At 44.7% G+C, this 55,961-nt stretch carries 65 protein-coding genes (1 of these 65 running past the window's edge); 56 read left to right on the top strand and 9 right to left on the bottom strand.

Annotation, left to right across the window (positions count from 1 at the left end; genetic code table 11):
* The 5 genes in view from K6Y21_RS09625 to traN are tightly spaced (at most 17 nt apart) and all read left to right on the top strand, a layout consistent with a single transcriptional unit that may run on beyond the window.
* Nucleotides 1-166 carry the 3' portion of a S26 family signal peptidase gene (locus K6Y21_RS09625; RefSeq protein WP_233071626.1) on the top strand. Its footprint begins 371 nt before the window's first position, so the window shows 166 of its 537 coding nt (coding positions 372-537); its start codon lies off the left edge, out of view; it ends in the stop codon at nt 164-166.
* The gene (locus K6Y21_RS09620; protein ID WP_233071625.1) at nt 153-1,406 is read left to right on the top strand and encodes a TrbC family F-type conjugative pilus assembly protein; all 1,254 of its coding nucleotides are present in this window, start codon (nt 153-155) and stop codon (nt 1,404-1,406) included. The genes K6Y21_RS09625 and K6Y21_RS09620 overlap by 14 nt, the downstream gene beginning before the upstream one ends.
* Before the next feature lie 6 nt (nt 1,407-1,412).
* Nucleotides 1,413-1,559: a hypothetical protein gene (locus K6Y21_RS09615; RefSeq protein WP_233071624.1), complete on the top strand. Its 147-nt coding sequence runs from the start codon at nt 1,413-1,415 to the stop codon at nt 1,557-1,559.
* Nucleotide 1,560: 1 nt separating this feature from the next.
* Nucleotides 1,561-2,661 (top strand): TraU family protein, encoded by a 1,101-nt coding sequence (locus K6Y21_RS09610; protein ID WP_233071623.1) that lies wholly within the window; start codon nt 1,561-1,563, stop codon nt 2,659-2,661.
* 17 nt (nt 2,662-2,678) lie between these two features.
* Nucleotides 2,679-5,885 carry a conjugal transfer protein TraN gene (traN, locus tag K6Y21_RS09605; RefSeq protein ID WP_233071622.1) on the top strand — a complete coding sequence of 1,069 codons (3,207 nt, stop codon included), beginning with the start codon at nt 2,679-2,681 and terminating at the stop codon, nt 5,883-5,885.
* A gap of 31 nt (nt 5,886-5,916) precedes the next feature.
* Here the strand turns inward: traN and K6Y21_RS09600 are convergent, their stop codons facing one another.
* Complete coding sequence (locus K6Y21_RS09600; protein ID WP_233071621.1) at nt 5,917-6,771, bottom strand: hypothetical protein; 855 nt, start codon at nt 6,769-6,771, stop codon at nt 5,917-5,919.
* Nucleotides 6,772-7,002: 231 nt separating this feature from the next.
* Between K6Y21_RS09600 and K6Y21_RS09595 the strand changes: the two genes are divergently transcribed.
* The 33 genes from K6Y21_RS09595 (at nt 7,003) to K6Y21_RS09435 (ending at nt 29,901) form a co-directional block, all read left to right on the top strand.
* Complete coding sequence (locus K6Y21_RS09595) at nt 7,003-8,775, top strand: ATP-dependent helicase (protein ID WP_233071620.1); 1,773 nt, start codon at nt 7,003-7,005, stop codon at nt 8,773-8,775.
* Between the two features lie 345 nt (nt 8,776-9,120).
* Nucleotides 9,121-9,669 carry a single-stranded DNA-binding protein gene (locus K6Y21_RS09590; RefSeq protein ID WP_233071619.1) on the top strand — a complete coding sequence of 183 codons (549 nt, stop codon included), beginning with the start codon at nt 9,121-9,123 and terminating at the stop codon, nt 9,667-9,669.
* A gap of 193 nt (nt 9,670-9,862) precedes the next feature.
* Nucleotides 9,863-10,033 carry a hypothetical protein gene (locus K6Y21_RS09585; protein ID WP_233071618.1) on the top strand — a complete coding sequence of 57 codons (171 nt, stop codon included), beginning with the start codon at nt 9,863-9,865 and terminating at the stop codon, nt 10,031-10,033.
* Nucleotides 10,034-10,107: 74 nt separating this feature from the next.
* A complete protein-coding gene (locus tag K6Y21_RS09580; protein WP_233071617.1) occupies nt 10,108-10,647 on the top strand; it encodes a hypothetical protein in 540 nt (179 codons plus the stop codon).
* 72 nt (nt 10,648-10,719) lie between these two features.
* Nucleotides 10,720-11,751 carry an AAA family ATPase gene (locus tag K6Y21_RS09575; protein ID WP_233071616.1) on the top strand — a complete coding sequence of 344 codons (1,032 nt, stop codon included), beginning with the start codon at nt 10,720-10,722 and terminating at the stop codon, nt 11,749-11,751.
* 203 nt (nt 11,752-11,954) lie between these two features.
* Complete coding sequence (locus tag K6Y21_RS09570) at nt 11,955-12,101, top strand: hypothetical protein (protein WP_233071615.1); 147 nt, start codon at nt 11,955-11,957, stop codon at nt 12,099-12,101.
* A gap of 93 nt (nt 12,102-12,194) precedes the next feature.
* Nucleotides 12,195-13,280: a DUF3150 domain-containing protein gene (locus K6Y21_RS09565; RefSeq protein WP_233071614.1), complete on the top strand. Its 1,086-nt coding sequence runs from the start codon at nt 12,195-12,197 to the stop codon at nt 13,278-13,280.
* Between the two features lie 43 nt (nt 13,281-13,323).
* Nucleotides 13,324-13,662, top strand: coding sequence for a hypothetical protein (locus K6Y21_RS09560; protein ID WP_233071613.1), 339 nt, complete (start codon nt 13,324-13,326; stop codon nt 13,660-13,662).
* A gap of 549 nt (nt 13,663-14,211) precedes the next feature.
* Complete coding sequence (locus K6Y21_RS09555; protein ID WP_233071612.1) at nt 14,212-14,514, top strand: hypothetical protein; 303 nt, start codon at nt 14,212-14,214, stop codon at nt 14,512-14,514.
* A 280-nt stretch (nt 14,515-14,794) separates the two neighbouring features.
* A complete protein-coding gene (locus tag K6Y21_RS09550) occupies nt 14,795-15,946 on the top strand; it encodes a DUF7146 domain-containing protein (RefSeq protein ID WP_233071611.1) in 1,152 nt (383 codons plus the stop codon).
* Between the two features lie 8 nt (nt 15,947-15,954).
* Nucleotides 15,955-16,167: a 2Fe-2S iron-sulfur cluster-binding protein gene (locus K6Y21_RS09545; RefSeq protein ID WP_233071610.1), complete on the top strand. Its 213-nt coding sequence runs from the start codon at nt 15,955-15,957 to the stop codon at nt 16,165-16,167.
* Between the two features lie 94 nt (nt 16,168-16,261).
* Nucleotides 16,262-16,444 (top strand): hypothetical protein, encoded by a 183-nt coding sequence (locus tag K6Y21_RS09540; protein ID WP_233071609.1) that lies wholly within the window; start codon nt 16,262-16,264, stop codon nt 16,442-16,444.
* Nucleotides 16,445-16,712: 268 nt separating this feature from the next.
* Nucleotides 16,713-18,566, top strand: coding sequence for a vWA domain-containing protein (locus tag K6Y21_RS09535; protein WP_233071608.1), 1,854 nt, complete (start codon nt 16,713-16,715; stop codon nt 18,564-18,566).
* A gap of 160 nt (nt 18,567-18,726) precedes the next feature.
* Nucleotides 18,727-19,167 (top strand): hypothetical protein, encoded by a 441-nt coding sequence (locus tag K6Y21_RS09530; protein ID WP_233071607.1) that lies wholly within the window; start codon nt 18,727-18,729, stop codon nt 19,165-19,167.
* Between the two features lie 74 nt (nt 19,168-19,241).
* The gene (locus tag K6Y21_RS09525; protein WP_233071606.1) at nt 19,242-19,745 is read left to right on the top strand and encodes a JAB domain-containing protein; all 504 of its coding nucleotides are present in this window, start codon (nt 19,242-19,244) and stop codon (nt 19,743-19,745) included.
* Nucleotides 19,745-20,023, top strand: coding sequence for a hypothetical protein (locus K6Y21_RS09520; RefSeq protein ID WP_233071605.1), 279 nt, complete (start codon nt 19,745-19,747; stop codon nt 20,021-20,023). Before K6Y21_RS09525 ends, K6Y21_RS09520 begins: the two co-directional genes overlap by 1 nt.
* Before the next feature lie 52 nt (nt 20,024-20,075).
* Nucleotides 20,076-20,420 (top strand): hypothetical protein, encoded by a 345-nt coding sequence (locus K6Y21_RS09515; RefSeq protein WP_233071604.1) that lies wholly within the window; start codon nt 20,076-20,078, stop codon nt 20,418-20,420.
* Nucleotides 20,413-20,577 (top strand): hypothetical protein, encoded by a 165-nt coding sequence (locus K6Y21_RS09510; RefSeq protein ID WP_233071603.1) that lies wholly within the window; start codon nt 20,413-20,415, stop codon nt 20,575-20,577. The genes K6Y21_RS09515 and K6Y21_RS09510 overlap by 8 nt, the downstream gene beginning before the upstream one ends.
* A gap of 9 nt (nt 20,578-20,586) precedes the next feature.
* Complete coding sequence (locus K6Y21_RS09505) at nt 20,587-21,465, top strand: DNA methyltransferase (RefSeq protein ID WP_349629485.1); 879 nt, start codon at nt 20,587-20,589, stop codon at nt 21,463-21,465.
* A 206-nt stretch (nt 21,466-21,671) separates the two neighbouring features.
* The gene (locus K6Y21_RS09500; protein ID WP_233071601.1) at nt 21,672-21,857 is read left to right on the top strand and encodes a hypothetical protein; all 186 of its coding nucleotides are present in this window, start codon (nt 21,672-21,674) and stop codon (nt 21,855-21,857) included.
* A gap of 29 nt (nt 21,858-21,886) precedes the next feature.
* Nucleotides 21,887-22,423, top strand: coding sequence for a hypothetical protein (locus tag K6Y21_RS09495; RefSeq protein ID WP_233071600.1), 537 nt, complete (start codon nt 21,887-21,889; stop codon nt 22,421-22,423).
* 254 nt (nt 22,424-22,677) lie between these two features.
* Nucleotides 22,678-23,319: a YfbR-like 5'-deoxynucleotidase gene (locus tag K6Y21_RS09490; RefSeq protein ID WP_233071599.1), complete on the top strand. Its 642-nt coding sequence runs from the start codon at nt 22,678-22,680 to the stop codon at nt 23,317-23,319.
* A 54-nt stretch (nt 23,320-23,373) separates the two neighbouring features.
* Entirely contained in the window at nt 23,374-23,721 is a 348-nt protein-coding gene (locus K6Y21_RS09485; RefSeq protein WP_233071598.1) for a hypothetical protein, read from the top strand.
* 46 nt (nt 23,722-23,767) lie between these two features.
* Nucleotides 23,768-24,238, top strand: coding sequence for a hypothetical protein (locus K6Y21_RS09480; RefSeq protein WP_233071597.1), 471 nt, complete (start codon nt 23,768-23,770; stop codon nt 24,236-24,238).
* Between the two features lie 251 nt (nt 24,239-24,489).
* Entirely contained in the window at nt 24,490-25,431 is a 942-nt protein-coding gene (locus K6Y21_RS09475; RefSeq protein WP_233071596.1) for a DUF8835 domain-containing pootine, read from the top strand.
* An 83-nt stretch (nt 25,432-25,514) separates the two neighbouring features.
* Nucleotides 25,515-26,312: a hypothetical protein gene (locus K6Y21_RS09470; RefSeq protein WP_233071595.1), complete on the top strand. Its 798-nt coding sequence runs from the start codon at nt 25,515-25,517 to the stop codon at nt 26,310-26,312.
* A gap of 11 nt (nt 26,313-26,323) precedes the next feature.
* Nucleotides 26,324-26,587 (top strand): hypothetical protein, encoded by a 264-nt coding sequence (locus tag K6Y21_RS09465; protein WP_233071594.1) that lies wholly within the window; start codon nt 26,324-26,326, stop codon nt 26,585-26,587.
* Between the two features lie 83 nt (nt 26,588-26,670).
* Complete coding sequence (locus K6Y21_RS09460; protein WP_233071593.1) at nt 26,671-27,471, top strand: hypothetical protein; 801 nt, start codon at nt 26,671-26,673, stop codon at nt 27,469-27,471.
* Nucleotides 27,472-27,530: 59 nt separating this feature from the next.
* Nucleotides 27,531-27,905, top strand: a complete 375-nt coding sequence (locus K6Y21_RS09455) for a hypothetical protein (RefSeq protein ID WP_233071592.1) — start codon at nt 27,531-27,533, stop codon at nt 27,903-27,905.
* 81 nt (nt 27,906-27,986) lie between these two features.
* Nucleotides 27,987-28,727 carry a hypothetical protein gene (locus K6Y21_RS09450; RefSeq protein WP_233071591.1) on the top strand — a complete coding sequence of 247 codons (741 nt, stop codon included), beginning with the start codon at nt 27,987-27,989 and terminating at the stop codon, nt 28,725-28,727.
* Nucleotides 28,728-28,799: 72 nt separating this feature from the next.
* Entirely contained in the window at nt 28,800-29,276 is a 477-nt protein-coding gene (locus K6Y21_RS09445; RefSeq protein ID WP_233071590.1) for a hypothetical protein, read from the top strand.
* 71 nt (nt 29,277-29,347) lie between these two features.
* Entirely contained in the window at nt 29,348-29,731 is a 384-nt protein-coding gene (locus K6Y21_RS09440; protein ID WP_233071589.1) for a hypothetical protein, read from the top strand.
* Entirely contained in the window at nt 29,719-29,901 is a 183-nt protein-coding gene (locus K6Y21_RS09435; protein WP_233071588.1) for a hypothetical protein, read from the top strand. The genes K6Y21_RS09440 and K6Y21_RS09435 overlap by 13 nt, the downstream gene beginning before the upstream one ends.
* A gap of 60 nt (nt 29,902-29,961) precedes the next feature.
* Here the strand turns inward: K6Y21_RS09435 and K6Y21_RS09430 are convergent, their stop codons facing one another.
* Genes K6Y21_RS09430 through K6Y21_RS09420 form a run of 3 tightly spaced genes read right to left on the bottom strand, consistent with a single transcriptional unit; the run spans nt 29,962 to nt 32,659 of the window.
* Nucleotides 29,962-30,942 carry a hypothetical protein gene (locus K6Y21_RS09430; RefSeq protein ID WP_233071587.1) on the bottom strand — a complete coding sequence of 327 codons (981 nt, stop codon included), beginning with the start codon at nt 30,940-30,942 and terminating at the stop codon, nt 29,962-29,964.
* 1 nt (nt 30,943) lies between these two features.
* Nucleotides 30,944-31,891: a recombinase family protein gene (locus tag K6Y21_RS09425; RefSeq protein WP_233071586.1), complete on the bottom strand. Its 948-nt coding sequence runs from the start codon at nt 31,889-31,891 to the stop codon at nt 30,944-30,946.
* A gap of 9 nt (nt 31,892-31,900) precedes the next feature.
* Nucleotides 31,901-32,659: a recombinase RecT gene (locus K6Y21_RS09420; protein ID WP_233071585.1), complete on the bottom strand. Its 759-nt coding sequence runs from the start codon at nt 32,657-32,659 to the stop codon at nt 31,901-31,903.
* 144 nt (nt 32,660-32,803) lie between these two features.
* Between K6Y21_RS09420 and K6Y21_RS09415 the strand changes: the two genes are divergently transcribed.
* On the top strand, nt 32,804-33,133 hold the full coding sequence (locus K6Y21_RS09415) for a hypothetical protein (RefSeq protein ID WP_233071584.1): 330 nt from the start codon (nt 32,804-32,806) through the stop codon (nt 33,131-33,133).
* A gap of 3 nt (nt 33,134-33,136) precedes the next feature.
* Here the strand turns inward: K6Y21_RS09415 and K6Y21_RS09410 are convergent, their stop codons facing one another.
* The 3 genes from K6Y21_RS09410 to K6Y21_RS09400 form a co-directional block, all read right to left on the bottom strand.
* Entirely contained in the window at nt 33,137-33,391 is a 255-nt protein-coding gene (locus K6Y21_RS09410; RefSeq protein ID WP_233071583.1) for a hypothetical protein, read from the bottom strand.
* Nucleotides 33,392-33,400: 9 nt separating this feature from the next.
* Complete coding sequence (locus K6Y21_RS09405; RefSeq protein WP_233071582.1) at nt 33,401-34,585, bottom strand: DNA sulfur modification protein DndB; 1,185 nt, start codon at nt 34,583-34,585, stop codon at nt 33,401-33,403.
* Between the two features lie 149 nt (nt 34,586-34,734).
* Nucleotides 34,735-36,153, bottom strand: a complete 1,419-nt coding sequence (locus tag K6Y21_RS09400) for a hypothetical protein (RefSeq protein WP_233071581.1) — start codon at nt 36,151-36,153, stop codon at nt 34,735-34,737.
* Nucleotides 36,154-36,559: 406 nt separating this feature from the next.
* Here K6Y21_RS09400 and K6Y21_RS09395 point away from each other — a divergent pair, with 406 nt between their 5' ends.
* From K6Y21_RS09395 to K6Y21_RS09325, 15 genes are all read left to right on the top strand, one after another.
* On the top strand, nt 36,560-36,904 hold the full coding sequence (locus K6Y21_RS09395; protein ID WP_233071580.1) for a hypothetical protein: 345 nt from the start codon (nt 36,560-36,562) through the stop codon (nt 36,902-36,904).
* 152 nt (nt 36,905-37,056) lie between these two features.
* A complete protein-coding gene (locus tag K6Y21_RS09390) occupies nt 37,057-37,383 on the top strand; it encodes a hypothetical protein (RefSeq protein ID WP_233071579.1) in 327 nt (108 codons plus the stop codon).
* Nucleotides 37,384-37,522: 139 nt separating this feature from the next.
* A complete protein-coding gene (locus tag K6Y21_RS09385; RefSeq protein WP_233071578.1) occupies nt 37,523-40,747 on the top strand; it encodes a hypothetical protein in 3,225 nt (1,074 codons plus the stop codon).
* Between the two features lie 28 nt (nt 40,748-40,775).
* Entirely contained in the window at nt 40,776-41,240 is a 465-nt protein-coding gene (locus tag K6Y21_RS09380; RefSeq protein WP_233071577.1) for a hypothetical protein, read from the top strand.
* A gap of 96 nt (nt 41,241-41,336) precedes the next feature.
* The gene (locus K6Y21_RS09375; protein WP_233071576.1) at nt 41,337-41,669 is read left to right on the top strand and encodes a hypothetical protein; all 333 of its coding nucleotides are present in this window, start codon (nt 41,337-41,339) and stop codon (nt 41,667-41,669) included.
* A 122-nt stretch (nt 41,670-41,791) separates the two neighbouring features.
* Nucleotides 41,792-42,895, top strand: a complete 1,104-nt coding sequence (locus K6Y21_RS09370; RefSeq protein ID WP_233071575.1) for an RNA-guided endonuclease InsQ/TnpB family protein — start codon at nt 41,792-41,794, stop codon at nt 42,893-42,895.
* A gap of 878 nt (nt 42,896-43,773) precedes the next feature.
* A complete protein-coding gene (locus K6Y21_RS09365; protein ID WP_233071574.1) occupies nt 43,774-44,079 on the top strand; it encodes a hypothetical protein in 306 nt (101 codons plus the stop codon).
* A 93-nt stretch (nt 44,080-44,172) separates the two neighbouring features.
* Nucleotides 44,173-44,925, top strand: coding sequence for a hypothetical protein (locus tag K6Y21_RS09360; RefSeq protein ID WP_233071573.1), 753 nt, complete (start codon nt 44,173-44,175; stop codon nt 44,923-44,925).
* Nucleotides 44,922-45,407 (top strand): metal-dependent hydrolase, encoded by a 486-nt coding sequence (locus K6Y21_RS09355; RefSeq protein ID WP_233071572.1) that lies wholly within the window; start codon nt 44,922-44,924, stop codon nt 45,405-45,407. The genes K6Y21_RS09360 and K6Y21_RS09355 overlap by 4 nt, the downstream gene beginning before the upstream one ends.
* 269 nt (nt 45,408-45,676) lie before the next feature.
* Nucleotides 45,677-46,186 (top strand): hypothetical protein, encoded by a 510-nt coding sequence (locus tag K6Y21_RS09350; protein WP_233071571.1) that lies wholly within the window; start codon nt 45,677-45,679, stop codon nt 46,184-46,186.
* Between the two features lie 250 nt (nt 46,187-46,436).
* A complete protein-coding gene (locus tag K6Y21_RS09345; RefSeq protein WP_233071570.1) occupies nt 46,437-46,883 on the top strand; it encodes a hypothetical protein in 447 nt (148 codons plus the stop codon).
* Nucleotides 46,870-47,376 (top strand): hypothetical protein, encoded by a 507-nt coding sequence (locus K6Y21_RS09340; RefSeq protein WP_233071569.1) that lies wholly within the window; start codon nt 46,870-46,872, stop codon nt 47,374-47,376. Before K6Y21_RS09345 ends, K6Y21_RS09340 begins: the two co-directional genes overlap by 14 nt.
* Before the next feature lie 64 nt (nt 47,377-47,440).
* Complete coding sequence (locus K6Y21_RS09335) at nt 47,441-49,414, top strand: helicase-related protein (RefSeq protein WP_233071568.1); 1,974 nt, start codon at nt 47,441-47,443, stop codon at nt 49,412-49,414.
* On the top strand, nt 49,411-49,728 hold the full coding sequence (locus K6Y21_RS09330; RefSeq protein WP_233071567.1) for a hypothetical protein: 318 nt from the start codon (nt 49,411-49,413) through the stop codon (nt 49,726-49,728). Before K6Y21_RS09335 ends, K6Y21_RS09330 begins: the two co-directional genes overlap by 4 nt.
* A 59-nt stretch (nt 49,729-49,787) precedes the next feature.
* Nucleotides 49,788-50,444 carry a hypothetical protein gene (locus K6Y21_RS09325; RefSeq protein ID WP_233071566.1) on the top strand — a complete coding sequence of 219 codons (657 nt, stop codon included), beginning with the start codon at nt 49,788-49,790 and terminating at the stop codon, nt 50,442-50,444.
* Here K6Y21_RS09325 and K6Y21_RS09320 read toward each other — a convergent pair whose 3' ends face one another.
* Complete coding sequence (locus K6Y21_RS09320; RefSeq protein WP_233071565.1) at nt 50,445-50,879, bottom strand: lytic transglycosylase domain-containing protein; 435 nt, start codon at nt 50,877-50,879, stop codon at nt 50,445-50,447.
* Between the two features lie 114 nt (nt 50,880-50,993).
* Nucleotides 50,994-52,310: an RNA-guided endonuclease InsQ/TnpB family protein gene (locus K6Y21_RS09315; protein WP_233071564.1), complete on the bottom strand. Its 1,317-nt coding sequence runs from the start codon at nt 52,308-52,310 to the stop codon at nt 50,994-50,996.
* Nucleotides 52,311-53,369: 1,059 nt separating this feature from the next.
* On the opposite strand from K6Y21_RS09315, the gene K6Y21_RS09310 reads away from it, so the two are divergent.
* Together K6Y21_RS09310 and K6Y21_RS09305 are read left to right on the top strand one after the other, a co-directional pair.
* Nucleotides 53,370-53,879, top strand: coding sequence for a GNAT family N-acetyltransferase (locus tag K6Y21_RS09310; RefSeq protein ID WP_233071563.1), 510 nt, complete (start codon nt 53,370-53,372; stop codon nt 53,877-53,879).
* Nucleotides 53,880-54,045: 166 nt separating this feature from the next.
* Nucleotides 54,046-55,961, top strand: a 1,916-nt coding sequence (locus K6Y21_RS09305) for an Ig-like domain-containing protein (RefSeq protein WP_233071562.1), incomplete at its 3' end; no start/stop codon positions are given.

Below are 55,961 nucleotides of genomic sequence, written 5' to 3'. Positions count from 1 at the left end.
GATAGCAGCCAGTATAGGAAGAGACCTTGATTCGATTGTTCGCCATGGGGTGGTTCCAGAAGGTGAGCTATTGATGTTAGGTGATTTGCCAAGGAGTTATGACAGTCGATTTTGGGGCACGGTACCCGTATCCAATATTCAGGGGAGGGCATATGCCTTTTTTTAACCGCGTCATCTTAGCTGGTGGCTTAGCCTGTGTGCTTAATGTTTCAGCCCAAGAGACTGGCATTTCCGAGACCATTGATGCTGCGATTGCCCGCTCAAAGGAAGCTGGTTGGCTTGAAGGCATTAACACTAATGTATCAGGAGCGGATCTTACCAAAGAGCAAGAGATAGCGAAGGAAATAGCCGAAGAAGCGCGGCGTCAGTTGATTTCTGGAACGACAAATCATCTATCTGGCTGGGTTGAAGGAGCTGACCAATTCGCCAAAGCAATTGAGCAACCAAATCAGCAGCGTGAACTTGAGGACATACCTACAGATTACCCAGGAATGAAGATTTACATCTCATTTGGAATGCCTGAGTCCATCGTAAAAGAAGCGCTTAGAGTATCGTCACAAAAGCGCATCCCTATTCAAGTTAGAGGCTTACTGAAAGGGACCAAAAACATACTCAACACTTTTCAGTACGTTGCCAAGCTAACAAATGAAATGGAGTTAGACCCAGCCCCTTTGTTCCAGCTTGATCCAAATAACTTTAGAAAATATGGGATCACAGGTGTTCCAGCGATGACCTATGAAAAGGCTGGAAAGATTTACAAAGTAGCCGGAGTAATGAATCCAGATTGGTTCATTGAACAGCTTGAAACAAGCAGCGAAACCGATTTAGGGGTATTTGGTGATGTCCATGATATTGATGAAATGGATTTTGTCGAAGACATGCAAAAGCGCATGCTAGCGATAGACTGGGAGCAAAAGAAGCGCGCCGCTTATGAAAATTTTTGGTCCAAACAGACGTTTACAAAACTGCCTCGGGCTCAGGAATCGGCAACGTGGTATATCGATCCAACGGTCAAAATCCAAAAGGATGTGTTTAATCGCAAAGGTGAGTTAATTGGCATGGCCGGCGAGATAATTAACCCATTAGAAAAGGCGCATACACAGATTCATTTGGTGGTGTTTAACCCAAGCAACGAAAGCGAGTTAGCTTGGGTTGATAGCCTGCTCAGCCACCAAGGAATCTATTCAAAGCTCATGCTATTAGCGACTGAAATAGACACCAACAATGGTTGGAAGCAGCTTGAGTCACTGCGCGCCAGATTTAAACGAAATGTGTACCTAAGCCAGCCTGAAATCATTCGCAAATTCGCACTCAAAGGGACACCAACCGAAATAGAAGCCACTGGGAAATACTTCACTGTTACTCAACATGCCCTGCCAGAAACATTGGCCAACAAAGAAGGATAAAAGCAAATGAAGATTGTATTTTACGCAATTGTGTTCACCGCGGCAGGCATTTACATAGCAAGCACTAATCCTGACTTGGCAGGCCAAGCAATGCCCTACATCGAAACAGTCATCAATTGGTTCAAGGAACTCCTTGTTGGCGTGGGGAAATAAAATGTTAAGACTTCTTTTTTTATTTATCTTAACCTTTCCCTATTTTACGGCTAAAGCTAACGACACGTTAGGGAACGCTAGCCAGATCTGTAAAGATGCTGGCCTGTTTTCAACCAATCTCATCACTCAAGTTTGTTGGTCTTGTTTGTTGCCCATTAACTTTTTTGGTTTTGGAGATAAGCCTGATGGCGCTGCGACGACTACGGGAATTTGCGATTGCCCGGATTCTGCAGGTGTTCCACAGATTGGATATCCCTTAGGGATTAATCTGCCTGTTCGATTGCAAGAGGTCATTAAGCAACCCTGGTGCAGCCCTGTTCTGGGGGGGAGAACGCTGCAAGAGAACTACAATCTCGGCCAAAGCCGAGACTCAACAGAGCATGATTCGTCAGAAAAATCATTTTATGAGTACCACTATTGGGCTTATCCACTTACCTACATGCTTGAGCTTTTTATTATTCCAGAGTGCAATAAAGATCCCTTTGTCGACATGGATTTACTTTATCTATCAGAGCTCGATCCAACTTACCATGACGATATGCTGGCTTTGATGTTAGCACCAGAGGCCATTATTTTTGCTAATCCGTTAGCGCAATTATGGTGTGCCGGGGATTGCGCCGCTGTGACTGCGGGTAATGTGAGTGAGAATACGTTTGGTTGCGCTGGTTGTGACGGCACATTGTATCCGCTAACAGGTAATTATACAGCCAACGTTGATCATGTCCGAGGCTCAAGTTTAATCACACAACGCGTGTTAGCCTCACTGCACCGACGCGGTTTGGCGTACAAGACCATGGGCAATAATCAAATGTGTGAAGCTTCATTCCATCCTATGATCCCGCGATCTCAATATAAGCTGTCTATGTTATATCCCGTGCCAGAAGCTTCGACCAATATCCTGACGCCCAATGAGCAAGGTGAAACTGATGGTGATGGTAACTTGATCCCGCCATCGGCACTTGACCCCAGTGACAAATGTTGTCACCCGTTGGGTGAATCGGTGCACAAATGGGCGACCCCCGCTGGTGGCCGGCACAGACCCGGTAAAGAAGATTTCGTTTACATGATTTGGCGTTGGACTGATTGCTGCGTGCTTTGGTGATTCAAAAGGTGAAGGTGATGAATAATACATTTAAACTGACCACGGTATTCGCAATCTTCGTTACATGGGGAATGCAATTATTCCACATTGCGTATCTCGGCGTGCTGTTAGGTATTATCGCGCCTTCACCTATCTCGATTGCTTTCGCAGACCAGACTTTTATTAACTCTATCTATGACGATTATGACTTCGATTCAAATCGCCTGCAGCTAGCTCAGCTCGACGAAGACAGATCGAATCTTGAAGGTTATTTAATTCAAAAATCCATCAACAGAAGCCCGGTACCACCTACGGATTACTCCAGATATAACTCACCGATCACCGGTGAAACCCTTGATAAAAGTGCCAAAAATGCAAGAGCCATCAGTAGCCAAGTGGCTGCACCTGTCATGGACGGACAAGGAAGGATTGAATCCTCATACAAAACTAAAGGTAAAACCGACATCCAGACTAACAGCGAAGGTAAGGTTGAAATCCAAGCTCGGTCAGACCAAGGCAGTGATGGGGCTAACATTGAGCAACGAGAATTCTTGGGTGAAGATGCGGATTCACCAGAAATAACCTTTGATGCGCCAAGTACCTATGGTGATAACAATGCTTTTATTAATAGCGGAAAACAAACGCGCTCTAGGCTGGAGACGGGTAATACCCAAGATGCCAAAGCCTATCAAACATTAATGAATTCATACTCCTCCAACCCGAAGCGAGATATTTCACCATTTGATCCAGTTTTCACTAATGGCGCCAATGAAATAAAAAGAGCGGCTGAGGGACAAGGTGAGTGGTTCATGGATTGTCAGAACGTGACAACGACGAGACAACAAACGGTTCATGTACCGGATTGGCAAGATACCACGTGTAAGCAACCAAAGCGGGATAATCCTGTTAGCTGTGAGTTATCAAGAGATCTTCATGTACCAATCTATTTAATAGGTGGTACAGGTGAAGTTGAAATGTGTGGGCCCAACTGTGTAAAACTTACAATAGAGCAAAGAGAAGATAATAGTGGCTACACTGGAGAGCTACAGCTATGCAAACTAGGAGGTAAAGATAGTTTGCTAACTGTTTGTCCTGGACAGTTGCCCGCTCAATGTAAACAAAGAACAAATGCAGTGCGATTAAAATTCGATGAAGAAATATCGATAACTAGTGCCGTCATAAAATCAGCACGTTGGGATGATAACACTCAAGTTAAATTGGGTAACAGCCCAATTATGACGTTTAATGGTGACTCTTCAGGGAGTTCACTACCAACATCTGAGTGTGAAACCTTGGGTATTTGGGATTTACCTCAAGCTGGTGTGAGAGATGTAGATATCACAGCAGCAATGAATGATGAGCTTAGTACAAAGGCTGATCGCATAATACAATTTAGCCAATCGGTTTCATATGGCGGTATTGGAGGGTTGGAATATGACGAAGCGGGAACTCCTTCTTTTATCGGGGGAAGCGGTGAAGCAAAGGTGGAGATTGAAATTCACTTTAGTGGAGATTTTTTCAATGATGAACATATTCAAACACCTGAACTCTGCTATGACAAAGTGATTGCATCAAATGGTATTTGCAGTTACGAGTCAATAGAAGCTATAGAGGTTGGAACGCATGGTTTACATCAATCCATTCTCAATATTGGAAGGCCGCTGTACCCTGGCGATACAGGAAACCTTACGTGGAAAGCAAATCTTAAAGGGTACTTTTGTGATCCATTGAAAAATCAACCTCTCACTGTGACGCTTGATGATGGGACTGTTAAATCATTAAATTATAATGATATCCGAACCATGCCTGACAATTGCATGGATATCAAAACTAATCCAGCATGCTACAAAAAGTCAGAGACGTGCACAGAAGGTTGGTTTGATGATGGCACCAATGAGTGTTACATGAAAACCGTGGAGTATTCCTGTGATGTTGGGGTGAGTTATACACGCAATGTATCAACTACGACAAATACTTGTGCGGGGTTACTGAATTGCTCTGGTGGGGATTGTTTTAACTTCGGTAATGAGGTGAATAACGACTTTGATAGGGCTGCAGCTATGTTACAAGTTGCAAATAACATGAATGGCGATGCGGAGTGTGAAGATCCAAACGATCCATCGACATGTCGAGTTTTCAATGGTGAACCTAAGTATTGCTCTTGGGCATCATGGATAAGCGAATCAAAAAAATCCGATTTTGGAGCGAATTGTTGCATCGCTCCTGATGGTATCAATTTTATGGATTACTTGAGTGCTGGCCACACTTTGTATCAATCTAGCGAGTGGCTTGCTACTGCAGAAGCTGTACCAGAGGTTGTCCAAGGTGCATGGTCAAATATTCACACCCCTATCGCGGATGGCATATCTTCTGCGGGTGAAATGATGTCAAACGCTTGGTCATCAGTAACCGATTCCTTCGCGGGAGCTGCGGATATGTTGGCTGGTAATGCCGCGACAACATCAGGGGGTACACTGGCAACAACGGGAAGCACTTCAGTTGCCCAAGGTGGAGCAGATGTTGCGACAAGTTTTGGATTGGATACTCTGAAGCAAGAAGCTATGAACTATGCTTATGAGATTATGGGGCCGGATTTGGGAGGGGTGTTTTTCGAACCTACTGGTATTGGTGCGGATGTTGCCCTCTCATCAGGAATGCAAACTGTGGCTTCGATTGTCAGTGCTGTAATGATGGTTTATGCGGCATATCAATTTGTAAAACTAGCATTAAACTTACTGACGGCTTGTGATGATGACGAAAAAGACATGGGCATGCGTATTACATTGAAGCAATGCTTCAAAACAAGCGGGGTATATTGTGGTAAAAAAATACTAGGAATATGTGTAAAAGATAGACGAGATTATTGTTGTTATGACAGTATTTTATCACGAATCATAATGAAGCAAGCTTATGAACAGGTAGGTTTTAAGCCCGGGTGTGAGGGATTAACCCCCACGGAGATTAGCCAGCTTGATTGGTCGCAAATTGATCTAAGCGAGTGGGTTGCCTTAATGCAACAAGGAGACTTTATGCCTTCGGTTGGAGAGGATTTTACTCAAGATGCACTTACCGGAAGCGGTAGGTATTTAAATAACGATACAAGAGAAAATATATCTGACAGAATGGAAAACCGACTAGATGGCAATGATTTACAAAACAGGGCCATAGAAGCAAGAGAGCATATCAAAATAGAGAACCTTGACTGCTCTCAAGTTCCTAGGCCATCAGCATGTGACTGGAACTAAGATTACTACATAAGTAGGACACTACTGGTTCTTACAGCTTAGATAGCTTCGCTTGATTGCCGTTGTTGGGCTCGATAAATAAGTAGATATTGTCATTATCTCTAACAGATGGGTAGCCAGTATTAAACATTAAACTCGGAGTCCCCCATCTTGGTGGTACATAGACAAAGTACCCTTCTGGGATAACATTAATTACACCAAACTCGAAAACAGAAACGAATTTTGTTCTAACAACAATGTAATCCCCCTTATTATCTGACGATATAGATTTTTTAGCAGGTCTAATTACTTCAGGGTATAAATTCATAATGCATGGTTTTACTCGGCCTGAATCAATTTTGCTCTTTAAACTAGGGTTTGCTTTTAGGACAATGGATGTTGCTTTATCACAAAGAGTCCCTTGGTACTCAATACTGTAAAAGCTACTTCTTTGCTCAGAAACAGTTATAACTGCGCCATGATTTCTGAGAGATGATTCGATGTTCGCTATGTTTTTATTGAACGCCTCCTTTTGCAAGGATGCAGAAAACCCTGAGGATGAAACGGGTATCCAAGCAACATAGTTAGGCCAATCAAGGGGCGCGGCATCATCTATATTGCTATCAATTATCAAACTACTTATACCGCCCAGAATACCGTTTTGAAGAAATTGTATGGTAAAACCTGTGGCATATTGGGCTGTGCTGACGTCATCCCATGCTTCGGCTGGAATATCAGCGTCTTTAAGTAGGCGAGTCGTGCCGCCTGCTTGCATCACGTTAAGGGCGAGGCTTTTGGTTGGATCAGGCGAAAATTCATAACCATCGTTAGCGTAGTAAGTGTTTTCGCCAGTGGTGTTACATGCCGCTAACAGCGCGGCAGAGGCTAACATAAGTAGTTTTTTCATTGTCAGTATTCCTTGGGGGATTCAAAGTACAGGGCTATTAAATCATGACCATACCTAGCCGCTACTGACGATAATAAAAATATAAATAGAAAGTCATTGCAAAAACAATGTGCTCTTTCTGCTACGCAACTCAAACTAAATCATTAGAACAATCTAAAACACCTCTGAAATGAAACTATCGGGACGAACACTGTGTTAGCGTGACAACAGGAATTTATACAGAGAGAAGCCATGTCGTACACTTCAAGTCAATCCCATTTCATCAACCATTCAGATGGACACAATCTTGTGGTTGCGCTTCCTGGGTCGGGAAAATCACACTCGGCGATAGGTGCATGTAAGCACATCTTGGCGTTAAACCCTGACAATACAGTGTTAATGGTGACATTTACTCGTGCTGCGACAAACGAAATGCAGCACCGACTCTATAAGGCGCTAGGCTCGAAAGATGCCGGCCGTGTTAAGGTTGAGACCTTCCATTCTTTGTTTCTGGAGCAATACAAGCAGTACAACCAAGGATTTCAGCTTGCCATTGGCAACGTCCAAGCAAATTTTGTCTTAAGAGCGAAAAATAGAGTCAATAGCAAGATGGATGACAACGAGGCAAAACAGATAGTAGAGCGTCTGGGAAGGATGTTTGATACCTCGGGTGAGAGCGCTGGCGCCATTGAATTATATAAATGTTATGTCGAGCTAATGACAAGGTATAACTACGTTGATTTTAATATCATCGCAAGACGTGTTTGCATTGGCCTCGATCAAGAGCAAATAAGCCCGATGAACTTTACTCATGCGATTGTGGACGAGTTTCAGGATTGCGATGATGTCCAATATGACTGGTTGTGTAGCCTTGGGCATAACGGAACAAAACTTTCGTGTGTGGGGGATGATGATCAGTCTATTTATGGCTTTAGAGGCTCAAGTGGTTATAAAGTGCTGGTGGACTTTCAAAGAGAGTTTCAAGCGATGGGGCATCAGTTGATCGACTGTTTTCGCTGTGCGCCGGTGATCTTATATGTCGCTGAAAAGTTCATTCGGCAAAACATCCAAAGGATACCTAAGACCATGGTATCCAATGTGAAAGAAAGCGGAGAGGTTAAGATCATTAAATGCAAAACTGCACAAGCACAAACAGATGCAGTATTAAACCAAACGCTTAGCAACACCAGCGAATGGGCAATATTAGCAAGAACTAATCAGAGCCTAGACGAAATAGAAAAAGAACTTTCTAAGTTTGGCGTGAGAGCTAATCGGCTCGGTGGTAAGAGTATTTGGGACCACCCTACGGCTGAACTTTTAATGAAATTTCTCTACTCGTTAACCAATCCAGGAGACGTTCGCTTTTTACACGAGATCTTGGGTTTAAACGAAGAATGTGAAGATGTTATCCATGATATTTGCAGCCAAGCAAGAAGCTCTGGTGGCATTTGCGGGGTCATCGAGTCACCTGAGTTTCCTTGGGGGAGCCGCACACACAAGATCCAACAAAAGTTCGTCGATTGGACGTTAGACTCGGGTAATGACGCCGTGATAAAAACAAAGTTAACGGAGTTAGCGGTGTTTATGGCCAAGATGGACTGTGCTGTGGCAGGCGTATCGGATAGTGTTATCCAAATCCTATTGGGTATGAAGGGGTCACTATTTAGTCGAACCAAGAAAATCACAGAGAGATTGTTTACAAGCAATGCCAATACAGCCGAGGCGGGGCAAAATACCATTACCTTAGCAACCATGCACGGCAGTAAGGGATTAGAGTGGGAACGCGTTTGGATACTCGACGTTAACCATGGCAAAGTTCCCAACAAACGCGCTTTAGAGGAGCATGGCGTCGAGGAGGAGCGGCGCTTATTTTACGTTGCTATGACTAGGGCAAAAGTCGAGCTTTGCATCAGCTATGTTTACGACCAAAGCATCTTTATTACCCATATAGAGGAGACTTGCGAGAACCATATTAAGCAGCTAGTCGCAAAAGAGGCAGAGCCACAAGGTGATGAGGCCGCTTAATAAAGAAAAACGTCTAAAAGCTCACAATTACCCACAGATATTGTGCAAGAGTAAAATTGTTAAATTAAAATCAAAGGACGGTTGCTTTAAAAGCAGCAATCACCAGTTTTAATCCTGTTGTTAGGTTTTACTCGCTTCTCGGCGAATGACTCATAGCAAAAGGCTTGTTAGCTAAGACAGGTTAATCTTTTAGCGGGTACAAGGGTACTGACGGTGCATCGCACTTTAACGTAACACATACTTCAACACCACCACCCTCGCGGGAGCATACACACTCCCACACAGGGAATAGTTATGCTCGTTTTCCGTGGGAATTCAACCTCTCTGGAGGACAAGGAGCTAGCTATGAAAATGTTTAATCGTATCAACAAAACCACCATCGACGGGAATGTTGTAGTTGTAAACCTCAACCAAGGAAACAACGGCCCGTATGGAACAGTGCGCCTCGCGCACGATGCAAGCTTCACCAAAAAAGGCAGTCAAGAGCGGGTTGAAAAGACCACTTTTGTTAACCTTAAAGTTGATAGCTTCGCATTGAAAAACCTTACGATGGCTCTTGAAGTTGGGGATTATCTTATTGTCTCAGGCGAGTTAATCACTGAAGAATTTCAAGATAACCAAACTCAGAAAAATCGAGAAGCCACCAAAGTTCGTGTCAGTCATATCGACTTACACTTACCGAAGTCGGTCAAAGAGATGCTTAAGCAGCAGGGGCTTATAGGGATGCAAACGCGTCCTTATCAAGCCCAGAATCAAGCGCCAGCGCAACCAACCCAGCAATGGGGAGGTCAGCAAGATGCGACTGCTCCAAAGCCGGCTCAAGTCAATCAGCAAAACCAAGCTTGGGGGCAACCGCAACAGCCTCAAGGCAACGGCGGCTTCTACAACCAATAATAAACCAACCCTAAGAGGGATGACTCCCTCATGGGATGACTCCCTCCATAACTGGAGGACGAGCTATGTATAGCTTCCATACTGTAGAGTACACCTACGCGTGTATCTTGTTTTTATGCGCACTATTTAGCGTATGCGGCATTGGCTACACCTATGCCCAATTGACCCAAGGCAAAAAGAAAGGAGGCTCAAAATGAGTATCCAATCAAAAGCCCGTAAAGCCACCGGTGCGTACCAAGGGCGCCGTGCTAACAAGCTTCGTAAGAAGCTTCAAAGTCTTGGGCAGGACGCTAAGTGGATCAAGCTTTTGTACGCCTCACAGCGCACTAAAGCGGAAGCCAAAGAAAATATTTTCCTAGCGTAATCACTTCAAAACCAACAACCCAGCGAGGGCATTATTCCCTCTTGGGAGTCGTGTGCCTTGCTTTTGGAGGACACATGAAAGCAACAACAAAAAGAAGTGAACTGCAAGGTGATATGTTTTCAGGGACGTTTCAAGCCATTGATGACGTGCCCAAGCAGCGCAAGCCACGCGCTAAGCGTGCTACGGTGAAAACAACATCATTTCGCAAAATGCAGATGAAGCGTCAACCCCATTGGGATGATCCTCGCTGCATTGAGCACGCCTTGGACAAAGATCTTATTCAAAAAATTGAAAGCGGTGACAGCAAGTACCTGAACATGGTGATGCTCAATCCCGATTTTGATTTGGAGAACAAAACTTGCCACTTCGTGTGGACGGATGCAGACATCGACTTGCTTTGGCAAGGGATGCTTCAGCATACGTTCGACAAAATACATAACATCATGAATTTTGGATCGAAAGGCAAGGGCAATCTTGGAGAGCTTCAAACTGAAGCGGACTGGATTGAAACCAAGTTCTTTGTGAGAGTTTTGGAAGAAATGGGGTATCACGACTATGCACGGCAAATTCAAAGCGCCTTGTTAGATATGATGCCTGAACACATAAATAAATAACTTTTAACCCTGAAGGGCGAACACACCTTTAGGGGGTGTATTCGCTCATTTATTGTCCTGGAGGACACTGATATGAATGCACAAGTAACAAACTTAAATGTAAACCCATCTCAAGTTAACTATAACGAGATGGAAATGAAGCCTCTGGGTGAAGTGTTGAAAAACATTGATTTACCAGATGGAGCAAAAGCCATGCAAGTGCCTGTTCGCAAGCATAAGCATGAAGCGGTGCCTGATTTAAATCCTCTTTATTTTCCTAACAAGAAAATCGCAATGATGGCGGTGAATTGGTGGTTTGCGCAAGCAAATTGCTACAAGCCACTGCATTGTTGGGGTGAGTCAGGTGCAGGTAAGTCAGAGCTAGCGCGCTGGTTGTGTGCTTGCTTTAACGAGCCCATGTTCCAATTGACATTCCATGGCCAGATGCGAGTTCAATCTGTTGAAGGCTACTCAATTCTGGTGGAAGAAGGAGCAGGTGTTATTACCCGCCACATTGAGTCTGACTTAATGCAGGCTTATGAACATGGAGGAATGTTTGTTGCTGATGAGTTGGATAAAGCCAACCCGGATGTAACATCACACCTTCACGATATTTGTGACGGCAAGCCGCACACCACGGAAAAGGGCAAAACCATCGTGCGACATAAGCAATTTCGCTTGATGTCCACTGGCAACACCAACGGTAACGGTTCAACCCGTTACACAACGTGTATGCCTTGGGATGCCGCACTTCGCTTGCGCTTTGCCTTTTTGGTTCATCCGTATCCAGAAATGGAGAACGAGATAGCAATCTTAAAGGCAATCAGTCCGATCATTGATTTGGCTGGTCGTAAGTTAATGGTGCAGGTCGCTAACTTCATTCGTGAATTGGCAAGCCCTGATATAGACAGTGTGAGCTCACCATTTGGTGTGCGCAACACGGTCGACTGGTACAAGTATTGTTTAGTATTTGGTGAAGCGGCAACGCTGAAAAACGCGCTAGATTTTACTTACTTGAACGGCCTTGAAGCGGATGAGCTTGAGGTGGCAAATGATGCGATTGCGAAGAAATTCGCGGATGCATTAGAAAAGCCACTAAGTGCCTATCTTGCAAAAAAGTCGTAGCGGTTGACACTCAAGGCAGCTCAGATGAGCCGCCTTACAAGTGTTCGCCGCTGCCAAATGTTAGAGAGTTGGAAGCACTGCGTTTTACCTCGGGGTCAAAACTGATCGACGATGGTAATTATAAGGTGTGGGCTGTTGCCCTTGACGATGACGGAAGGCATCTACATCGGATTTTTACCAATCCCGAAACAGGAGAGGGGCTTGTGTATTACAAATCAGATCACCTAGATGTAGCCAACCAATGTCAAGATCGTGACTTGCTAGTTCAACAGAAAAGACGAAAAGGTTACGTCCTTTCCCATGGAACCATCGGTTTCACCATCAAAGAAGGACAGCTAGTGACGCGCTAAGCACACTGACTATCCACACCCGCAGGGGATCCAATTATCCCCTTGGGGTAATTGTGTCCTCTGCTTTTTAACTAAGTCCTGGAGGACACAATTATGCAAAACCAAACAAGTCAAGCAGCAAACCAAGAGTTAGCAGCAAAAGAAGCCGCAAAAGCGGTCGTAGAAAAAGTTGCCGCCCTTGAAGAAGGCTGTGCCATGGTCACCTGGCGTGTAGGAGGTTGCTGTGGCGAGGCCACTATTCCTAAAGCGCGCATTGCGTTAGACGGACGAGATTTAGATTCAGAACTAATATCTGGATCTAAAATTAGATGGTTTCCTCGTGAGGAAATCAAATTCGTCAACACCATTGGCACCCGGCTACAACGTAAGATTTTGTCTTACGGCACCATGCTCAATGGTGGGGTAGCGCTTGTACCTATTTGTAAGCTCAAAGAGTGCTACGAAGAGGTGGAAAGCATCAAGGCTGACTTCAACTCCAAGTTGAACGAAAGCTGCAGCGACTACCACAGCAAAATAGAGCGATTAAAGCTCGATAATACCAACGTAGCGGACTTAATTGACCGCTTTAAGTTGGATGTCGATGCTTTTCGAGGCCGCTTTAGCTTCAACGTAACGCCGCCTATCGCGTTCACGCCTCTATATGAGGAAGATCAAGATGAGCTGGTGGAAAGTGCAGCTAACAATCTGTACCAAGAAATTTGCAAAGAAGCGAATTTCATCTGGTCAGAGAAGTTAGAAGGCAACGACCGCGTTGGTCAAGCGCCAATAAATAGTTATGTTAAGCGTTTGTTCCAGAAGATGATTAATTTCAGCTTTTTGGATGAACAACTTAATAACGTGACTGCTGTTTTTGAGGAGCTGTTAGACAACTTGCCGAAAGCAGGTTGGATAAGTGGGGCACCGTATGAGCAGCTTTGCAAATGGATCCTCATTTGCGGGGATGAGCAGAAGCTGCGCAACGTGAGCAAAACAGGTTATAACACCTTGCTTGCTCCTCTAGCTCAACAACAAGCTCCAACCCCAGTTATGGGTGGCCTTGCGCAATTTGCGCCTGAGCCAACACAACCCGCCGAACAACCTAGCCCCAATCAAGCCACCAGCGAGCCAGTGCCTCAAGTTGAGGTAGCGGCCGCAATGGATCAAGGCTTTGGTTTTGGTTTAGGTCTAGGTGGTTTCTAGCAATCACAGGGTTTCGGCCCTGTTTCTTTAGAAGGAAAGAGCGATGAAAAGTTCGCAGATTGCTGGAAACAGCAAATTATCTCGTACCGAGATAGTCACGTTTACTCGAAGCTACGGCTTTGATGTTAAAGAAAATCAGTCAGATGATGCCGCTTTTTGGCACATGATGGCAGATAATTGCTACTGGATCGCAACCAAATGCGAAGACAGTGGTTACCGCGTCTTAGGACAAGTAATCACAGAAGCGCTTCGCGCTGGTGCAACAGTGGCTATGGATGGCAAGCGTTGTCTTATTAACACGTCCTTCGGGACGAGTCAGTTTGACGACGACAATGGTTATATTGAAATTGCCATTAAACGCTGGGATCGCTTCGTGCGATAACAGCAAGATGATAAACACTCAATAGGCGCCCGCCTTGCGGGTGTTTATCATCCTTTCAACTTTGCTACAAATCCCCTTGTAGCAAAAACAGTAGTTCCTCTGAAACCCCCTTCAGAAAACACCCCCTAGTAACACTCTCAACCACATGAACACCCTCATTAGCGTTGATACACACACTAGGCCAAAAACAGTAAGCAAGTCGCTTATTGTTAGGCAACCAAAGCTCCACACTCGTTAGATATGTTGCGTGGGCTAGATATGATTAAGTAATGAATAATTTGCAAATGTGGAACTCAACAAAGCGGTGGGGCTGGTTTGAGTTTCACCGCAGATCCTGTTTTCCAATGCGCTGTTAAGACAGTCCATCGTAAAACGGTTTTTCAACCATTTGTTTTGATTCTTTGGAACCTTTCCTTAGCGGAAAAACAAATGCCAGTGCCTTGTTTCAGCACTTTAAAACTGAAGCCTGATAATCATAATTGTCAGAACTTTCACGCAGGGACAATGCGCCCTTGCCGGCACTATCACCTGCATGTAATTGGAGGGTCTATGAGTGCCTATCAACAACCGGTCGAGTTAGATTTCTATCTTGGCCCATACGCTTTACAAACAAAACCCCGCGGCGTTTTGCTAGATGAACACTTACTCGGTTGCCCAAGTTCGCTTGAGCCCCTCGTTCGTGATTATCACAAGCACTATTGCTGTGGGACATTACCTGAGCTTCAAGCATCTGCTGACAAGCTCTTGACCATTGCTAGATCTGTGTTGACTAACCATCAACTTCAGATAATGACACAAGCCATTGAGGAGCGCTTAGGAAATCCGTGGTTTAGCGTCATAGCAAGACTTTAACCAACAAACCAACCCAACTGGGGAATAACCCCGATTGGGGCTCTATTCCTCTTTGGTTCGTCCTGGAGGACTTATGAGCAAAGCAAAAAATGAAAGCAAAAAAATTGTCCTAGACAGCAAAGGCCATGTAGCTGGCGCCGTCTGGAAGTGGGGACCGTTATTTAGCGAAAGCAAATAGCGGCGAGCGAACACTCTCTCTTCAACCGGTTCGCGGGAACCACCAAAGTATTCCTGCGTTGCGGGAGTTTTTTGGGGTTTTCGTGAATCTCAGGAGGTCCCCATGGACAGCAAGATCGATAGAGTAAAAGCGCTTGTACTACAACGTGGTGGCTGGGAAGCAGTGTATAAAACCTACCCTGCCATCATGAAAAGCGCGAATAAAAACGGTGCTGCCGTACCCGATCCTCGCAATGGTGAAGGTAAAACTCGCTTTCGTCTTTACAAAGACTGGCGGGAAACCGGCGGAGGCTATTTGAACGGAGTTGGAGCGCTGCCAGATGGCATTGAAGTGATTGCTGAGGTTGAGAATATCAGCAAAGGCGAAGCAATGAATCTGATTATTCAGATTCTAGGTGGTGATTTATCTTCCGTCACCAGATCCGATGTAAAACGTGTTCAAGATGCACAACAAAGTGCACGAGAACATTACATAGAGCCAGAAAAGGTGGCTAAACGGAAGGCCAATGTTGAGAAAGTTTTTAGTGGCTGTGTCCCGATCCAATCGAGCGCAGTGGCATTGACTTACTTGCAAAATAGAGGCCTCAACGTTGATAACCTACCTCGGTCAATGATGTTTAACCCGAGTGTTAGGCATTGGGACCCAGAAACAGGCAAAAACAGCTGGTGGCCAGCCATCGTATCGGTGATCACCGACGTTAATGGCCGCAACGTCTCTCTCCATATCATTTATTTGGAGAAAGATGGCAGCGACAAAGCGCCCGTTTGTCGAGCGAAGCAACAAATGCCTGCCCCTGAGTACATGGGCGGTAAGTTTATTCGATTGGCAGAGCCGGTCTGGACACCCAATGGGTACCTGATTGCTACCTGTGAAGGTATCGAGACAGGGCTTGCCATCATGGAAGCCACGGGCATCCCCGTTTGGGCAGGAATTAGCGCTGATATTATGGCGTTAATGGAGTTCCCGCCTGAAGTCACTAACGTCCTTATCTACGAAGATAAAGACAGAAGTGAGGGAGGCCAGCGCTGCGCCAAACAGCTTGAGACGCGCCTTTTGAAAGAAGGTCGTTCAGTTGAAATTCTTACTCCGTCATCACCTATCCCTGCGGGGGCTAAATCGGTAGATTGGCTGGATGAGTTCATCTGGAACGGTGTCGATGCTTTCGAGTTCTACATCGATGAGGATGACTTGGCGCAATGGCAAGCGCTCTATGAGCAGCAACACGCTACGCAAACACAAGTTGAGACAGCATAGGAGGCAATATGGTAATAACAGATCAAAGCGTCACTGTTTTAGAAGCCATGTTGTCGCAAGGGGCTGATATTGAGTCCCAGTGTCGCAATGGTTTTTGTGGAGCTTGTAAGACATGCGCAAGCGGCGAGGTTAAATACCTAAAAGAGCCGCTTGGCTATCTCGCCAAAGGTGAGATCTTGCCTTGCGTGTGCGTGGCTCAAGGTGAGTTAACCATAAACTAATACACATGGCAGCTTTGGCTGCCGTGTATTCTCTAAGCGTATTTTTTTGAAGATGCGCTCAGTGAATACACGGTAGTCACTAAAGGAGCGAGCCATGAACACACAACAACTTTTACACATAGATATTTCTGACAATAAACTTCATGTTGGAAAGAAAATATTTCAAATTAAGGCATCGTTTTGTTCAATCGAAGATGCTCACACTCGGATCTCTAAATGGGCTATGAAGCGCGGTCTAATGACTGAGCAAGATGAGCTGATCGTTTATGAGTCCTAATTGGGTTCAGCCACTTAACGGTGGCTGGCTCTTTCCAATGTCTTGCAATGACAGGGCATCGCAAAGAGTTTCCCTGTTTATTCGACACTTTGAAAACCTTTTTCTCAGTTGAGAATAAACTCAGTGCCTGTTTCAGCACTTAAAACCCGGAACCTGATTACCAAATAATCAGTAATGTTAACTATCAACACAACTAACCTGACCGAAGGGGATTAGAAAACACCCCTTTGGGGCGTTCTCTCTTTCTTTGAAGTCACAGGAGGACGTTATGAAACAAAAAACTAACCTAAAAAAAATCCAAGCCCGCTTGAAAATAATGGGCCGGATTATGACAAAACGAAAAGGCCTAAATGTCCACATTAGTGGAAATCAAGCTTTTCACACAGAAAATAGTGTGTATCTGCCTGCCGGTGCAGCAGATGACATTGAGTACCTAGAGGCACTAGAGGGCTTTAATGACCATGAATTTGGCCATCATGAACACTCAAAAGAGTGCTTAGTTCTAAAAGCGCGTAAAATTTCAACCCTTTGTGAGCGCTTTCAGAATGGTTTTGAAGACGTCCGGATGGAACAACTCGTGATGAATGAGTGGCCTGGGTCAGTCAAAACACTTAACAACACTATCAAGTGGTGTTTGACAAATGGCTGGTTCCCCGAGCCTGAGCAGATGAAGCCAGCTTCATTAGTTCAGATGGGACTGCTCTATCGTGGTCGAGCGGAGTACTGCAACCAAACTTTGTTGAGCGATTATGCTCAGCGGACTTGGGATTTATTGCAAGAGCTTTTGCCGGAAGATATCTACCAAGGTCTTGAAGCTATCCACCAAAAGCTAGGTCACGTTGTGACAGAGCAGGATGCGCTAGACTTGGCGCTTGAAGCGTTGAAGTTGTTTGAAGATGATTCAAGCCAAGGTAGCGACAGCGACCAAGGTGATGATTCAAACCAAGGCAGCGACAGCGACCAAGATGATGATTCAAACCAAGGTAGCGACAGCGACCAAGATGATGATGATTCAAACCAAGGTAGCGACAGCGACCAAGGTGATGATGATTCAAGCCAAGGTAGCGACAGCGGCCAAGGTGATGATGATTCAAGCCAAGGTAGCGACAGCGGCCAAGGTGATGATGATTCAAGCCAAGGTAGCGACAGCGGCCAAGGTGATGATGACTCAAGCCAAGGCAGCGACAGCTGCCAAGGTGGTGATGATTCAAGCTCAAGTCAAGCAAAGCAGGGACGAAGCGATCTGGAAAAAGGAGTGTTGCAAGGCATTCTTGATGCTTTACCAGAAGATCTAGTTGATGACTTCCATGAGCTAATCAAAGCGAAACTGGAAGAAGCTTCAACGGAGGCTTATCGTGAAGGAGAGGTTAACGATTTGTTGCCTATCCACAAATTTCCAGGCGAATACAGCATGGATGTAAAGGAAGCCAAAAAAGCGTCTTTCGCTGTTAGACGAGCTTTACAAAAAGGGCTGTTTGACCGAAACCATAAGCCTGCGTCTTACGACAGGCTAGGGGATTCGTTTGATCAAGACCTGCTTGCGGGTGTGCCAGCTGGAAATATAGCGATTTTCAAGCGTGAAACCTTGGTCAGAAAAGAGAATGCAGCTGTTAGCATTCTCATTGATAGATCTGGCTCAATGGGATATGAGCGCATGGAAAAAGCGTGTAAGAGTGCGCTTGCCTTGGCTTATGCCTTGGATGCCATACCCGATGTACGGTTCAATGTAGGGTTCTATCCTTATAGTGATCCGCAAGTGGGGTGGTCTCTCAATCAAGTGGTAGGCTTTAGTGACAAACTGGCACCCAATGTGAAGCGTTTCGGCGTATCGCACAGTGGTGGAACGCCAACAGGTGAGGCTATTAATTCCGTTGTTTTGGAGTTAAGCCAACAACAAGCAAACAAGAAATTGCTGTTTGTTATCACCGATGGCGATCCTAATTGCCCCGATGCCACGTCAAGAGCAATAGCGGAAGCGAATGCACTTGGCATACAAGTTGTGGGTTTTGGGATAAATACTGATCGATTGCTCGGTTTTGAAGCGTGTGGCTTTGTTGTCATTGATGATGTTGCAACGCTACACAAAACAGTTGGTCAAGCCCTAAAAGAAAAACTGTTCTAACCATAAACCCAACCGGGGGATTTTGCCCTTGTTGGGTTAAATCCTCTTTGTTTTATCCTTGGAGGATGCATGAATAAAATTAAATGGTTAATTTGCACAGTGCTTAGCGTAAGCACAGCACTTGGTAAAGCACCTGAAAACTTTAAGGCAGGAGGCTCAGATGAATAAACGCTATTACTTGGCCGCAATCCTGCTCATTTGTGCAGGCACAAGTTTTGAAAACTTCATGCAAGGCGTCATGGTTGAAGGTTTAATTTTCCTAGTGCAAGCCATCATTGGTCTGTTGTTGCTTGATAAATTCATCAAACAACTCAAAGTGCCGATCACATATAAATATAAAATCGACTGCCAACCGCCAAAGCTCTCGGTGGAGCAGCAGGAGATTTTATCGGCATTGCAAGTTGCAAGAGCTGCATACCTAATCAACAAAGGAATGCCGGACAACTCTTTGCTGCAAGATATCCGATGTGATTTGGAGAAAAAGCTAAGCGTTTATTCGCCCAAAACACGGAAGGACATTCTTGATTTGTTAAAGAGTGAACATCGCATGGCAGAGCATGTCATGGCAAAGCTGCTGCAAACACCGCACAAAATTAAATAACCCAACCCTACAGGGGATACTTCCCCTACAGGGATAGTGTCCTCTATTCAATATTGTCTTTGGAGGACACTACCATGCAAAAACTCATTCAAGTTAAAGAAGCGCCTGGAACTTATCGCCTAAAACGCGGAGTAACATTAACCGAAGCGGAAATTTTAACGATGGCTCGTGAGATAGCCATCAATAAAATGAAAGCAGGTGAGGTTGCTATCAGCAGCACGGTGATGATGAAAGAACACATTCGCAGCATCTCTCAAAGCTATGAGCGAGAGGTATTCGGCGTAATTCATCTGAATAACCAGCATCAAATCCTTGATGTTGAAGAATTATTCTTTGGTACGATAGATAGCGCGTCAGTTCACCCGAGGGAGGTAGTGAAAAGCTGTCTTGCTCGAAACAGCGCTGCGATAGTGCTATATCACAATCACCCTAGTGGTAAAACAGAACCTTCGCAAGCAGATCGTCGTATTACACTGCGTTTAAATGAAGCGCTAGGGCTGGTGGATGTAAGGTTGCTGGATCACTTTGTGGTATCAGCCACCGGAGCCACTTCGTTCGCAGAGCGGGGGTGGATCTAATGTCTATCTACCTAAAGCTTGGACGTCTTGCTGTGACCAAAGGAGAAGTTAAATTCCTTTGCGCCCCAGAGGATAAAAAGCGAAATAAGTCCATTGCCATTTACTACTTCGGCGATGGTACCAAAGTGTTCATTTACAAAAATGGACGTCAACCTATATCACTTCTCGGTCCATTAGACATACCCCTAATGAGCCAAGCAATCTCGCACGCTGAGTCGTTGCTTGATTGCTGGAGTGATGAACAACCAACCCCACACAAAGTCACCATCGCGGCTTAATGTGGATAACTATAAGGTAGGCAATAAATTTGCCTGCCTTTCTGGAGGATGTATGAGTAACGCAAACCCACAAGAAGGGCTAATGCTGATTGAGGTGATTAAAGGCTTATCTTTGATTATTGCAGCGGCAATACCATCATTAGTCGCGGCTTTAATTAGCCGTTCAAGAACCGATCTGAAACAGCTAAAGGCGAAGTACCGCCGGTTATTATCAGATCACAGATTCATGCTTGAGCTTGAGCAAAACTATGTTCAGCGTGAAAAAGACTTGAGAGGTCAAAGTGGCAAGAACACCATGCGTAAGCAGGTGTTGCAAACCACAAACCTCACATTGTCTGGCCGTTTCACTCCTAACCGGATTGATCGTGAGCTGGGCAAGGAGGCTGACCATGAATAAACCAACCCAACCTGAGAAGGAAGTTGACCATGATGGAGTCGGTAGCCCGTGGCAAAACAGCGACAGCGCTGATAGTAAGGGTGAAGATAACCAATTGGTTGCTATCGAACTTCTTACCGATGGGGTACTAAGTAGTTACCACAATTTATCCGTTTAGGAGGTGAGCATGTGCTTTAAATCAAGCATTGTCTCATATCCTGATCGCGGTCACTGGGGCAACAACAAGTACCGGGGGAACTGCTCTGGCCACATCATCAAGGATTTCATCCAGACTTACGGAAACCCGAATAGTTTGGTGGTTGACCCATCCATAGGAGGCGGAACCTTCATGGATGTTGCTAAAGAGTTAGGCGTTGCGTATGTAGGCACTGATTTACATCAGGGTTTTAACTTGCTGACTGACTCGCTGGCAGATGAAGTGGCTAAGCACTACCAAACAAAAGCCAACTTGGTGTTTTGGCACCCGCCTTACGCAGACATGATCAAATACTCGGGCAATATGTACGGTGAGGTAAATCCATACGATTTGTCACAGATGGGCATTGAAACCTTCGGGCAATTTGTTCAAGTTGCGTTGTTTAACATCTACGATGCGCTGCAAGATGGCGGTGTGTACGGGGTGTTGATCGGCAACATGCGAAGAAAGGGTCGCTACTATAATCTTTCTTCAATGATTGAGCGATTGGCGCCGGGCGTATTGATTGACGAAATTATCAAAACACAGCACAACAATGTGTCAGATAGTCGTCAGTACACCGGCAACATCGTAAGGATAATGCATGAGAAGTTACTGGTTTTTCGTAAAGAAAAGTCAGTGACGCCAATTGCTCCCATGCGCAAGCGGTTAGAAAAGCACGCTGAAAACCTAGTGAGAAGCACGATTTATGCCTCTTGTCTGGGTAGAAAGAGAGTGGAGCTAATCCAGCTTTATGCGCTTGTTGAGCCATTCGGTTACATGCAAGAAGATGTCAACATCATCGTTGATGAAGAAGTGAAGGCAAGGAGACTGGCCATCACTAACCAACAACAAATCTATATCCCATAACCTTTTTGCATAAGTGGCCGCTGGCTGCTTATGCCCTTTTTCAATGCGTTGATAATAAGACAGTGCATCGCAAAAGGTTTCATCGCTAGTTAGTTTTCTTCAATGAAGCATTCATTGTATTAATTCTAACGGCAAGTGCCGCACTACACTTTTCCAAGTGCAAACTCAGTAGGCCATCTACTGTTTAACAACAACAGGAGTTTTCTATGAAACTCACAATACTAGATGGGTATGTCATTTCAGAGTATATAAGATTTGCTCGCCCTGACTATAAAGGCCCAATACACATAGACCTAAAAAGGCTTGCTGATATTCATAAGCCAAAGGTTGAAAAAGTCGTCGAAGCCGCATTAATAAAAATGCGTGCATCGGTAAAAACAACTAACCGTTAACCCACACACAAACCAAATGGAGGACGACCATGACAGGTATCTGGATTGGTATATTTATAATTACAATAGGTACTTGTTACCTAGCTAATACAAGCACGCTAGACCGCTTGATAATTGGTACCAAGAACAAAGCAGTCATTTGGATGTGCTACATAGCATACCTAAATGTACTGCAATTAGACTATACATCATCCACTGCGAGTGGATTGGTGTTAAGTGTAATGCTTTGCACTATTTACGTCGTTTGCATCAACGTATTTACTCAGCTGTTTTCAGCTAAGAGTAAGGTGCAAGATGAGTTTTTCTCTGTTCAGGTCGATGAGCCAATCAGAGAATATACAATTAAGGAGTCACCAGTAGGAATACTGACCGCCACGGCTCCAGTAGAACTTAAAGCAGACGTTGCTAAGCCAACATCTGTTTTGAAAAAGCGCAAGCCTCGTAAGCAAAGAGAGCAAGATGTTGCTCTTGAGCAACTAAAAGAGGCGCTTAACGGAAAAACTTCTATTGAGGAAGTTCCAGCTGTTAAGAGTTATGCGTCTCGTCGGGAGATGAATTTCTCTTAATCACTAAGTTGAGTCCTTATGGGCTCAACTGCTTTTCCTTGCGCTCTAGGTGATAGAGTTCAAAGCAAAGCAGTTTCACCCCTGATTAACTTAATGGCCAAACCCTTTGGTGATTATTGTTAATCAGTCAGTGTTGCTCGACACTTTAAAATCAAGCACGGCAAACAAAATGCCGTTTTTACAAACCGCCCTGCGGACGTACCCGCACGGGAACAATACGTCTGCAAAATTACTTTTATTTTGGAGGTCGTATTATGACAAAAATCAACCAACAATCAGGCTTCTTAGGCCTAGTCATGCGTTTAAAAGATCAATTTCGTTGGCCTTTGATGCGCGTAAAAATACCAGAATCTGTGCATTCACACAGTATGGACACGGTGATGATCACTCACATACTGTGGATGATACACAGTAAAGTTTTCAAACAAACAGACTGGGATTTGGGCGTCTTACTCGAAGCGGCCATGGTGCATGATCTTGAGGAAAGTGTATGTCAGGATACAAGTTTTGTATGTAAGAACATGACCTTAAGAATGTCAGAGGCATGTGCTGAAATTGCAGAAATAGCAAAAAGGAAGATAATTAACACGCTTCCTTATGAAATGCGCGAGCATATGACTCAGGCTATGTACCCAGTCGAAGAAGTTCATAAAGTAGTGAAGGCTGCCGATCTACTCTCTGCGCTTTTAAAAGCGATAGATGAAGTAGAAGCTTTTAATGAGAAAGAGTTTGGTGATGTTCTAGCACGTCAAACTGAAGTCATAAAAGACCTCGCCAAAAAAATGCCCGAAGTAGCCTACTTTATGGAGGTTTTCACCCCAGGCATGTCCATGTCATACGACAAGCTCGCTAATGAGTTTGTGCAAGGTGACGAACCATTAAAACTAGCTAACTAACAAACCCTTGAGGGCGCGCCCTTAGGGGAGCGTATCCCTCAATATGGAGGATATATGAAAGAGTGCAACCGTTGTGGTCAATTGAGTGTTATAGACGGTGAGTGCATCGTTTGTGATCATGTTTGCGACCATGATTCAACTTATGAAGCAACTGGTCAGTGCTCATGGTGCTGGGAGCTTGAAGCGAATACGCAGGATCTCTTGACTCATGTTGAAGGCTTGCTCGCTTACGGGCAAATATCACCATTTGTCTGGACGAGATTGAAGCATCTTCTGCTCAACAGCAAAATAATTAACCTTACCTTACTACCGATAGAGGCGCCTGATTTAACCAGAGATAATCTGGTCGAAAAGGTGGCCTGGCGCTATCGAGAGCTCAAATCCTTAAATCATTACAACTAGGCCTCACCACCCTAGCAGAAAACCAAAATCACTGGAGGAAAACGCAATGATTATAGCTAACAATACTAACCAACAAGCCTATCTTGCTTCAAATAGCTGCCATATTTCGCCGAAGTATGGCGAGATTATTGAAACAGAAGGTGGCTATGAAATGTACATACAAGTCACTGTTAAGGTGACTAACGTAGCAGATATTCTTCTACAGAAAGAAGAAAACATGATTGTGCCTTACATTCGCAATGCGGTCGGGCGCATTGAGGTTACTGACAGCCAGCTGGCGCTAACCATCCGAGCGTATAGCAGTTTCGGGTTCTTTGGTGGTTATAGCGTAAGACAAGCCGCTATCAATGAACTGAAATTAGCCAAGCAAGAAAAAGATTGGTGTTTTGCAGCTCGTTTGATGCTGAAAGATTATCTTTTAGCACAGATAAATCGAAACAACGCCAACCCTATAGCGGCTAAAGTCGCTAAAACCTTACAGCGTTTAGAGCGGGCTAAGCAATTAGTCACCATCTAACGCCTTAGTTGAGTCCATATGGGCTCAACTGCTTTTCCTTGCACTTTGAGTCATCAAAGTTCAAAGCAAAGCAGTTTCAACCTAATTGAACTATTAACCGAACCTTTTGGTTAAAACCTTCAATTAGTCAGTGTTGCTCGACACTTTAAAATCAAGCACGGCAAACAAAATGCCGTTTTTACCACCCGCCCTGCGGACGTACCCGCATGGGAATAATACGTCTGCAAAATTACTTAAATTTTGGAGGACGTATGAAGGTCTACATTGAGCGCCATGCGCGAAACAACCTAAAGAAAAAAGGCTATGACGAGCTGGAAAATATTCATTTTTCACTCGGTTATTGCCAAGGTGACGGCATTTGCTGTACGGGCTACATCAGTAACAGCGAGTGCAAAGAAAAAGCAACCGAGCTGTCTATGTCACGCAAAGACATCAGGGAGTTAGTCAAATTTCTCGATGATGAGGATGTGTACATCGAGGTAAGTCACTCAGGAGGCTACTACCACTCTAAATCAATCCGTTTTGAAGCGATTAACGCTGGATTAGCAGAACCAGAAATGGAGCAAATGCTAGACGAGTTAGTTGCTTACATCTGTGATGAGGTAACCGACACACTGGACTCAATTTTGGCTGATTGTTATGCCTTAATTGAAGCGAGTCCAGTGGATGATTTAGATGGCGCGTTTGAGATCAAAACGATCCGAACCAAGCGCCTTAAGCTTGAGGTCAAGCTCGTTTACTGCGATAACGTCGACGACTGCGTTGAAATGTGGGATGAAGCCGTTATCGATGAATGCATCGAACAAATGCTTGCCGGCGTACTCGTTCACGGTGCGCTTTATATCGGCTTACATGTCGATGATGAGCATACGCTACTGGCGAATGAGTATTACGGTAACACTCAGTTGGTTAAGAAGGGGGATAAATACCCGCTGATTTACCACGATTTCGTCAGGTCGTTTATTCGTGACTACGCCAATCTTGCTTTAAAAGAGCTTGGTGTTGAGCGAAAAAATGTAGCTGAACGTGATGCTGGGCGAGTGGCCAGAGCGTTTCGTCGTGAGACTGCCATTGCGCAGGAACACGAGCAGCAGCGAGAGCGCGAAGCGTTGGAGAAACAGCAGCAAGAAGATGCGTTGTTTACATCTCTTTGGCAAGTTTCAACCAACAATCCGCTTACGTTAAACCTTTAAACCTTTAAACCCAACCCGCAGGGGCATTTATTCCCCTAGCGGAATAGTGCCTTCTGCATTTCAAAATGTTCTAGGAGGACACTATGGATGCACTAATCACCTATTACGTGAAGAAAACCTTAACCGAGCATGGTTATGGCGAGCTTGATGGGCTTTACTGGGAATACGGCGATCATCCTTTTGATGATATTGCTGTCTTTGGCAGTTTATCCACTCAAGCGCTGGTGGATAAAGCCGGTAGGCTGCCTATCTTTAATGATCGGCAACAGTGGGATTTGACCGCTCTTATTTGGCAAGAGCAGCTTCAGCTTGATAGCTTGCGTAAAGACAAGTTCTCAGTTGAATGGCTGGTTACCAATGCTCCAGTGTTCAACTCTAAACAAAAGCAGCTTATTAGCTGGTTAGAGAAGGAGATAAAGCGCGAGCTAAGCCATCTAAAAAACCAGATGTACGCGGTTATTAGGCTTATCATGGAAGCCCGTGGTAAGCAGAAAGTTTTGGTGGATAAAACGACCAAAAACTTAAACGTCGTCGTGTCAATTACATACGATGATGCAGAGGACGGCAGCCTTTTGGAGCTCGGGGATGAAGAAGAATATGATCACATGGTTAAACATGCGATCTTGGGTTCAATGCTGTATGGCACGGTCACCGTGGATATTTACAATCAAAGCGACATGGTAAACATCTACACCATGACCAAAGGGGGATGCGCTATTTACCAAACCCTAAATGGCCATTGGCAAGGCTTGTCTGAGATTGTCTCTAAGATGATCACAGAAGAGCGCCCCTTCTTTGATTTGCCCGAAACCCAAAAAGTGGCAGTGCTCACCGAGCCTGTTAACTCAATTGGTTGGCTAAGCTCGTTGATCCCAGCTTGATAGGAGGCTGTATGAAATCACAATTAAACCATCCCACAGCTTACTTCTACTATGGTAAGAAATTTGTGGGTGCTTCAATTGCTTCGACCACCCCACAAGATGCGTTCAAGCAGAATATGGAATACACCAAATCACTCGATTTAGGCTGTTTACCATATCTGCGTCACTGTACTCATGTGGAAATCGTGTGGCATGAGCAAGACAAAGCGGTGATATTGGAAAGGGATGATCCTAACTGGGAACAGCCGGTTTCGTCACTGCTACCAAGCTGCTAATCAAGTAAACAAAACCCGCAGGGGCATTTATTCCCCTAGCGGAATAGTGCCCTCAGCATTTACCAATGTCTTAGGAGGACACTATGAAAGGTCTATACCACTTTTCAGCAAACCAAAAGTTAAAACATTTTGGCTATCATGGACTCAAATTACACGAGTTCTTAGTCGAAGATGCCGGCATGGATAACTTAACGCTGGCCGGGACGCTGACAACCGAAACCTTGGTTAAAAAAGTTGAAGGTTTTAAGGTTTTTAGTCAATTTGAAAAAGAGCGCCTGATCTTACTGCTCACTCTCAAGCAGATTGAGATAACTGTAAAAAGGGTGCCAGGACCGTTCACGGTTGAATACATCATCAGTGATGATGAGGGATGCTCAAAAATGCAAAAACGTTTACTAGAGTGGTTAACACTCTGTGTTAAGCGTGAGCTTGAGAGCATCAAGGCTCAACTGTTGGCTAGATTCCAATTGATCTATCAGTCAACCAGTGACTCTAAGGTAATTTGGAAGTTAAAAACCAAAAACCTAAATGTAGTGGTCATGGCTCGTCACGATATAGATGAGCTAGATGAGTACATCAGCTGGAGACTAGACGAAGAGAAGTACGAAATAGTGAAAGCGGCCTTTTTTGGCAACCTATTTCTGGGCTCTTTGATGGTCAACGTGTGGTCAAATGAAGAAGGAAGAGTGATCTATTCAAATCGAATAAATTCGACTGCTCTTTTTAAGCAACCTGGAGGCACTTGGGAAGGCTTGTATCAGCCACTCAAAGCTGTGTTAGACGAAGGCAGGGAAGAGATAAGTAAGTTTATCAAGCCCAGCCTTGAGCCTATTGCATCATCATCAAGCGATGGGTTATGGCTTAACTCACTGCTGACTGCATAACACCCCAAGGGTACTTGCCCTTGGGCAGTATCCTTTTGCTATCGTGAAAAGGAACATTTATGCGCGACACAATACAGTTAAATAACTACTACTCGCTAGAAGGAACGTTGACCAAACTCCGCGATACGCTGAGTGCCACGGATCGTCTTGATGCTTTGGCTCTGCTTGAAAAAGCGGTAAACAAGGAAAAGCAAGACAACCAGTATGCAGAGCAAATGAAAAACGCCCTGCAATTTGGCTCAACCGTCGCGTTAAGAGAACTGCTTTCACCTTTTGGTAACTACTGGAAGGCGAGCAGTGACACGTACCCCTACTATCCGCATTCAGATGCAGTAAACGGCATTGATTCGGCCATGGGTGCGATTAAATATGATCTGGTCAAGCGCGGTGCGCTGCAAGAGCATATTGAATTCGTCAATCTAATGAGAAGTTAAACCAATTAAACAACCAACCCTAACGGGCGTCAGTACCCGTTATGGGACTGCGCCCTCTAAACACAAAGAGAGGACGACAATATGCTAGTCACGACAGAAACAACCAAATTCGATGTTAAGCATTACACATTCAACCCAGAGCAACTAGATGGCGAGCGATTCCAGCTTAAATGCCTTGGGGAGATAGAGCTCGAACATATGTTCACGATTTCTAATGAAGTGACGGTAACCATTCAAAAGAGTGAAGTGCCAGATAGATTATTTTTAGAGGAAAAATGCATTACTGGGGACGAACAACCGAACTTTTCAAGTATTCATGATGTGGAAATATTGGAAGATCGATTCATCATCCGAATCAAGTACAGCCACTTTAAATTTTTTACCAAAAACACATCAGAAAGCCGCAAGGCGACGTTGCGAGAAAAGGTAAGATCTTGGAACAAAGAGGCTGATTTGGTTCTGTTAGCAAAAAACTTTGTCACAGCCAAAATAATGGATAAAGTCGAAGTTTTTAATGACGCTGAATTAAATTGGGCACGACAGTTGTTCAACAGCAACTTAACGATTCGTATGCAGAGAAAGCTTGCGCAGGAAAAAAACCAGCAATGGCTTTTCCTAAAAGCATACGAGTATGAGCTCAACGCAAAGCTAGAGCACTTACACGATGAAAAAGCCAAGTTGCTTAAAGCCACCTTTGTCACCGATGCTGAAAAAGACACGCGCCGATTGCTACCTGAATTGGATGCGCTGTATCAAGAAGTATTGGAACAAGATGGATTGCACGAGAGAGACTTTATAGAAGAGCTAAAAATGTTTCAATAAACCAACCCAAACGGGCGTTACCTCCCGTATGGGAGTCCTAACGCCTCAATTAACCAATATGAGGACGTTATTATGGAAAACCTACTAATCAGCGAATTAAACCAATACCTAGAAGGTAGCGGCGTTAAGGTCAACTTTGACGGTGAAGGGTTTAACTTTCACTACCAAGTGCCCTTTTTTACGCAAGAGTACCTAACTGCATCACCCATGCTTAAAAAGAAGGTGGAGCAGTTGTGTTCGGTGTATTTTGAAGGGTTCCGCCCCCGCTTTGATAACATGAGCTATGGGTTCATCCTTGCTCCTGATCCAAACTTCAAAGCGGAAGGTGCTCCTGTACTTACCGAAGATGAAAAAGCGTTCCTAGAGCAACAAATGGTCGCGCTTGCCAAAGAATATGACGATAAGGACATTCCTGATTGGTCTGCCCGAGAGTCGCAAATGGCTAGTTTTCGTCTTAGAGCAAGAAGAATGGCCAAGAAAATGATCAGCGAAAGTAAAGCTGAGACCGTTCGATTAATCATCAATCAGTTTCTTGCTGAGCGAGCATGATTAACTAACCACTAACCAACCCAAAAGGGGAGCCTCCCTTTTTGGGGGTGTTCCCGCTTAAGGAGAGCACCATGATCAAATCATACAATCCAACAAGCCCGTACTCACAGATGCCCGAAAGCCCCTTTATAAAAGTTGGCGAAATCGTGAATCAGTACTCAACCGGCACGCACTATAAGCATGTCTACTCTGATAATCCGGCCCAAGATATTCCGGAATTATTAGATAATTCATGCTTTCTAATTAACACACAGTTTGCCGCTGAAATAGAAGTACAAGGAGTGGCTTGTTTTTTAAAGCGTCACCGTAAGGTGGGTGATACATTAATTCAGTACCTTGCGATCCCAAAGCGCAAGACTTCAAACAGCAAAACGCAATTGATTGTGTTAAGCAAGGATGAGGTCAAGCAAAAGATATTGGATCAGTTAAAGGAATATGTACCATGCGCGCTTTAACACCCCAAGAAAAACGCAATTTTTGCCAAATCTATCAGGCAGGTGAAAAAGCGTATTACGAAAAAAAACCACGCAACAGCAACCCTTATGCAATACCAACGCATGAACACACATGCTGGGCGGCTGGTTTTGAAGATGCGATGGCACTCAACCGTGAGATTGCCATTTAGCCAATACAATTAACCTCCATCCAGCCTGAGCGCTGGTGGAGGTTTTTTGTTTCTGGGGGGTTATATTTTGGCGGTGGGAAGCAAGTTTAATTCGATGTCAGTCTCAGACGTGATGTGTTGAAACACTAATGGATCAAGCACCTCAATAGATAACGTACCGGGACAAAGAGCATCACCAAGGTTAACCAAGTCATCATCGACCTCTGCCGCCAATGTCACGCAATGAATCGCCTTATTTTGTGATAGAGCGACATAGGTTTTTACAGGGTAGAAAGAGCATAACTGTAGCGCCTCATCGCTGTTTGGCTCATAAATCAGCACTCCCATGACGTTAGGTGTTTTGCGCCATTTATCGAGCTGTTGTTTCTGCTTTAATGGCGCCAAAGGGACGATGCGAAAAGCAGGGCTCACCAAATCAATAAACCGTTTTGACATCAGAGCATGACGTTCATCAAGCGGAGCAGTAAGCAACTCCCCGTTGAGCATCAAGATGTCTTGAGCAAAAAATGTGTCATCCACTAAGGTGCCAACAAGCACTGTCGCTGTTGCTGTCACAGTGCGACACAGCGTAGATAGTTTTCCTTGAACCTTATGGGCAACCCGGCTTTGAGGTTGGTTTCGGTGGCTTAGCACCACTTCACCATTTTCAAAGAGTGACACAAGCACACGTTCTCCGCGCATGTAGGGCATCATAAACCGCGTTTGGCTATCGGATAGATCAGCGTCATAATCTGACTCCTCACGCACAGGCAAGCTCTCTTTTGGTAATGACGGTAGCTGAAAGTGGTGATGATGCACATCTCTGGTTAACTCTGTTTTGCCTTCTGCCGCTTTCATTTGGATCAACTGATCACAAAACTTCTCGATAACCGGCCATTTAGAAGCATCGCAAATTCGTTTGGTGTAAGCTCGTCCAGCGCGAATGTATTCTTGTTCCACAACAAAGGTATCTAAAGAGACCTGGCGAACATGAAAGGTGAAAGGCTTAGGTGGCGGCGCGCCTTCCATGCGCTTGGCTCTTAGGTGAAATGTCGCTAACATTTTAACCTCCTAACCCTATTTGCAGACCAAACAAATCTGTCAAACCTAGCCCATTGTGAGTGTGAAGCTCAGGTGCTTCCTCTGGGGCTTCTTGTGGCTCGGGTGGAGCCAACTTTGGTAAGCGAGTCGAGTGGCCTAGAGCGCGCAAAAGTGTGCTGCTTTGCTCGCTAACACAAGCTTTATGGCGTGGATTGTAACCTGTGCTTTGTTTCTGACTGACTTCGTTATAGCTACGAAAGTAGGAGGTATGAACCTCTAACAATTCAAACAGGAGCGTTTCTGATTCATCATTAGCAAAGGTATAAGTCATAGCTTGCTTTAAGAAACGGCGCATAATAGAAGCTTCCAGCGCGTCTCGAATATCAGCTTGCGACCAACATTTAACCCCGCCGTATTTCTTAAACAAGCTTTCATCAATGGCTGCGTGTAGTTCTTCGGGCGAAATAACAGAAGTAAGTACATCACCATCAGCCATGATTGCACAAACAAAGCCGCCTTGAATATTCGCCTTATTGCTGTTTGGGTTAGCCTTAAAATCAGGGTATTCATAAAAACCGTTGAATTGAAACTCATCACCTTCAAAAATCAATGAGCCTTTAGCGTTCTTAACTAAACCCGCTTTTGAGGCGATAACAAGGTAACCCATCGCAAGCACCTCAGGTACAGCAATGGCATAACCGTGTTGATGATCGACAGCGACTTTCATTGTGGCTAATTTCGCAGCCGGATCCAGCGACAGGTTAAATTGCATTAGCGTCATAAATGCATTGACGATAGAGGCTTGGTGGCAACGATGTAATGGCACATCAATTAAACCCATTTTAGCAGGTTGTGCCTCGGCCATTAAATCATCCAAAAATGAAAGCTCTTGTGACCAATCAAGGGTGAATGACTTTGATAAATCAGAGTGACGTTCATCAATGGCGTGTTTCAGCTTAGTATTTAACATGACGCTCTCCTAGCTGGCCGCTCTTAACAGTTTAATGTCTTCATTATTGCTTGTGATCTGACTAGCTAATGCGACGGCATCATTGTTCTCACTGTTAAATAAAAACTCGGTTTCCCACTGTTTCCAAGCGCGGCGAAGTAATGCTGATTTTCGCATTTCATCAGCCCAAGCCGACATATAAAGGCTTTGAGTACCCCGCATCGCAATAGAGGCTTCCTCGGCCGCAAACAGCTCTTGTGCAGACATCGTGGTAGTTAATATGCTACCGCTAGGTGTTTTTGCCATAACATAACCGCCATCGATGGCGCCACGGGCGCTCGGATCGGTCGATAGCGTTTTAACAACGTGTTTCACTTTTTCGTATGGCCCGTAATACTCAAACTCATCTTTTGCGTAAACCACTGCCGCATCAGCGCGAACGATAACCCCCGCTCGAGTGGCGACAAGCAGATAGCCTCGGTATCCAATCTCAATCTGACACTTTACTTGGGCAGGATTTTGCGGATTGGTGACCGACGTTAAGTAACATTGCTGTTTACGAGGATCGAGAGTTAACCCCAACTCCATCGCCTGCATAAAGGCATGGAAAATGGTGTTAACCGGCGCATAGGCAAGCGCGGGTTGCTTGTTTAATTGCATGTATGCAAAGTTATACTCATTATCAAAATTGAGGTTGTAACCCTTTTGGCGAAAGACTTTCTCAACCTTGGTTTTTAGCTCAATAATGCCTTTGAGGACGGTGCTGATTTCATTTGGTTGACTGAGCATGATCGGTTACTCCTTTACTATCTTGAGGGTATTATTACCTGCGATGGCAAAGGCGCTACCGACAAAATAAGACGAAAATTATTCGTATGGATAAGGTTTTGTGGCAATGTGTTCGTCAAACAATCAAAGTAGGGGCAGGAATGCATGTGGTATCTAATAAGCGGTCACGCGGTACCCAAATTTTATAATAGCGATGGTGAGGTTATCAGTGTTGATCTGGACTATGCACACCAAAAAACGATCGCGTATGTGAACGAAGAAGGCGCACTCATCAAAACGAACTACGCAGGCAAGTGCATTTTAGACGACATCTGGATGATAGCCTTTCCCGAAAAGGCAGTACAAGCACTGGCTGCCGCAGGCATTTATCCATATCAAACCAAAACCATTGCCAGGGCTCGGGCAAAAGCACTCGGCCTAGTCGGGTTTAAATATGTGCAAGTACCGCCCATTGCAGTGACCACCCAACAATAACGGCTACGCTGGAGGCGCGCTGGTAAGATTAATCAGCCAGTAAGTGCCTTCTGCGCTATTATGCTGCGTTACATCGCCGATGGTAAACCCTAACTCTGGACACATGCCGAGAAACACGCGCACATCCCGTGGCGCACTGGCTTCAATGGTTTTGATTTGTACTGATTGCCCGCGTAATTCACTCATTTGTAGTGCTCGGCGCACATATATCATCACGTTGGGGCAAACATGATCCTTTAAATCGAGCAGATGTTCCATGGTTGGCTCCTAGTCTTTTAGCAATTGACGGCTAACTTTGATGCGAAGCTCATTACAAAGGTAGCGCGCTAAGCGCTTCTCAGAGCCGCGAACCACTTTAAGAGCGCCTTCGATGGTGTGCGTTACATCTAAGTCTTGCCAAATTTCATCTGCAAAATCATCAAGCGCCAGATTGTCGAGCTGTGACAACTCAGAAAAGTCAATCAAGCCATCTACACACTGGCGTTTGCCTGCTTCCACTTCCGCAAGCATGCAATGAATGACATGACCAAACGCGTAGAAGGTAATGGCGTAGCAAAACAGACTATTGGCTTTAGCGGCTAGCCATTCTTTATTGTCCTGCTGTGACGTAATCGACGCCCAAGGCAAGCTTGTGGCTAACGCATCAAAAAATTGCAAAAGAGCGCCCAAATACAGGTCGTAAACGCTGACATCGGCGAGCTCTCTATCGAGTACCGCCTTGGTTTTACCGCCAAGGGCGAGGCGCACAAAGTTGGTTAACTGAGCAAGAGTGAAGATTTGTCCGACGGTTGGCTTACCATCACGGGCAATAAAGTTGGCAAAACAAGGGGTCGCTTCAATTAAGTCGGCTAGCTCATTAGTCAATCGGCTCAGGCCTGTTGCACTATCAAAAAAGATGGTTTGTGAACTATTGGGTTTTTTACCGGCGTGAAAATCAGAAAAAATTTGGCGGATAAAAGTGCGTGATTCATAAAGGGTGGCCGTGGGTACGGGGATCACTTTCACATCAATGTGGTAATCAGCTAGCTCAGGGCATTCGGCTAGGGCAAGGGCAATGCCTGAGACTCGGCCTTGGCCATCGATCAAGATTCGGTCGCTGGTGGCGGGCAAATTAAATTCAACAATCTCGATGCCTGAGTTGGTGTAAACAAAGCGCTTAGCTATGGTTGCCAAATCACAAACCACGACAGTCACGCTTGGAAACACAGTATTGCGACGCTCAACAAGATAGCGATAAATCCCTTTTACGCGGGAATTTTCTGCATTGCGCTGATAGCGGTCTTTCACCTGCTTGGTTTCATCCTCGCAGGGAAACGTTGCAACAAACTGAGCGTAGGTTAGCCGTGTGGCCACGGTCGCACCAATACCTTCGTTGCCCGTCATACCGACAAAGGCTAAGTCGTGCTCGACAGTGATTTTTTGCTGTTTCAATTCGATTTGTGCATCAATCATGGTTAGCTCCAAAAGGCGATTGCTTGATGGAGCTAGTATTGAGCAGATAGGGAAAGGCGCTAGTCAATCGGTTTATTGCTACGCAATAACGGCTATCCATCCCCCACCTGAACGAAGGGGCTTTCCGCCGATTTTGGTAAAATGCCTACTTACTTAAAGCTTTTTCTAGCCCATAACGGGAGCGGGAAATCCACAGGGAAGGGTTGTGTTATACTAGCTTGGCGTTGTCTGTCGATCATGGCCAACGTCCCCCCCCAACGCTTGTTGAATTCGTTCATAGGCCTTTTAAACCGATCCCTTGCAGTTTTTTCTTGATAATCACTCCAAGCTTGCATTAACGGATTATACACTGTGGTTTTTTGCCCATTCTCAATTTGAGCAATATATTCATCTACGCTGATTGCTGTATCATCAAGGCGGTTAGCGTCACTTCTATCAACCTGCAGAAAGCAATGCCCGATAGGATTGTAGAAATACAGATAAGTTCTGATGAGTGCAGAGACCAATTTTTGACGGCTTTGAACACTCGCTTTATCCATTCCTTTCAGAATGTCGTATTTTCCAAATGAAACATATTGAAGTCCGTCGCTCTCAGTGACATGAAAATACAAAGCAGGGGCAATATTGGCAGGGATTTGTGATGGTTCAGTGTTAAACTTCGTTTTTGTAGCCTTATACCACTTAGACAACTGAGATAAACAGCCAAAACCCTTAGTTTCAAAGGTTGGAGAGTTTTTTTTGTCTTTCATATATTGAGATTCGAGTTTATGAGCGATCAGCTCGCCAATATGATTCGATTGACCTAACATACACAGATGCTCTAGCGTAGCGGGGCAAACCTTTAAGAGCCCTTCGCTTCCTAAAGCGGATGTGTCTAATAGTTCATCAAAGAGTTTTCCTGTTGGCTCAGGGGTTGGCGTTAGGGAATTAAACACATATTCAGCCCATTCTTTCAATAAACCTTCGATGTCAGACTCGACGGCTGAAGAAAATTCATTTTTATTCAAGCTGATTTTACCGTCACCAACGAGTTGCATTATATATGCCCAATAATGGGAGCCATGAATTGCATTAATATACTGATAAATTTTACGAGCTCTTTCCAATGAAAGAGGTTGGCGATCATCGTGTGAAGGTCGCTTGCGGAGAACGCGTGAACCCATCAAATTCTTCTGATCGCTAGGTCGGTCCATAAAATCGTCTTCATAGGGTTGAAGGGCATTAATCACTGCAATATCGATAAGATTCTCGATCGGAGGTAGCATCAAAAAAGGCTGGTATACATATAGAGGGTTCTCAATAATTGTATGCATCATCGAGAAGGGGTATGGGTGAGTATCAAAGGATACAGGAAACATAATGGCGTGTTCTTCCATCTCTTTGATTATCAAATTGCGATCTAGTTCTTTTAATGAAGTCTCGTTATTTTTTAGCTTGCTAATGAGATCAAAAGCGCTGATACCCGAATCAAGTAAACGCAAAATATCGTTGAGCTGATGATCATCTGAACGATTTAATCTTCTAATTGTAGCCCCCCAAAACATCAATCTCTTGGCGAATATTTGCATTTTATTTCTATCACCATTAGCAATGCAGTCTATTGCGTACCTGTGAAGTAGCCATATTTGTTCAAAAACATAAGAGTACGCTGATTTTATGTGGTTAAACTTAGCGTTTGGGTTGAATGATAAAATTGTAGTGGACATGAGTAACCCTCTATCTTAGATGGTTTGTATATCGCATTAATACCTAAATTTGTCAACATGGTGATAGTTTCTTTAAAAATGAGGTAAATCAATCACCAGTAAGGGTTGTTTTTGTTTTTTGGTTTTTCATTGTTGTGCCAATTTAGTTCTTGACTTGGTTGTGTCTTGCTGCCTAAGATTTAGTGGCTAAGGTTAGCTATAAACGTAGCGCCTAATGTGCGGCCACTTTTTAAGCGGGTGCGAGAATCATTAATCGATGAGGTGAAGTATGGGTATTATTGACACATTTTGTGACATTGTTGGTGGGACTGTAGATTATGTAACAGACAACCCTGGCAAATGTTTGGCTGTAGTGGCAGCAACCGTTGCCACAGGTGGCGTTGCGCTAGCTGCAGCCCCAGCTGTCGGAGCCGCGGTAAGTGCCGCAGGCTTTGGTGTAGCTGGTGGTACATTGAGCGGTGCTGCGGCAAGTAGCGCAGGCCTTGCAGCTTTAGGTGGTGGTAGTTTAGCTGCTGGTGGCGCGGGTATGGCGGGTGGTACAGCTGTAGTCACTGCTACCGGCGCTGGTACTGGTGCAATCGCTTCAGGTGTTATTGCCTCTAAGTGTGACTAATTTCAATGGCGCCGCCGCTGTATATTGCGACTCAACAAGGAGCTTTCGTATGCATCATTTAGAGTTGCAGGAATAGCCACTAATGTAAACAACTACATCACAAAAATAGATGCTGGTTAGCCAGCTCTTTACTCAATCATAAGGATCAACCAATGACAACAACATTGAAACATGCCCGCAAAGCGCTTAATAATGCTAATGATGCTTATCATTTACTTGTGTCAATAGACGATCACGGCGTAACAAAGACCGTGAACAAACTGGCTGAGAAGTACAATGAAGATAGCAATACAGCATCGCTTGATCCTCAGCAGCGATACAAAATAGAAATGCAAAACCAGAAAAAAGCGACTGACCATGTAGAAATAACAGTTGATGCGGCTAATAACCAAGGTAAAGGTAAAGCCGTCCGTGAAGCGTTAGACGCAGAAGCCAAAGCGAAAGCCAAAGCAAAAGTTGGTGATAACCTACTTGCCTAATAGCCTAAGTAAAACTCCCTCTATAACATCGTTGCTAACAGGGCTGCGGAAATACACCTCCGCATAACCCTGTGCCTTAGTAGCGCCTTCTCAACGCCGAGTTACCATTAGCTCAAAGTTAACTAAGAGCTAACCACCGATGCCAGAGCTAATCTCAATCCTTGATCTTGATAGTTTAAAAGCCGCCGAAGATAGCGAAATACATGCTATGTATGAGGACATGGTGGCTGGTTATGTTGAACTGTTAAAAACAGGCGCAGCGCTGCAAATCGGAAGTTCGATGGCAAAAGACTCAACGATTATTTTGAATGGTGCGGTTGAAGCAATGCGCAGGGCGATAAAGGTGGGCTACATAGAGCGCGATCACCCGCTGGTGGTTACCACGATTGATACCTTGCTAGAGCCAGAGCCAATCACTTGCTACGTCCCGTTTGCGCATAAGCAGTTGAAAGCATACTGCGCAGCCGAAGGGATTAACCTGATCTTAAAAATTGGTTCACCGCCAATTAATAAGCAGTTGTCGGTACTATTCTTTGGTGCCATGAAGCTACCTGCTACCGCTGCGTCAGGCCGTGCGGCAGATTGCAGCATTATCTGGAAGTTGGATACAGCCAGAGCGTTATTGCGCGAGGTTAAACAATCATTACCCAAGAAGCACCAGGAGCTAAACTGGGTTAGTTGTTCTGGCTCTCGTTCGGCTGAATCATCACGCCGTTCGATGAACATGCAAAAGCAAGGCGTCAGTGAGTTAACCGCCAAAGCGTTAGCAACACAAATCATCGAAGCGGATAAGGCCCAAGTATGGCGATTCGCCCCGATAGCAGAATGGTCAACCCCTGAAGTATTCAGTTGTTTGCTAAGAATGGGTGGCGATCCAATGACGAAACCAATAACAGGCAAAAGTATTGCCGGTTATGCTGGGAACTTTGGCTTACTGCTAAACATTTATGGTGAAGGGGCTAACGATACTTGCGATGTAGCAACGGGCAAAAATGGCGATACCAGTTGCAACGGCAGCGCTCGATATGGCTGTGTTACTTGCGGAATGGTCAACTCTGAAAACTCATCGGAGCTACAATACCGTAAAGAGTGGCGCTGGGGTCGCTTTGGCGATGCTACCTCACGACTACGCGATTACGTTGCCCGCGTCACTTCCGATGTGAATGCGCGGATCTATCACCCTAAAGCTTACGATCCTGCGGCGAACAACAACGTGTTTTTGCAACCGAATGTATTGCACCCAAGGATTTTAGAAAAGTTGGTGTGGTATGCGGCGCAAATCAGTGAAGACAGCGTAAAAATAGCCGCCCAATTTAAGGCGCTGGTGGATCAAGGTCGCGTAATGGAAGATGAAGGCGTGCAAGATATTATCAATGACACGAGCATGAGCGACAAAGTGAAAGCGGATTACTTGGAAATGTATATCGCCCGGTTGCAATCGCCAATGTGGGAAATGTTCACCACTAAGCATGCCGTATTGCTATCTCTACTATGGTCATTGCATGGTGTCTGTGCTTTGCCATACCGTCCACTAAAAATCCTTGAGCTGGTACGCTCTGGTAAGCGTTTGCCATTTCCTGCGCTAAATACGGAGCTGGCTGAGAAAGGCTTATTTACACGCCTGACAGCCCCCAAAATCCCCGACGCGCTGGTGGCTCAAATCTTTAAACCTGCGGCAAGTGAAGACGATATGTTGCCATGGGACATCAATGAAGCTTGGATCAAGCCTGATAGCGTGAGTGAGTTATTGGGTGCGGGCAATTGCTTACTAAGCAATGAAGCGGTGCATAATCGCAAAGTGAAAGCGACCAAGCTAAGCGGCAATGAGTATAAGTTGGTTGATATGGCCACAAGCAAAGTGATGAACCTAGAGCCCGGTTTTATTATCACTTACCTAGCTGACATGAGTGTAGGTCAAAGCAAGACGTTAACCCTGCCTAATCAAGCGCTATTCACCAGTGGCATTAAAGGTTGCCGCGTAAATCACGTTGCTGGTTTGCCAGTGCGAGTTAGAGCCAGCGCGAGAAAACGCCAGTGGAATAAGAAAGCAAGCCGCTATGAAGTCGGCCGCGCCTCACTGATCACCTACACGCCAGCCGTCGAATCCAACCTATCAGTGCAAACAACCGCAGAAGTCAGTTACTACCTGCCTAGCTACATGATGACAACCCAGAGGGTATTAGATATAGCGAGTGATGATATTCCCGCGGCGGATGCGTTTGAGTTTGATGATTTTGCTTTTTCAGAGTTTGAGTCGTTTGGCGGGTTAGACGAGCTGATCCAACTGCATGACAAGCAGCTAGCATACTGCCTAAAGTATCGGGTATCGACACGCAAGTTCACCGGCACACGCCCCGTATTCAAGTTGCTCAACGGGCTTGGTTTGTCAGTGAGTGACACTAACCGTCGTTATGTCCTTGCTTACATCAAGCGGGTGGAGATTTTTAATAACGCGAACTTGTTTGAGCTTGGCCTTAGCAAGCGTGAAGTGATTGAGCAAGTACCTTTTGTTGTCGATATGGCAACACACCGAAGCCAAAAAGCGCAGCATTTGATGGCTGTTCGGCGCGCAAGAAATATTAACCGTCTTGAAGCTAAGGCGGTGATGGATGCCATGAAAGCAGATCCCGTCAATACTGCATTGCAACGAGTAACAAGCCGTGTAATGACGTTTATTCAGCACGACACTCAAATTCGCTCAGCCTATCGCACCGCAAAATTGTTGAACATCCTGGGCCTGATTGGTGAGGCCAAAGCAGAACAATTCGGTTTCTGGCTGGCGCAGTATGGTAGCGTGTTGAGCAGCATGAAAGAGGTGCTAAACCTGTTGGCTACCGATGCCGAGCGCAAAGCGATTGAGTCAAATTACCCAGCGATGATAGGACTGGCGAATAAAATTGAACAGCAAGTTAGCCAAAGCAGAAGAAAGCTTACCTGCGTGGATGAAAGAGAAGCACTGAGCTATCTTGAGACGCATGTTGCATTAACGGCCAAGGGCGCTTATCAATGGCTTGGTAAGCATGGCCAGTCTAAAGCCACAAACCTAGTTAGTTCATGGTGCTCTCAAATAGATGCTCTTGATTGGAACCTACTTGAGTACAATTTGCAGCAAGTTTTAGCGGCTGCATCGGGTTTAGATCGCGTCGATTGGCAAGGCCGGCGCCAATGCAAGAGCTGGAATGAAAACGGGAAATCCAAAGTGCTAAAAGCCAAGGTGTTTTTATTGGAGCAGTCGGTGGATTTCGGTCCATCACTCACACAAGACTTGGTAGACAATTCAAGTGTGTCGGACACGGCATCATTACTGGCAGGTAAAGTCAAAGGCAGTTATCTGGCACAACGGCGATCTATCGTACAAAATTAGTTGTATTAACCGGAAATGAGAAATAGTGATGAACGAAAACTTGCATAGAATTTATGAAGGCATAGAAGAGGAATTTAGGCGATTTCCCTTAGTTGTGTTTCCTGCTGAATTAGATGAAAAAAGAGGTCATGAGAGTTACTGGGTCGTATTCGAGGGTGACAATGAAGACGCTCAATCCAGAGAAATTGTGTGGTTAGTTGGAGGAATTAAAGACGTTTCCGAAGCAGAGGGGCCGTCAGCTTCTTCATGTCCTCTTTTCTTTTTTGAGTTAGTGCCTAATGCTACATCTCCCAAGTGGCGTGAGCGCGTTAAGTGGTTTTGGAAAGTTCAGGGGCAACCAGAAAGCGAGCAAGAGAATGCTTGGGCGGCATATGACGCAGGCATTGATGCCTACCGATGCCTACAAAGTATTGATAGCAACCCTCATCCTCATGGCTGTTTTAACTATATGGCATGGGAGACCGGTTGGACCCATGCGAAGGGAATTGGCTAAGCTAAAGACACAATTATCCAGAAAAACCAGTAGCGCCTTCAACTGATAGGGTTAATCTAACCCTATCAACTTAATCAAAGCCAACTCGAGGTAATAATGCCAGCTTCAATACGCGATCAAGCATTATGTCTATTTTTGTTCAACCTCAAGCACACAACTGAGTGCGAGCGATATTTTGATATTGAGCTGTCCGTTGAAGTCGAGAATGCGGCATTTAAGCGGACAGAAAAACTACTTGGAATTGTCGATGGTGACTTTGATTTCGATGACCAAGCCTACTTGCTTAAAGCCACGGACGCTGAGCGTTACGCTTATATGATACATAAAATCCAAAGTCGATTCCCATGCAAGACTTATCTAGTCGTGTGGGAAAATCCGTTTTTTGGTGGCTTGGACAGCTTTAATGGTGGCATTGATAGCGTCATCTAAATCCCGCGAGAAACCCCGTCCTCATCGGGCGGGGAGGGATAGCGGTTGCTCCGAAGGAGCAAAAACTACCCGATTGTTTAAGGTTGATATATACTGTTCAAAAAAACAGTGTTCTTGTAAGTATGGAAGATATCGCAATCAAACAACGTTTTTACCCAACTTCCGAACAAGCTCAATTGCTTGCGCAGACGTTTGGCTGTGTGCGATTCGTTTACAACACGATCCTGAAATGGCGAACCGATGCTTTCTACAATAAAGGTCAGAGAATCAACTACAACACGGCAAGCTCTAAGCTGACTGAACTCAAGAAACAGCCTGAGTTTGACTGGCTTAATAGCGTATCGTGTGTTCCACTTCAACAATCCCTGCGTCATCAACAAACTGCATTTAAAAATTTCTTTGATGGTCGAGCCAAATACCCAACTTTTAAGAAGAAGCGCAGTAAGCAAAGTGCTGAATTCACCAAGTCGGCATTTAAGTTTAAAGACGGCAATATCTACATTGCTAAATCCAAACAGCCGCTCGATGTTCGCTGGTCGTTTGAGCTTCCAAGCGAACCAACCACCATCACTATCTCGAAAGACAGTGCAGGCCGTTACTTCGTGTCTATGCTGTGCCGCTTCGAGCCTAAACCACTGCCTGTTAGCAAAAAGACTACTGGCATTGATTTGGGTTTGACCGACCTTGTAATTACCGCTGACGGGTTTAAATCTGGCAATCCCCGCCATACTGCAAAGTACGAGAAGAAACTGACTCAGGCACAACGCCGCCTTTCTAAGAAGAAGAAGGGATCTGCTAACTTCCACAAAGCCAGAGTAAAAGTTGCTCGCATTCAGGCAAAGATTGCCGACTGCCGCCGCGACTTTACCCACAAACTCACCACTAAGTTGATAAACGAAAACCAAGTGATTAGCTGTGAGAGTTTGAGCGTTAAAAACATGGTCAAGAATCCGAGACTGGCTAAAGCCATTAGTGACGCCAATTGGGGAGAAATGGTTAGACAGCTTGAGTACAAAGCTGATTGGTACGGCAGAACACTGGTCAAAATTAACAAGTGGTATCCGTCCAGTAAGCGTTGCAATTGCTGTGGTCACGTTGTTGATTCTCTGCCGTTGCACATAAGGCATTGGACTTGTCCTGCGTGTGAAATACGCTTAGACCGTGATACCAATGCAGCTATAAATATCCAAGCCGCTGGGCAAGCGGTGTTAGCTTGTGGAGCGTAAGTAAGTCCCGATTGTTCTAATGAACTTCGGGCATAACGCCTTGAAGCAAGAATCCCCTTTTAGGGAGGGGAGAAGTCAATGAGGCACTGGACATTCGCTGGTTAACCGAAGCAGATATAACCGAAGATGCGGGATGGTCGCAAGAAGAATTAAAGCCAATCCAGGACTTAAATCTGCTCGAAGGCTTGTTTTGTCTTGGTGAGCAGTGCCATTCCATATTTCGGGTTAACTAGCCGAGGCTATGCCTTAGGTGCAGAAATATGAGACGGAATCCACAATACACATCATTAGTAGATAGTAGAGCTCTGGCTATCGGTTATTGTTAAATTAAGTATAAATAATAGATATAAAGCTTGTGACTAAAAGGCTTACTTTAGCGCCAGGAACAGTTATCGCTGAACTTACGGTAATCAGAATGACGTCGAAGCGCGACAAATACGGTGCAGCATTAACATTGTTCCGCTGCTCATGTGGAAAATGTGTGTTAAGGGCAGCATCCGCGGTCAGACGTGGAACCATAAAGTCATGCGGTCACTTGAGAAAAGACCTTGGCCATCAGAAAGCGATAAAGCTATCACCGGGCGTAAAGGTGCATAGATGGTTGGTGCTGGAGAATAAAGGCTCAGACATGCACCGAAAGCAGCAATTCCTTTGTCAGTGTGAATGTGGCTTCAAAGCGCTCGTGTTGGGGCAAAACTTAAGACATGGGTTGAGCCGAAGTTGCGGTGGGCCAAAATGCAGAGTGAGAGATTAACCGAGACAATGTATGAGAACACTCTTAACCTAACATCCAGAAGCTCAATTTGTCGGCTGTGGCTTGGTGGATTATCAGGCAAAAAGTGCACAATCCAAATTAATCAATCCAATGGAGATATAACATGATTCAGCCAGTTGAAGTGGTACGCGATGAAAACGGATTCTTTTTTCACCCCGAATTACCAAATTGGGATGAGGGCACGACTCCGGAAGAGTTTGAACAATGGCGGCAAGCGAATAATGTCAGTTTGCTAACAGTATCGATGGAAAATAGCTACGATGATGATTTTGTTGAAGCGTGGTTCAACGGCGAGGTGAATGACTGCACACCTTGGCAACCTTTTGTCGATGTGGCTAACGCATTTATCCTCACGATTAATGATACCGAAGATGGACCTTGCGCGGTATTTGCAGTTCCAAACGTTTAAGAAACAAACAGCAATTGTGTAACTAAAAATCCAGTAGCGCCTTTAGATAGCTGTGAGATCTTATAAGCGCAATCTAACAATGAGGAAGAAACAATGCGTAAGTTAATCACACCGGTATTAGTTACCGCTGCAGCTTCAATGTTATTACTAAGTGCTTGTTCATCAAAAATGAGTGCGGAAGACATTGCTGAGGAACAAATTGAAATTGCTAAAATGCGTGAAGAAGCGCGTAAAGAGCGCATTGAGCAAGAAAATGAGCGGATGGAAGATGAACTATCCTTGGTGCCGGATTGGTTTTTAACTCCTCCTGGGCCAGATGGTACGGGTATCTATGCTGTTGGCACCGCTCACAGTAAAAGCCTTGGTTTTGCGGTTAAAAAAGCACGCTTGCAAGCCTACGCAGAGCTGGCAAAACAGTATAAGTTAGAGCTCTCAGGTCAAGAGCGCAGTCGTCAAAAAGACATTGGTATTGAAGGTGATTATACCGATACCAGTGAGTTGCTGATTGATGCTGTGTTTGACAACGTAGCGCTGGTGGGCGTTGAAACCATCAAAAATAAGCCCGTAGTCATGGATGGTCAAAAGCACATCTTCATGCTTGTAAAATTGCCATATGACGAATTTAACCGCATGTTGCAGCAACAACGGTCATTAAACAATGATGCAGAGTTTCGCCGAGCGTTTGATGATTTGGAAGCGCGTTTAGAGCGTCGACGTCAAAACCGCATGGAAGATGAACAAATTCAATACGAACGTGAAAAAGAAACCATGGCTAGCCGTGTTAATCAACTGCAAACGTTGGAAGATAATCCCGGTGGCCGTCGGGAAGATGGTAGCGAGTTATGATCGCTCGCAATCACATCATGTTCGGCGTAGCCAGCTGGGTGCTGGCTAGGCCCTACATTTATGGTGACCAAAAGGACTGGTTTCCTCTCTACTTGGAAGTGGTGCTGGTGGGGGTTGGCTCGCTCCTTCCAGATATTGATCACCCAAGCTCAAGGGCAGGAAAATTCGTCCCATTTATCAGCTACCCAGTAAGCGCATTCTTTGGGCATAGAGGAGTCACTCATAGTTTAATCGCCGTTGTTGCCTGTGTTTATGGTTTATTCTGGGCTTCCGGAGACTTGCCGTTATGGGGGCTTTACCTAGTCTGGGGGTATATGTCACATTTATTAGGTGATTACGTTTTTGGTACTAGTGGGCTTCCTCTTACTTGGCCTGCAAAGCGCCGGTTCGTTAGTCCGATTAACTTTAGCGTGAACGGGGTTATTGAAAACGTTATGTGTATAGCGATGTTTTGTTATTCAATCTATTTCGTCATGATGTGAGGCACTATGGTTGCAAAAGTTCATTTTTTTGATGTTGAGCCTTCAAGGATCTATTCTGATCGAGCAAGTAACGCTGTTGAGGCGTGGTCACTAGATGTTTTTGGTCCAATAACAGAACGATTTCTGAGCGCGTCTGTTCAAGCGAAGTTAAACTGCGATTTTGAGGAATTCAAGTTTCCTTACAACCAGCGGACATTAGAGGGCCGAGTTTTAACTTCAACAGGCAATGAAATTGGAAGGTTTACTATTGTCGAAGGAGTAATCCACTAATGCTTAAAAGTCGAACAGGGCAGCAAATTGAATTAAGGAGAGAGGTTGCGATTGTACCGGAATTGCATCATATCGTCAGTAATCTGGAGTTATACGAATTAGCTGAAATCCTCCACACATTCTTACCGGACGAAATAGACACTCACGCAATCGAGCAAGAAAAACAGAATAAATGCCGAGAAGGGTGCATTGTTATGTATTCAAATGGCTTAGAGTTTGTATTTGAAGCCATAGATCGAGGCTGGTTGTTAGATGGTGAATCAACACCATCAACTGAAATCATGTCAGTGAGTGCATTATTAGACTGTGATATTGAGCTCGAGATGATAAACAAACTGAACGAAGATAACCCGCATTACCAGTTTATAAAAATCAAGAATAGTTTGTGTATTAGGCAGGTTCATGATTTTAGATATGGCGGTATGAGGGTGTTGCACTTGATTTCAAACTTACAATCCTTGATGAATGTTGCGGGCCTACTAGGGACCAAATGCGATGAAACAGGATAGCGACATCGGACACTAAAACAGTTAAAACCTTCTTCGCCGTAAATCTCGTGAATTCATTACCCAAAATTGGCGGGAAGCTACTTTCTTCAGTGGGTGGCAATGATCAGGTAGTTCGAGTATGAGGGGAAAGTTAAAAAATATCTCTGTTTCCCAATAATTACATTAGATCCCCAAAAACGTGTAGGAGAGTGAAAATATTTCTAAATGACTCCTGCTAGTGTAATGAAATACTAGTAATCGGGGTTAAGCAATGCAAAAAGTGTCCATTGCAGTCTTAATGGCTGTCAGTCTGTCGTCATGTATCGAATTTAATAAATCTCTACCAATAGACGGCGAATGGGTCGCCGTTGATACTGATTGTGTTCTCAATGAAGCCTCAGAGATAGTCGACTATTACTATTTTGAAAATGGTCTGATTAAGAACTCTGGTATGAATAAAAGACTAGAGATCACTTCGCTACCCGACAAGTATGAAACACCAACATGTGTAGTTGGAAAACCAGTCGAAACAGTTAGCGTCATTACCGGGCCACTGGAATTGATTATTTCTGTATATGAGCCACAGCAAGGCAGAGAACTTGTCATCCATGAAGCTACCCTGTTTGGTGAGCCTGTTCCTGAGCTAGCTCAAGTAGTATTCCATGAATATGAAACTTATTTAAAAACAGTAAGAGGAAATAGCGATGCTATCCAATAACTTTAAGAACATCCCCGAAATAGTCAAGAGCAATGTAATTCTGCTTGTGAATACCGGCGTCTCTGCCTTTAAGGTACTTGTGCTCTGGCCAATTACAATGCTCTGCTTATTATTATTTATGGTGACCTTTACTTTTAATGAAGACCAAGGGTTAAGGCAAACGATCAACAGCGAGATTGTTAGCATGATTCAAGATCTTCAACAGGCTCAACCAGGTTATCTGAACATATCTCGTTGTGGATCCGCTACCGATTTGTCAGCGTCTTCGATAGCGAAAGTCCCCCAGAAATGTGAAACCTCACAAACAACTATCCAGAAGGCTGTAAACGCGTGGATGGAAGCCATTATTCAGGCATATTTGACCTTGGTTTTGTTGAGTTTTGGATACTTCTTGACGGGTACATTACTAAGTTTCTCCTCTCGTAATATGAAAAGCATAAAAGTAGTTGATGTTGCTATGAGCTCAAATGCTTCAATAAAACTAACTAAGTAGCGGTTGGTGCTCATCGTGATACAAATCCCTTGATATAAGATTTTGCTATACAAGGGGAGAGGTAATGGTAAAGCTTGGCAAACTCAAATCATTAGGTATATCTGAGCCATGGCAAGCAGCCCTTTACCCGCCAGTTGGGTATATTGATTGCCGATTCCCAATCACTCACTTCAATGTTGGCGGTTATCAGGAGGGGATAGTGTTCACGTTTGTCGGCAAGCTAAAACCGAACTCGATAGAGCTTGAGTACAAACAAAGTATCAGGGTAAAAGCGAGATTGTTTGATGACTCAGGTAACGAGTTAAGATTTATGCTCTTTACTAATAAACGTAATGTTGAACAAGTGAAACAAAAACTACTTGAGTCAGACTGGATTGCTTTACTTGGAGAAGTAAGTTACTTGGGCGCTACAATGTGGTGCCATAAAGCAAAGCAAATCGAAGTGAGTGAAGTGGGTAAAGTGATGCCGCAGTATAATGGAAAGCGCGGTGTGCTAAAACCGGAAACAGTTTTACATTGGCAAAAACAACACCTGCACGAAGTCATGCCTCAGGCTGAAACAGAGCTGAGAGAGCTCTTACACAAGATATTTAACTCCAATAAACAAATAAGAGAAATCCTTCGTTGTCACAATATGACACTGAAAGAAGTATTAGCCCAAGCGCATTTCCCTGATACACCAGAGCAGGGCGAGCGGTGCATTAAAATTTTAAACCGGGTTGCTGCTGTTGCCATGCTGAGTGAATTAAAAAAGATCAGCCATCGCCTAACTGAACAACATAGGCAGCCACTCAATCTAACTAAATGGCGAGAAAACTGTTCTGGGTTACCATTTCAATTAACCCATGAGCAAACTAGCGCAGTTGAGCGTATTACAAACGATCTCGCAAAGCCGCACGTCTTAAAAGCGATGCTCATAGGTGATGTCGGGAGCGGCAAAACGGCCGTATATGGCTTGGTGGTTGCAGCAGTCATTAAAGCCGGAGGGCGAGTCGCTATCATGCTACCAGCAAAAAACCTAGCCGAAGAAAAACATCAAGAGTTTTGCCGCTATTGGCCAGAGCTGGATGCTCAATTGGTCTGCGATGGCGCCAAAGTCATAAATGAGGATAGCGCACTCTGGATAGGCACAACGGGGTTATTATCAAAAAAGTGGAAGCATGACTTTGACCTCGTTGTCATAGACGAACAGCATAAATTCGGCACAGAGCAGCGAAATGCCCTGTTAGCGGGCACAACATCGCTTTTAGAAGTGACTGCCACACCGATCCCACGAACTTATTGTTGGATGAGGCATGGTTTAGTGCCAGTTTATACATTGCGGGAGTGTCATGTAAACAAAGAGTTTGTTTCAAGGATCTATCAGCGGCAGGAAGGCAAGTTGTTGTTACAGAGTGTATTTAAAAGCTTAAATGCAGGATCAAAGATACTCATTATTTGCCCAAGGAAAGAAGATGCCGACAATCCATCGCCTGACAACCCAATGGCTGATTTAAATAGCGTCGAAGATATGCACCAAAAGTGGAGCAAGTTGATCCAAAGGAACCAAAGCAAATTCAACAAGCATATCATCGTTGGTAAAGCTCACTCAGGTATCGATGCACAGACAAACGAAACAACCATGCAAGCCTTCAAAACAGGCCAAATCAACATTCTTATTGCAACCACAGTGGTTGAGTGTGGTTTAACCGTACCCAATTTGAACCATGTATTGATCTACAGCCCTGAAAGACTTGGAGCGGTAACCCTGCATCAATTGCGGGGACGAGGGGCGCGCGCTGGTGGCACTTGCTGTTTTGATATGTTTTTACCGTACAAGGTGAGTGACAAGTCCCTCGCGCGACTAGAGCAAATACGCACCACAACCGATGGCTTTGAGTTAGCCCTGCTCGATATGCAAAACCGTGGAGTTGGAGATATTAAAGAAAGTGGAACTTTACAGCACGGGGCCAGCAACATAGGCGTGTACGGCCAAACAGTACCGCTATCGTTGATTGAAGAAATCGGAGCCCAGATCGATATGGAGATAAAAACATGATGATTAAAAGCACGGGAAAACCAAATCGCAGCCCGTTGATTTTCTGCAATGACCTAGGGCAACCCGTGTGGAGTGGGAAATACGAGCATCAAATAACAGGGACAGAGCTGACCAATATGATGCAGTTTACGCGCCGGTACGCTCGCCGAAAAGGTTATAATGACACTAGAAATGGTGCAGCTACGGTTGATTGTTTCTTTCATCCGAGCTTTATGAAAGGCTCATTATTTGATCTTTGGCATGATAGTTATCACCAAGGGGTAGAAGACTTCTTGGATAGTGAGCCACTAGGTTGGTTAAATGAAACTCTTTAATCAGTAGCGCCTAATTGATGTTGGGGCATAATAAAAAAAACACAGAGGAGAATAAGCACATGCAATCAACATGGCCTCAGCATAACAATCAACAAACAATGACTCATTACCCTGAACCTACCCCATACCAAGCTGGCTATCAGGAGCAGACAGGCAGCAATCAACCGGCTAAGCCAAGAGAGAAGTCGTCGTTACATTTTCCTGAATACTTTAATGTCAAAGCCCACGGCACAAAAGCGGCGTGTGAAGTTAAGCCCTCTGTTACACAAGGAGGTTTTTACACCATCATGTTGGAGGCGGCATCAGCTATCCAAGGCTCGAAATCGTTTCAATGGCAAAACAAGCAAGACAAAATCTCTATTCAAGTAACGAATGAAGAACTGATCGAAGTTGCAGCCGTATTTCTTGGTTTTTCAATGGGCTGTAAGTATGGTAACCATGGCATCGGCGATAGCTCTAAGCAGTTTGAGATGAAATTTCAAACAAATAAGTATGGGCCACAAATCTTTATTCAACTAACAGAGAAAGGGAAGACACAAAAAAACGTCCCGATTCCGATGACGAAAGCAATACAAATGGGGATGGTAGCACTATCCCAGTACATCAGTAATTTTCCTGGGATGACATCGGACAGTGCTATCTCAGTTATTAAAAGATATGCCGAATTGAAAAAATACGCAGATACTCTCCACCAAAAGAAAACGAACCAATCTTAATTACCACTTATGAGAATATTTTGCATAGATTGACATAGCTCGGACTAAATAAGTGTGTCTGACTTTGGGGGTTGTGGAGTTGTAATCACCAATGGCCTCCCAAAGATTACCCTTGCGTTTTTTCAGCATCTTGGTGAAATACCAAGCGGAAGCATCGATGTTGCGACATGGCTCAACTGCAAGGTTTTTCCAAGTTGTATCGGGCTTTACGCGTTTAAGGTCGGCTAAGTTGATGGTATTAATTTGCATGATGCCTAGATCATACGAACCATCCTTGTTGAGTTTTACGGTGCCGGACTTCCCCCCTTCCATGCGATGAAGCAGCTTTAACCACTTTACATCGAACCCATAAGCATTAGCGGATTGCACCATACAGTGCTCAATAACGTGCCTGGGTACATCGACGGGCTCCGGTATTTGGTCAGCAGGTATCATAATTTTGCTCCAATATGCGCTAGAAAGTATGGCTATTTTAAGATACATGGCAGTCTATGAGTTGCATTTCAAGGCGAATCTTGGGCGAGATATTGCAATTGACTGCTCTCCCACCTAAAGGAGGGAGATTCTAGAACAGGCCACAGAAACCAGCACCGACGGCTCGTTAGAGCCTGATACCGAGGTATCCAATGCCGATTTAAGGGAGGTATCTAGCAACGTGCCGCCAGTCAGACGGTCTACACCGTTCCGGCGCATCGGCACGGGTCGGTGATACTTTACCTGTGATGGGGGGAGCATAGCGCCAGCCATAATCCTTCCATCGTGGTACTGTTTATTCAAAAAGTTGGTTGCACCAACGTTATCTCGGATCCCCACAAAGCTGCATTGTTCATTTTTGCACTTGTAGATCCGACCACTGGGTTTATGGCGATGGCTGCACAGTGGACAAGTTTGAGTGGTGTAGGCTTCACTATCTTTCTTTAAGGTGACGCCGTTGAGCTTTCCTTTGTACTCAAGGTAGTTATAGAGGATCCCCAAAGGATTACCGCTGTTCATCTGATTGGCTCTGCGAGAGCCTTTCTTCTTAACTCTGGCATGGCGTGATATTTCAGCAATATCACCAACAAACAGCGTGCCGGCTTCTCGTTCAACGCAAAAGTGGATCATTTTGTTGGCTGCATGATGCAACAGGTTATGCACTCGTTGGTGAAAACGGGCAAGTAATCTCGTTTTCGTCTTTCTTAACTTTCGGTTACGCCGAGAGCCTTTTTGAGTCTTGCTCAAACGCTCTTGAAGCATGGCGAGACTTCGGTTTTTCCCCTGAACCAACGAACGGAGGCCTCGCCCGACAATAGCTTCAGATACCACACCATCAGTCATTACCGCCAAGTGGATCACGCCCACATCAGCCGCGACCATGTTACTGCCTGCTGAAAGTGGTTTATCAATCTCGTTGCTGATGGTGATGCGAAGCTCGCGAAAGCCTAGCTCAACAGCAGCAATCTTACCTAACGGGAGGTTGGTTGGGACTTTAACTACCAGAGGTTTTCGCCCTGTACCGCACGATAATCGGAGCCGGTTACCTTGGCGCTTCACTGCACCGCCTTTCCACATCACGATCTGAAACTTTTTCTGATCGCGCCACGGGTATCGCGCTTGCTTATCCCCCTCTTTACGCTTGGTACGAGTGGCGTCAATATTAGCGCAAAACTTCTGGATGAGGGCTTGAACGGATTGGGAGTGGAGAGCAAAACGCCCCTTGAAGTGTTTTTCTAAGTCGCCCTTTGAGGGCCATTGCCAGTGGCGCGTTCGGCAGTATTTGTGAAGTTTGACCAGTCGATTCCATAGGCGAGCAGACTCACACCGAAGCTCGCTTTGAGTTCGTGTTGGCGCGCCTATGTTGATTTTAACGACTCGGACATCTTTCATTCAAAAATCACCACTGTGCATATAAACAGTATCCTCTGACAAGCTATTTACATTGTCAATCGGTTTATTGCTACGCAATAACGGCTATCCATCCCCCATCTGAAGGTAGGAGCTTTTCGCCGATTTTGGTAATTTCATACCAATCCCAACGGGAGAGGGTTGGCGGCGAAATTGTTAAACCCACTGTGTCACAGAAAGACATTATTAATAAATCAACGAAATTGTGAGCAAAACTGATAAAAGTTGGCAGGCATAGTTTGTCTGGTTGTTTTACTATTTAATTAACTTTTTGTTTGTTTTTATTCAATCTAAAGAAATCGTTCTTTAGTCATTGGATGGCATTATTTAGGTAATCGAACCTATTTTTGCTGAGCAAACTATTTTGTTACGTGAGCATACACGTTAAAAAACTATTCTTAGCGATCATAGTTAAGAGTAAAACCACAAATTAGCCAATGGCTACCATTCAGCCACTGGCATAAGAACTTCCATGTTCTTTCCGGATCGGCTGTATCTACTGTCTCTGGAGGACATTATGGAAATCTTATTATTATTAGTTTGTGCGATAATTGGTATTGTTGTTTACAGTAAAGCTGTAAAGCCAATGTTAAAATTATTCGGCTTAGGCTGGATAATTAACGAGTAATAAAAAAGAGTTGCATCCTTCTGGATGCACTCTTTTTGCATTTCCTGAATATAATCATTTCCCATTGTTGCTGTAACGCTATGAGATAGTCCATAATGTCTATATGTTCAATAGCCACGGTACTTTGCTATGTTCTATCTTGTCTCGTTTTTTTCCCTAACCTTTTTAATGTTAATGATCTATTCCGAGCGATATGATTTTGCTAATGATAAACAAACAAAACGATATTGCGCACGTTTTGGATTGATTGGTTTCATGATCCTTCAGGTTGGCGTTTATAAGGAGAATGATGTGCTGTTAGCGGTTGGCTTGGTGCCAACAACGATAAGCGCAATCTTAATGGTGTTAATGGTAATTCTGGATTACAAGCGCGAACAACGGATAGCGCCATGGTTTGACAGGGAAGGCATGTAATGAAGCGCTGTCCTAATTTGACAACCTCATTAACTTCGTGTGTCCGGCTAAAAAATGGCGTAAAACCAAAGCCACAAGATGAGATTATTGCATTTGTCTTAGAAACACAACGCGAATACGATTCGCTTATTGAGTTGATGCCAAGCGATTTTAGATATTTTAATTTCGTTGGCCACCCTTTTAAAACGGTACAATTTCAAAGAGCGAATCAAGTCATTGGTTTTGCGTCATACTATTTACACTCCCCAAAAAAAGGCAAGATAATTGCTGAACTTGCTATGGTTTATGTACTGCCTGCCTACCGCGGTAATTGCCTTGGAGGGTTGTTGTCGGCTTACACAGGCGCCATTGTGTGCAAAGATGTTGAGATTAATAACTCCCCTTTAGAACCATCAGCCTATTTCCCGTCAGATAAAGAAGAACTATCCTATCTTTTAGTCTCATTCTCGGTAGCAATTAGAAATAACAGTCCTCAGTTCAACAAGCCCAGTTTGACAATTGTACAATGAGCTTACTTTGTTAACAGTATTTATTGGTACTATAGATAACTCATCGTGCGAGGGTTTACGGCGCAATTGCTAATCACTTAGATGCCCCAAAATCGTCTCTCTAATGAAACTGAAACTAAGTTAAAGCATGTATAACTAGCGAATACAGTTACAACTGGACTTTGCTATGAAAACGAAACCCTTTGCCATTACCATCTTGTGCGGCGCTTGTTTTACCGCTAATGCCGAAATACTTGAGTACGAATTCACAGACACCAACAATAGAGTAGTCGTGAGAGGGGCGGATTTACCGTACTTGAATCCTGTTAACAACATGGAGGTCACCGTATCCGCAGGTTTAGACCGGATCATTCGAGTAACAAGCTTCCGTGGCAGCAAACAGTTGGGGCAAAAAACGTCTCAAATAGTAGGGATTAATGATCGCTTGGCAACGAGTGATGGTAAGGAGTTTTATGGTAAGCGTTTTGTTTTGCCTGTGAGTTCGGATGGTGATCACCGCATAGTGCAAGAAACATTCGATACTTCGATGAAACTAATCAAAAGAGAAGAGAAAAGCTTTGTCAGAGATACTGTAGGGCCGGAAATCACTGGGCAGATGACTGTGCGACGTCGCCACGGAAGTACGGGGTCAATTAACAATTTTGGTACCGGCGGATTGATTAAAGACATTTTTTTGCCAGGTGTGACGAGTGATATTGCGCCAGTGAAATCTGCGGTGTTCTTTACCGAAGAACAGGGTATACAGCGAACTGTCAGTGCCCCTTACAACTCCACCGACGCCTCATTAAGTGTGTCAATTGGAGCCGCGGCCAACTCCAGTATGGCTCCCAAGACAGGCACATACCATGTCGGATTTATCGTTGAAGATGAGGCGGGAAACACAACCAAGATAGAGCAAGAATCGATTATAAGTAACAACGTACCAGAGCTATTGCCTCAAGTATTAAATAAACAAACAAATAAATGGGAAGACTATCAAAGTGGTATGAAGATATACCAGCAGCCTGTAACCATGCGCTGGAGAATGCGTAAAGCAGATCATACTAGCTTTAATAACTCCCAAATTGGATGGACAGCTGGGCAGTACAGTTATGAAGAAGGCGATTATCTCTACCGGGAAGTTACATTTTCTTACCCACAACGTTACAGCTATTTCTACCAATACACTGCGTCTGGTGGCTACCGAGCCATACATTATGCTAATTACGATTTTACCTTGGCCGAAGGTGTGGAATACGGACCTAAGGCTACATCCGTTCAATGTCAGATAACGACCAGTGCTGGTTGGAGAAGCTGCACAATAGAAGAGAACAAGCCGTACACATTGACCGACGTGCGTGTTTTTGTCGCCAAGCGTAGCTATACCCAATCAGTTGTAGTGAGTAGTTTTGGGTCATGCTATGTCCCCGTTGGTAAAGAATTTTGTGACATAAGTGGGAGCATGGCATTTACGGAAGGTAGGGGATATGTGCCTTTAGCATACACCTCTGCTTATGAAGATGGTTCTTACCGAGTAACCACATCACATATTTTAAATATTTGGGATTTCAACGAACCAATAATTGAAAGCACATCTATTACCGATGGCATCGTCAACATGCGCGTGGTTGACCAAGATGCTGTCAACACTTGGAACTCCCATATGTGGCAGGTAGATAAATTCAATGCCGTTGCCAAAAAAGGGGCAAACACGGTCACCGTCCCATTTATCAAGCGTGACCGACTCGACTACAAAACCCACGATGTCCAATTTGACACTAGAAGCTTGGCAGATGGTGATTATGAAATCGTGGTTTCTGCAACAGATCGCCATGGTAACGTAGCCACAAAATCGGCAGGGAATCTACTTATCGACAACACGCCGCCATCTATCGCGGTGTTTGCGGAAAACAAAGCCATTGTCGATGGCCAAACAGTGCTGGGGCTTGAGAGTATCAGCATCAAGCTCAGTGACTTGCATGGGCCGGACATTACCGAGGTGAACATCTCAGGCGGGCCGATTTCGGATTCAATCTACTTAGACTGGGTGAAACTGGATGGTACCAACTTCAAGTTAGAATACCCGCGTATCTTCCCAAGCCT

The sequence above is a fragment of the Motilimonas eburnea genome (genome assembly GCF_021295345.1).
Taxonomy (GTDB): Bacteria; Pseudomonadota; Gammaproteobacteria; order Enterobacterales; family CBDFNC01; genus Motilimonas; species Motilimonas eburnea.
The sequence above is the reverse complement of the archived record's forward strand: the minus strand, read 5'-3'. Positions and strand labels throughout refer to the sequence as shown.

What these genes read in the sequence shown, in the direction of transcription:
- K6Y21_RS09330 (WP_233071567.1), top strand. Translation starts at nt 49,411, where the DNA reads ATGATGATTAAAAGCACGGGAAAACCAAATCGCAGCCCGTTGATTTTC.
- K6Y21_RS09355 (WP_233071572.1), top strand. Translation starts at nt 44,922, where the DNA reads ATGATCGCTCGCAATCACATCATGTTCGGCGTAGCCAGCTGGGTGCTG.
- K6Y21_RS09460 (WP_233071593.1), top strand. Translation starts at nt 26,671, where the DNA reads ATGAAAGGTCTATACCACTTTTCAGCAAACCAAAAGTTAAAACATTTT.
- K6Y21_RS09535 (WP_233071608.1), top strand. Translation starts at nt 16,713, where the DNA reads ATGAAACAAAAAACTAACCTAAAAAAAATCCAAGCCCGCTTGAAAATA.
- K6Y21_RS09445 (WP_233071590.1), top strand. Translation starts at nt 28,800, where the DNA reads ATGGAAAACCTACTAATCAGCGAATTAAACCAATACCTAGAAGGTAGC.
- K6Y21_RS09325 (WP_233071566.1), top strand. Translation starts at nt 49,788, where the DNA reads ATGCAATCAACATGGCCTCAGCATAACAATCAACAAACAATGACTCAT.
- K6Y21_RS09405 (WP_233071582.1), bottom strand. Translation starts at nt 34,585, where the DNA reads ATGATTGATGCACAAATCGAATTGAAACAGCAAAAAATCACTGTCGAG.
- K6Y21_RS09475 (WP_233071596.1), top strand. Translation starts at nt 24,490, where the DNA reads ATGAAGGTCTACATTGAGCGCCATGCGCGAAACAACCTAAAGAAAAAA.
- K6Y21_RS09580 (WP_233071617.1), top strand. Translation starts at nt 10,108, where the DNA reads ATGAAAGCAACAACAAAAAGAAGTGAACTGCAAGGTGATATGTTTTCA.
- K6Y21_RS09425 (WP_233071586.1), bottom strand. Translation starts at nt 31,891, where the DNA reads ATGTTAAATACTAAGCTGAAACACGCCATTGATGAACGTCACTCTGAT.
- K6Y21_RS09615 (WP_233071624.1), top strand. Translation starts at nt 1,413, where the DNA reads ATGAAGATTGTATTTTACGCAATTGTGTTCACCGCGGCAGGCATTTAC.
- K6Y21_RS09575 (WP_233071616.1), top strand. Translation starts at nt 10,720, where the DNA reads ATGAATGCACAAGTAACAAACTTAAATGTAAACCCATCTCAAGTTAAC.
- K6Y21_RS09400 (WP_233071581.1), bottom strand. Translation starts at nt 36,153, where the DNA reads ATGCAAATATTCGCCAAGAGATTGATGTTTTGGGGGGCTACAATTAGA.
- K6Y21_RS09455 (WP_233071592.1), top strand. Translation starts at nt 27,531, where the DNA reads ATGCGCGACACAATACAGTTAAATAACTACTACTCGCTAGAAGGAACG.
- K6Y21_RS09435 (WP_233071588.1), top strand. Translation starts at nt 29,719, where the DNA reads ATGCGCGCTTTAACACCCCAAGAAAAACGCAATTTTTGCCAAATCTAT.
- K6Y21_RS09485 (WP_233071598.1), top strand. Translation starts at nt 23,374, where the DNA reads ATGAAAGAGTGCAACCGTTGTGGTCAATTGAGTGTTATAGACGGTGAG.
- K6Y21_RS09360 (WP_233071573.1), top strand. Translation starts at nt 44,173, where the DNA reads ATGCGTAAGTTAATCACACCGGTATTAGTTACCGCTGCAGCTTCAATG.
- K6Y21_RS09335 (WP_233071568.1), top strand. Translation starts at nt 47,441, where the DNA reads ATGGTAAAGCTTGGCAAACTCAAATCATTAGGTATATCTGAGCCATGG.
- K6Y21_RS09315 (WP_233071564.1), bottom strand. Translation starts at nt 52,310, where the DNA reads ATGAAAGATGTCCGAGTCGTTAAAATCAACATAGGCGCGCCAACACGA.
- K6Y21_RS09530 (WP_233071607.1), top strand. Translation starts at nt 18,727, where the DNA reads ATGAATAAACGCTATTACTTGGCCGCAATCCTGCTCATTTGTGCAGGC.
- K6Y21_RS09375 (WP_233071576.1), top strand. Translation starts at nt 41,337, where the DNA reads ATGCCAGCTTCAATACGCGATCAAGCATTATGTCTATTTTTGTTCAAC.
- K6Y21_RS09350 (WP_233071571.1), top strand. Translation starts at nt 45,677, where the DNA reads ATGCTTAAAAGTCGAACAGGGCAGCAAATTGAATTAAGGAGAGAGGTT.
- K6Y21_RS09595 (WP_233071620.1), top strand. Translation starts at nt 7,003, where the DNA reads ATGTCGTACACTTCAAGTCAATCCCATTTCATCAACCATTCAGATGGA.
- K6Y21_RS09565 (WP_233071614.1), top strand. Translation starts at nt 12,195, where the DNA reads ATGCAAAACCAAACAAGTCAAGCAGCAAACCAAGAGTTAGCAGCAAAA.
- K6Y21_RS09490 (WP_233071599.1), top strand. Translation starts at nt 22,678, where the DNA reads ATGACAAAAATCAACCAACAATCAGGCTTCTTAGGCCTAGTCATGCGT.
- K6Y21_RS09505 (WP_349629485.1), top strand. Translation starts at nt 20,587, where the DNA reads ATGTGCTTTAAATCAAGCATTGTCTCATATCCTGATCGCGGTCACTGG.
- K6Y21_RS09510 (WP_233071603.1), top strand. Translation starts at nt 20,413, where the DNA reads ATGAATAAACCAACCCAACCTGAGAAGGAAGTTGACCATGATGGAGTC.
- K6Y21_RS09380 (WP_233071577.1), top strand. Translation starts at nt 40,776, where the DNA reads ATGAACGAAAACTTGCATAGAATTTATGAAGGCATAGAAGAGGAATTT.
- K6Y21_RS09585 (WP_233071618.1), top strand. Translation starts at nt 9,863, where the DNA reads ATGAGTATCCAATCAAAAGCCCGTAAAGCCACCGGTGCGTACCAAGGG.
- K6Y21_RS09390 (WP_233071579.1), top strand. Translation starts at nt 37,057, where the DNA reads ATGACAACAACATTGAAACATGCCCGCAAAGCGCTTAATAATGCTAAT.
- K6Y21_RS09365 (WP_233071574.1), top strand. Translation starts at nt 43,774, where the DNA reads ATGATTCAGCCAGTTGAAGTGGTACGCGATGAAAACGGATTCTTTTTT.
- K6Y21_RS09395 (WP_233071580.1), top strand. Translation starts at nt 36,560, where the DNA reads ATGGGTATTATTGACACATTTTGTGACATTGTTGGTGGGACTGTAGAT.
- K6Y21_RS09385 (WP_233071578.1), top strand. Translation starts at nt 37,523, where the DNA reads ATGCCAGAGCTAATCTCAATCCTTGATCTTGATAGTTTAAAAGCCGCC.
- K6Y21_RS09560 (WP_233071613.1), top strand. Translation starts at nt 13,324, where the DNA reads ATGAAAAGTTCGCAGATTGCTGGAAACAGCAAATTATCTCGTACCGAG.
- K6Y21_RS09610 (WP_233071623.1), top strand. Translation starts at nt 1,561, where the DNA reads ATGTTAAGACTTCTTTTTTTATTTATCTTAACCTTTCCCTATTTTACG.
- K6Y21_RS09600 (WP_233071621.1), bottom strand. Translation starts at nt 6,771, where the DNA reads ATGAAAAAACTACTTATGTTAGCCTCTGCCGCGCTGTTAGCGGCATGT.
- K6Y21_RS09500 (WP_233071601.1), top strand. Translation starts at nt 21,672, where the DNA reads ATGAAACTCACAATACTAGATGGGTATGTCATTTCAGAGTATATAAGA.
- K6Y21_RS09465 (WP_233071594.1), top strand. Translation starts at nt 26,324, where the DNA reads ATGAAATCACAATTAAACCATCCCACAGCTTACTTCTACTATGGTAAG.
- K6Y21_RS09310 (WP_233071563.1), top strand. Translation starts at nt 53,370, where the DNA reads ATGAAGCGCTGTCCTAATTTGACAACCTCATTAACTTCGTGTGTCCGG.
- K6Y21_RS09415 (WP_233071584.1), top strand. Translation starts at nt 32,804, where the DNA reads ATGTGGTATCTAATAAGCGGTCACGCGGTACCCAAATTTTATAATAGC.
- K6Y21_RS09495 (WP_233071600.1), top strand. Translation starts at nt 21,887, where the DNA reads ATGACAGGTATCTGGATTGGTATATTTATAATTACAATAGGTACTTGT.
- K6Y21_RS09590 (WP_233071619.1), top strand. Translation starts at nt 9,121, where the DNA reads ATGAAAATGTTTAATCGTATCAACAAAACCACCATCGACGGGAATGTT.
- K6Y21_RS09410 (WP_233071583.1), bottom strand. Translation starts at nt 33,391, where the DNA reads ATGGAACATCTGCTCGATTTAAAGGATCATGTTTGCCCCAACGTGATG.
- K6Y21_RS09470 (WP_233071595.1), top strand. Translation starts at nt 25,515, where the DNA reads ATGGATGCACTAATCACCTATTACGTGAAGAAAACCTTAACCGAGCAT.
- K6Y21_RS09620 (WP_233071625.1), top strand. Translation starts at nt 153, where the DNA reads ATGCCTTTTTTTAACCGCGTCATCTTAGCTGGTGGCTTAGCCTGTGTG.
- K6Y21_RS09555 (WP_233071612.1), top strand. Translation starts at nt 14,212, where the DNA reads ATGAGTGCCTATCAACAACCGGTCGAGTTAGATTTCTATCTTGGCCCA.
- K6Y21_RS09550 (WP_233071611.1), top strand. Translation starts at nt 14,795, where the DNA reads ATGGACAGCAAGATCGATAGAGTAAAAGCGCTTGTACTACAACGTGGT.
- K6Y21_RS09420 (WP_233071585.1), bottom strand. Translation starts at nt 32,659, where the DNA reads ATGCTCAGTCAACCAAATGAAATCAGCACCGTCCTCAAAGGCATTATT.
- K6Y21_RS09340 (WP_233071569.1), top strand. Translation starts at nt 46,870, where the DNA reads ATGCTATCCAATAACTTTAAGAACATCCCCGAAATAGTCAAGAGCAAT.
- K6Y21_RS09430 (WP_233071587.1), bottom strand. Translation starts at nt 30,942, where the DNA reads ATGTTAGCGACATTTCACCTAAGAGCCAAGCGCATGGAAGGCGCGCCG.
- K6Y21_RS09345 (WP_233071570.1), top strand. Translation starts at nt 46,437, where the DNA reads ATGCAAAAAGTGTCCATTGCAGTCTTAATGGCTGTCAGTCTGTCGTCA.
- K6Y21_RS09545 (WP_233071610.1), top strand. Translation starts at nt 15,955, where the DNA reads ATGGTAATAACAGATCAAAGCGTCACTGTTTTAGAAGCCATGTTGTCG.
- K6Y21_RS09520 (WP_233071605.1), top strand. Translation starts at nt 19,745, where the DNA reads ATGTCTATCTACCTAAAGCTTGGACGTCTTGCTGTGACCAAAGGAGAA.
- traN (WP_233071622.1), top strand. Translation starts at nt 2,679, where the DNA reads ATGAATAATACATTTAAACTGACCACGGTATTCGCAATCTTCGTTACA.
- K6Y21_RS09450 (WP_233071591.1), top strand. Translation starts at nt 27,987, where the DNA reads ATGCTAGTCACGACAGAAACAACCAAATTCGATGTTAAGCATTACACA.
- K6Y21_RS09480 (WP_233071597.1), top strand. Translation starts at nt 23,768, where the DNA reads ATGATTATAGCTAACAATACTAACCAACAAGCCTATCTTGCTTCAAAT.
- K6Y21_RS09515 (WP_233071604.1), top strand. Translation starts at nt 20,076, where the DNA reads ATGAGTAACGCAAACCCACAAGAAGGGCTAATGCTGATTGAGGTGATT.
- K6Y21_RS09320 (WP_233071565.1), bottom strand. Translation starts at nt 50,879, where the DNA reads ATGATACCTGCTGACCAAATACCGGAGCCCGTCGATGTACCCAGGCAC.
- K6Y21_RS09370 (WP_233071575.1), top strand. Translation starts at nt 41,792, where the DNA reads ATGGAAGATATCGCAATCAAACAACGTTTTTACCCAACTTCCGAACAA.
- K6Y21_RS09540 (WP_233071609.1), top strand. Translation starts at nt 16,262, where the DNA reads ATGAACACACAACAACTTTTACACATAGATATTTCTGACAATAAACTT.
- K6Y21_RS09440 (WP_233071589.1), top strand. Translation starts at nt 29,348, where the DNA reads ATGATCAAATCATACAATCCAACAAGCCCGTACTCACAGATGCCCGAA.
- K6Y21_RS09525 (WP_233071606.1), top strand. Translation starts at nt 19,242, where the DNA reads ATGCAAAAACTCATTCAAGTTAAAGAAGCGCCTGGAACTTATCGCCTA.